56 protein-coding genes (1 of these 56 only partly in view) are annotated in these 56532 nt (G+C 60.4%); 35 read left to right on the top strand and 21 right to left on the bottom strand.

Features of this window, described 5'->3' with window-relative positions; all coding sequences use genetic code 11:
• The 4 genes in view from gyrB to dnaA are tightly spaced (at most 38 nt apart) and all read right to left on the bottom strand, a layout consistent with a single transcriptional unit that may run on beyond the window.
• Positions 1-9, bottom strand: the 5' portion of a protein-coding gene (gene gyrB / locus BFP93_RS19235) for a DNA topoisomerase (ATP-hydrolyzing) subunit B (protein ID WP_065894369.1). 2409 nt of this gene lie to the left of the window's left edge; 9 of the gene's 2418 nt are visible here — the first part of the coding sequence; its start codon is at positions 7-9; its stop codon lies off the left edge, out of view.
• A gap of 4 nt (positions 10-13) precedes the next feature.
• Positions 14-1117 (bottom strand): DNA replication/repair protein RecF, encoded by a 1104-nt coding sequence (gene recF, locus BFP93_RS19230; protein ID WP_057725758.1) that lies wholly within the window; start codon positions 1115-1117, stop codon positions 14-16.
• 20 nt (positions 1118-1137) lie between these two features.
• Complete coding sequence (gene dnaN / locus BFP93_RS19225) at positions 1138-2241, bottom strand: DNA polymerase III subunit beta (protein ID WP_065886702.1); 1104 nt, start codon at positions 2239-2241, stop codon at positions 1138-1140.
• Positions 2242-2279: 38 nt separating this feature from the next.
• Positions 2280-3785, bottom strand: a complete 1506-nt coding sequence (gene dnaA / locus BFP93_RS19220; RefSeq protein ID WP_065886701.1) for a chromosomal replication initiator protein DnaA — start codon at positions 3783-3785, stop codon at positions 2280-2282.
• 585 nt (positions 3786-4370) lie between these two features.
• Here dnaA and rpmH point away from each other — a divergent pair.
• The 5 genes from rpmH to mnmE all read left to right on the top strand — a co-directional run bounded on the left by rpmH (position 4371) and on the right by mnmE (position 8299).
• Complete coding sequence (gene rpmH, locus BFP93_RS27730; protein ID WP_003213577.1) at positions 4371-4505, top strand: 50S ribosomal protein L34; 135 nt, start codon at positions 4371-4373, stop codon at positions 4503-4505.
• Positions 4506-4518: 13 nt separating this feature from the next.
• On the top strand, positions 4519-4926 hold the full coding sequence (gene rnpA, locus BFP93_RS27725; protein ID WP_176717574.1) for a ribonuclease P protein component: 408 nt from the start codon (positions 4519-4521) through the stop codon (positions 4924-4926).
• Entirely contained in the window at positions 4919-5164 is a 246-nt protein-coding gene (yidD, locus tag BFP93_RS27720) for a membrane protein insertion efficiency factor YidD (RefSeq protein WP_003233592.1), read from the top strand. Before rnpA ends, yidD begins: the two co-directional genes overlap by 8 nt.
• 2 nt (positions 5165-5166) lie before the next feature.
• Positions 5167-6849, top strand: coding sequence for a membrane protein insertase YidC (yidC, locus tag BFP93_RS19210; protein ID WP_065894368.1), 1683 nt, complete (start codon positions 5167-5169; stop codon positions 6847-6849).
• Positions 6850-6928: 79 nt separating this feature from the next.
• Entirely contained in the window at positions 6929-8299 is a 1371-nt protein-coding gene (gene mnmE, locus BFP93_RS19205) for a tRNA uridine-5-carboxymethylaminomethyl(34) synthesis GTPase MnmE (protein ID WP_065894367.1), read from the top strand.
• Positions 8300-8307: 8 nt separating this feature from the next.
• Here the strand turns inward: mnmE and BFP93_RS19200 are convergent, their stop codons facing one another.
• The 3 genes from BFP93_RS19200 to BFP93_RS19190 all read right to left on the bottom strand — a co-directional run bounded on the left by BFP93_RS19200 (position 8308) and on the right by BFP93_RS19190 (position 12280).
• Positions 8308-10740 (bottom strand): TonB-dependent siderophore receptor, encoded by a 2433-nt coding sequence (locus tag BFP93_RS19200; protein WP_065894365.1) that lies wholly within the window; start codon positions 10738-10740, stop codon positions 8308-8310.
• 89 nt (positions 10741-10829) lie between these two features.
• Positions 10830-11774 carry a FecR domain-containing protein gene (locus BFP93_RS19195; protein ID WP_065894364.1) on the bottom strand — a complete coding sequence of 315 codons (945 nt, stop codon included), beginning with the start codon at positions 11772-11774 and terminating at the stop codon, positions 10830-10832.
• A complete protein-coding gene (locus BFP93_RS19190) occupies positions 11774-12280 on the bottom strand; it encodes a sigma-70 family RNA polymerase sigma factor (protein ID WP_065886696.1) in 507 nt (168 codons plus the stop codon). Before BFP93_RS19190 ends, BFP93_RS19195 begins: the two co-directional genes overlap by 1 nt.
• 541 nt (positions 12281-12821) lie before the next feature.
• Between BFP93_RS19190 and mnmG the strand changes: the two genes are divergently transcribed.
• The 16 genes from mnmG to glmS all read left to right on the top strand — a co-directional run bounded on the left by mnmG (position 12822) and on the right by glmS (position 28646).
• The gene (mnmG, locus tag BFP93_RS19185; protein ID WP_065894381.1) at positions 12822-14714 is read left to right on the top strand and encodes a tRNA uridine-5-carboxymethylaminomethyl(34) synthesis enzyme MnmG; all 1893 of its coding nucleotides are present in this window, start codon (positions 12822-12824) and stop codon (positions 14712-14714) included.
• Positions 14711-15355, top strand: a complete 645-nt coding sequence (gene rsmG, locus BFP93_RS19180) for a 16S rRNA (guanine(527)-N(7))-methyltransferase RsmG (RefSeq protein ID WP_065894363.1) — start codon at positions 14711-14713, stop codon at positions 15353-15355. Before mnmG ends, rsmG begins: the two co-directional genes overlap by 4 nt.
• 18 nt (positions 15356-15373) lie before the next feature.
• On the top strand, positions 15374-16171 hold the full coding sequence (locus tag BFP93_RS19175; RefSeq protein ID WP_057725767.1) for a ParA family protein: 798 nt from the start codon (positions 15374-15376) through the stop codon (positions 16169-16171).
• Positions 16172-16180: 9 nt separating this feature from the next.
• Positions 16181-17053 carry a ParB/RepB/Spo0J family partition protein gene (locus tag BFP93_RS19170; protein ID WP_065894359.1) on the top strand — a complete coding sequence of 291 codons (873 nt, stop codon included), beginning with the start codon at positions 16181-16183 and terminating at the stop codon, positions 17051-17053.
• A 160-nt stretch (positions 17054-17213) separates the two neighbouring features.
• Positions 17214-17621 (top strand): F0F1 ATP synthase subunit I, encoded by a 408-nt coding sequence (locus tag BFP93_RS19165; protein WP_065886693.1) that lies wholly within the window; start codon positions 17214-17216, stop codon positions 17619-17621.
• 16 nt (positions 17622-17637) lie between these two features.
• The gene (gene atpB / locus BFP93_RS19160) at positions 17638-18507 is read left to right on the top strand and encodes a F0F1 ATP synthase subunit A (protein WP_057725770.1); all 870 of its coding nucleotides are present in this window, start codon (positions 17638-17640) and stop codon (positions 18505-18507) included.
• Between the two features lie 133 nt (positions 18508-18640).
• Complete coding sequence (atpE, locus tag BFP93_RS19155) at positions 18641-18898, top strand: F0F1 ATP synthase subunit C (protein WP_002555987.1); 258 nt, start codon at positions 18641-18643, stop codon at positions 18896-18898.
• A gap of 56 nt (positions 18899-18954) precedes the next feature.
• The gene (locus BFP93_RS19150) at positions 18955-19425 is read left to right on the top strand and encodes a F0F1 ATP synthase subunit B (protein WP_003195835.1); all 471 of its coding nucleotides are present in this window, start codon (positions 18955-18957) and stop codon (positions 19423-19425) included.
• 12 nt (positions 19426-19437) lie between these two features.
• Positions 19438-19974 carry a F0F1 ATP synthase subunit delta gene (locus tag BFP93_RS19145; RefSeq protein WP_015886646.1) on the top strand — a complete coding sequence of 179 codons (537 nt, stop codon included), beginning with the start codon at positions 19438-19440 and terminating at the stop codon, positions 19972-19974.
• 21 nt (positions 19975-19995) lie between these two features.
• Complete coding sequence (gene atpA, locus BFP93_RS19140) at positions 19996-21540, top strand: F0F1 ATP synthase subunit alpha (RefSeq protein WP_003177064.1); 1545 nt, start codon at positions 19996-19998, stop codon at positions 21538-21540.
• 50 nt (positions 21541-21590) lie between these two features.
• Positions 21591-22451, top strand: coding sequence for a F0F1 ATP synthase subunit gamma (gene atpG / locus BFP93_RS19135; RefSeq protein WP_003195829.1), 861 nt, complete (start codon positions 21591-21593; stop codon positions 22449-22451).
• Between the two features lie 27 nt (positions 22452-22478).
• Entirely contained in the window at positions 22479-23855 is a 1377-nt protein-coding gene (gene atpD / locus BFP93_RS19130) for a F0F1 ATP synthase subunit beta (RefSeq protein WP_065886692.1), read from the top strand.
• Positions 23856-23899: 44 nt separating this feature from the next.
• On the top strand, positions 23900-24316 hold the full coding sequence (locus BFP93_RS19125; protein ID WP_003195825.1) for a F0F1 ATP synthase subunit epsilon: 417 nt from the start codon (positions 23900-23902) through the stop codon (positions 24314-24316).
• Positions 24317-24439: 123 nt separating this feature from the next.
• The gene (gene glmU, locus BFP93_RS19120; RefSeq protein WP_065894357.1) at positions 24440-25807 is read left to right on the top strand and encodes a bifunctional UDP-N-acetylglucosamine diphosphorylase/glucosamine-1-phosphate N-acetyltransferase GlmU; all 1368 of its coding nucleotides are present in this window, start codon (positions 24440-24442) and stop codon (positions 25805-25807) included.
• Between the two features lie 228 nt (positions 25808-26035).
• Positions 26036-26803: a DeoR/GlpR family DNA-binding transcription regulator gene (locus BFP93_RS19115; protein WP_065886690.1), complete on the top strand. Its 768-nt coding sequence runs from the start codon at positions 26036-26038 to the stop codon at positions 26801-26803.
• A 10-nt stretch (positions 26804-26813) separates the two neighbouring features.
• Complete coding sequence (glmS, locus tag BFP93_RS19110) at positions 26814-28646, top strand: glutamine--fructose-6-phosphate transaminase (isomerizing) (RefSeq protein ID WP_065894355.1); 1833 nt, start codon at positions 26814-26816, stop codon at positions 28644-28646.
• Positions 28647-28911: 265 nt separating this feature from the next.
• Here glmS and BFP93_RS19105 read toward each other — a convergent pair whose 3' ends face one another.
• The 6 genes from BFP93_RS19105 to BFP93_RS19080 are packed head-to-tail and all read right to left on the bottom strand — an operon-like array spanning position 28912 to position 34593.
• Entirely contained in the window at positions 28912-29844 is a 933-nt protein-coding gene (locus BFP93_RS19105; RefSeq protein ID WP_065894354.1) for a phosphatidate cytidylyltransferase, read from the bottom strand.
• 1 nt (position 29845) lies between these two features.
• Positions 29846-30466 (bottom strand): lysophospholipid acyltransferase family protein, encoded by a 621-nt coding sequence (locus BFP93_RS19100; RefSeq protein ID WP_065886684.1) that lies wholly within the window; start codon positions 30464-30466, stop codon positions 29846-29848.
• Between the two features lie 9 nt (positions 30467-30475).
• Entirely contained in the window at positions 30476-30919 is a 444-nt protein-coding gene (locus BFP93_RS19095) for a hypothetical protein (protein ID WP_065894349.1), read from the bottom strand.
• Positions 30909-32207: a phosphatase PAP2/dual specificity phosphatase family protein gene (locus BFP93_RS19090; RefSeq protein WP_065894347.1), complete on the bottom strand. Its 1299-nt coding sequence runs from the start codon at positions 32205-32207 to the stop codon at positions 30909-30911. The genes BFP93_RS19095 and BFP93_RS19090 overlap by 11 nt, the downstream gene beginning before the upstream one ends.
• 2 nt (positions 32208-32209) lie before the next feature.
• The gene (locus tag BFP93_RS19085; protein ID WP_065894345.1) at positions 32210-33958 is read right to left on the bottom strand and encodes a bifunctional alpha/beta hydrolase/class I SAM-dependent methyltransferase; all 1749 of its coding nucleotides are present in this window, start codon (positions 33956-33958) and stop codon (positions 32210-32212) included.
• Between the two features lie 11 nt (positions 33959-33969).
• Positions 33970-34593 carry a CDP-alcohol phosphatidyltransferase family protein gene (locus tag BFP93_RS19080; protein WP_065894343.1) on the bottom strand — a complete coding sequence of 208 codons (624 nt, stop codon included), beginning with the start codon at positions 34591-34593 and terminating at the stop codon, positions 33970-33972.
• A 310-nt stretch (positions 34594-34903) separates the two neighbouring features.
• On the opposite strand from BFP93_RS19080, the gene hflK (BFP93_RS19075) reads away from it, so the two are divergent.
• The 8 genes from hflK (BFP93_RS19075) (at position 34904) to cfaB (ending at position 44046) form a co-directional block, all read left to right on the top strand.
• Positions 34904-36808, top strand: a complete 1905-nt coding sequence (hflK, locus tag BFP93_RS19075; protein ID WP_065894379.1) for a protease modulator HflK — start codon at positions 34904-34906, stop codon at positions 36806-36808.
• 12 nt (positions 36809-36820) lie between these two features.
• Positions 36821-37810, top strand: a complete 990-nt coding sequence (hflC, locus tag BFP93_RS19070; RefSeq protein WP_065894341.1) for a protease modulator HflC — start codon at positions 36821-36823, stop codon at positions 37808-37810.
• Positions 37807-38841 (top strand): protease modulator HflK, encoded by a 1035-nt coding sequence (gene hflK / locus BFP93_RS19065; RefSeq protein ID WP_065894339.1) that lies wholly within the window; start codon positions 37807-37809, stop codon positions 38839-38841. Before hflC ends, hflK (BFP93_RS19065) begins: the two co-directional genes overlap by 4 nt.
• Positions 38838-40724: a cation-translocating P-type ATPase gene (locus tag BFP93_RS19060; RefSeq protein ID WP_065894337.1), complete on the top strand. Its 1887-nt coding sequence runs from the start codon at positions 38838-38840 to the stop codon at positions 40722-40724. The genes hflK (BFP93_RS19065) and BFP93_RS19060 overlap by 4 nt, the downstream gene beginning before the upstream one ends.
• 111 nt (positions 40725-40835) lie before the next feature.
• The gene (locus BFP93_RS19055) at positions 40836-41087 is read left to right on the top strand and encodes a BufA2 family periplasmic bufferin-type metallophore (protein WP_065886676.1); all 252 of its coding nucleotides are present in this window, start codon (positions 40836-40838) and stop codon (positions 41085-41087) included.
• A gap of 62 nt (positions 41088-41149) precedes the next feature.
• Entirely contained in the window at positions 41150-41995 is an 846-nt protein-coding gene (locus BFP93_RS19050) for an MNIO family bufferin maturase (protein ID WP_065894336.1), read from the top strand.
• Positions 41986-42774: an HvfC/BufC N-terminal domain-containing protein gene (locus BFP93_RS19045; RefSeq protein ID WP_065894334.1), complete on the top strand. Its 789-nt coding sequence runs from the start codon at positions 41986-41988 to the stop codon at positions 42772-42774. The genes BFP93_RS19050 and BFP93_RS19045 overlap by 10 nt, the downstream gene beginning before the upstream one ends.
• 87 nt (positions 42775-42861) lie before the next feature.
• Positions 42862-44046 (top strand): C17 cyclopropane fatty acid synthase CfaB, encoded by a 1185-nt coding sequence (gene cfaB / locus BFP93_RS19040; protein ID WP_065894332.1) that lies wholly within the window; start codon positions 42862-42864, stop codon positions 44044-44046.
• Positions 44047-44182: 136 nt separating this feature from the next.
• On the opposite strand, the gene cls is transcribed toward cfaB, so the two are convergent.
• On the bottom strand, positions 44183-45622 hold the full coding sequence (gene cls, locus BFP93_RS19035; protein WP_065894378.1) for a cardiolipin synthase: 1440 nt from the start codon (positions 45620-45622) through the stop codon (positions 44183-44185).
• A gap of 130 nt (positions 45623-45752) precedes the next feature.
• On the opposite strand from cls, the gene BFP93_RS19030 reads away from it, so the two are divergent.
• Complete coding sequence (locus BFP93_RS19030) at positions 45753-46274, top strand: DUF3617 domain-containing protein (protein ID WP_065894330.1); 522 nt, start codon at positions 45753-45755, stop codon at positions 46272-46274.
• A gap of 38 nt (positions 46275-46312) precedes the next feature.
• Here BFP93_RS19030 and BFP93_RS19025 read toward each other — a convergent pair whose 3' ends face one another.
• Genes BFP93_RS19025 through folE2 form a run of 5 tightly spaced genes read right to left on the bottom strand, consistent with a single transcriptional unit; the run spans position 46313 to position 50181 of the window.
• Positions 46313-46873, bottom strand: a complete 561-nt coding sequence (locus tag BFP93_RS19025) for a gamma carbonic anhydrase family protein (RefSeq protein ID WP_065886671.1) — start codon at positions 46871-46873, stop codon at positions 46313-46315.
• Positions 46870-47748, bottom strand: coding sequence for a metal ABC transporter substrate-binding protein (locus tag BFP93_RS19020; protein ID WP_065894328.1), 879 nt, complete (start codon positions 47746-47748; stop codon positions 46870-46872). Before BFP93_RS19020 ends, BFP93_RS19025 begins: the two co-directional genes overlap by 4 nt.
• 11 nt (positions 47749-47759) lie before the next feature.
• Positions 47760-48626 carry a metal ABC transporter permease gene (locus tag BFP93_RS19015; RefSeq protein WP_065894325.1) on the bottom strand — a complete coding sequence of 289 codons (867 nt, stop codon included), beginning with the start codon at positions 48624-48626 and terminating at the stop codon, positions 47760-47762.
• Positions 48626-49294 carry a metal ABC transporter ATP-binding protein gene (locus BFP93_RS19010; RefSeq protein ID WP_065894323.1) on the bottom strand — a complete coding sequence of 223 codons (669 nt, stop codon included), beginning with the start codon at positions 49292-49294 and terminating at the stop codon, positions 48626-48628. The genes BFP93_RS19015 and BFP93_RS19010 overlap by 1 nt, the downstream gene beginning before the upstream one ends.
• Entirely contained in the window at positions 49291-50181 is an 891-nt protein-coding gene (gene folE2, locus BFP93_RS19005) for a GTP cyclohydrolase FolE2 (RefSeq protein ID WP_065894321.1), read from the bottom strand. The genes BFP93_RS19010 and folE2 overlap by 4 nt, the downstream gene beginning before the upstream one ends.
• 128 nt (positions 50182-50309) lie before the next feature.
• On the opposite strand from folE2, the gene BFP93_RS19000 reads away from it, so the two are divergent.
• The gene (locus BFP93_RS19000) at positions 50310-51521 is read left to right on the top strand and encodes an N-acetylmuramoyl-L-alanine amidase (protein WP_065885117.1); all 1212 of its coding nucleotides are present in this window, start codon (positions 50310-50312) and stop codon (positions 51519-51521) included.
• Here the strand turns inward: BFP93_RS19000 and BFP93_RS18995 are convergent.
• Positions 51518-51886: a glutamine synthetase gene (locus BFP93_RS18995; protein WP_065894319.1), complete on the bottom strand. Its 369-nt coding sequence runs from the start codon at positions 51884-51886 to the stop codon at positions 51518-51520. The genes BFP93_RS19000 and BFP93_RS18995 overlap by 4 nt on opposite strands.
• Before the next feature lie 140 nt (positions 51887-52026).
• Here BFP93_RS18995 and zigA point away from each other — a divergent pair, with 140 nt between their 5' ends.
• The 3 genes from zigA to BFP93_RS18980 are packed head-to-tail and all read left to right on the top strand — an operon-like array spanning position 52027 to position 54886.
• On the top strand, positions 52027-53235 hold the full coding sequence (zigA, locus tag BFP93_RS18990) for a zinc metallochaperone GTPase ZigA (protein ID WP_065894317.1): 1209 nt from the start codon (positions 52027-52029) through the stop codon (positions 53233-53235).
• A complete protein-coding gene (locus tag BFP93_RS18985) occupies positions 53235-53879 on the top strand; it encodes a DUF1826 domain-containing protein (protein WP_065894314.1) in 645 nt (214 codons plus the stop codon). The genes zigA and BFP93_RS18985 overlap by 1 nt, the downstream gene beginning before the upstream one ends.
• A gap of 44 nt (positions 53880-53923) precedes the next feature.
• Complete coding sequence (locus tag BFP93_RS18980; RefSeq protein ID WP_065894312.1) at positions 53924-54886, top strand: CobW family GTP-binding protein; 963 nt, start codon at positions 53924-53926, stop codon at positions 54884-54886.
• Here the strand turns inward: BFP93_RS18980 and BFP93_RS18975 are convergent.
• Positions 54880-55275, bottom strand: a complete 396-nt coding sequence (locus BFP93_RS18975) for a DUF3301 domain-containing protein (protein ID WP_065885122.1) — start codon at positions 55273-55275, stop codon at positions 54880-54882. The genes BFP93_RS18980 and BFP93_RS18975 overlap by 7 nt on opposite strands.
• A 117-nt stretch (positions 55276-55392) precedes the next feature.
• Here BFP93_RS18975 and pdxY point away from each other — a divergent pair, with 117 nt between their 5' ends.
• Entirely contained in the window at positions 55393-56265 is an 873-nt protein-coding gene (pdxY, locus tag BFP93_RS18970) for a pyridoxal kinase PdxY (protein WP_065894310.1), read from the top strand.
• The last annotated feature ends 267 nt before the right edge of the window (positions 56266-56532 follow it).

Here is a 56532-nt window from a genome sequence, read left to right as displayed (position 1 = left end):
TTCGCTCATGCCTTCACTCCCGATGGTCGTGGGTCTGGGTGATACGGCCTTGTTCCACGTGGAACAAAGCGACTGGCGTTTCCGTCTGCCAGCCTTCCCTCAATAATTCGTGGTCTACACAGGTGATAAACACTTGGCAGCGTAAGTCTTCCAATAAGCGGCATAACGCGCGGCGGTGTTGCTCGTCGAGTTCGGACGGCAAGTCATCCACCAGATAAATACACTGACCGCGTCGGGCCTGGCTGACCAGGTGCCCCTGCGCGATACGCAATGCACACACCACCAACTTTTGCTGGCCGCGGGACAGAATATCCGCAGCATTGTGAGCGCCTAATCTAAGACGCAAATCAGCACGTTGGGGTCCGGCCTGGGTGTGGCCAATCTGCTGGTCACGCTGCAGGGAGGTCGCAAGCACTGCACTCAGCTCGCGTTCCTTGTCCCAACCACGGTAATAACTCAGCGTCAGCCCCTCGAGGTCCAACAGCTCGCTCAAGGTCTGCTCAAAGACTGGTTTCAAGGCTTTGATATAGGCACGGCGGTATTCATCTATTTCGTCGCTGGCCAGGCACAGCTCCCGGTCCCAGGCCGCTTGTGAAGCGGCGTCAAGTGTACCATGCCGCAGCCATGAGTTCCGCTGCCGCAGGGCCTTCTGCAAGCGCTGCCACGTGGCCATGAAACGGGGTTCCACGTGGAACACGCCCCAATCGAGGAATTGCCGGCGAATTTTTGGTGCACCTTCCAACAAGCGGAAACTGTCGGGGTTGATCAACTGCAACGGCAGGATTTCCGCCAACTGCGCTGCGCTGCGCGCATTCTGCCCATCGATGCGAATCTGAAACTCCCCACTGCGATCACGGGATATCCCCAGGGCGCTGTGCCCACCCTCAGCCAATTCAACTTGGCCAAATACCGTGCACGCCAACTGCTCGTATTGGATCACCGGCAACAAGCGAGCGCTGCGAAAGGAACGGGCGAGCCCCAGCAGGTGGATGGCTTCCAGCACGCTGGTTTTTCCACTGCCATTGGCGCCATGAAGAATGTTGATGCGAGGAGAAGGGGAGAAGGTCACCGGGTGCAGATTGCGCACCGCGGTGACCGAGACACGACTGAGGGACATCTAGCTTCTGCTGAGCATGATTACAGACGCATCGGCATAACAACATAAGCCGAGTCGTCGTTATCGGATTCTTGTACCAGTGCGCTGCTATTGGAGTCCGACAGAATCAGGCGAACCTGTTCGGTGGTCATCACCCCCAGCACGTCCAGCAGGTAGCTCACGTTGAAGCCGATCTCCAGGTTGCCGCCGTTGTAGTCGACGCCGACTTCTTCTTCCGCCTCTTCCTGTTCCGGGTTGTTCGCCTGGATCTTCAGCTGACCATTGGCCAGTTGCAGACGAATACCTCGATACTTCTCGTTAGACAGAATGGCGGTACGGCTGAACGCTTCACGCAAGGCCTGGCGATCGCCAAGTACCAGCTTGTCGCCACCTTTAGGCAACACGCGCTCGTAGTCGGGGAACTTGCCGTCGACCAGCTTGGAGGTGAAGGTGAATTCGCCGGTGGTCGCGCGGATGTGGTGCTGACCCAGAACGATGCTGACGTTGCCATCCGGCTCAGTCAGCAAACGCGCCAATTCGAGGATACCTTTACGCGGCACGATGACCTGGTGACGATCCGGCTGGCCGATATCGGCGCGCATCGAACACATCGCCAGGCGGTGACCATCAGTGGCGACCGCGCGAATGATCCCTTCGGACACTTCCAGCAGCATGCCATTAAGGTAGTAGCGCACGTCCTGCTGGGCCATGGCGAAGCTGGTGCGCTCGATCAAGCGACGCAGCTTGCTCTGCTCCAGGCTGCAGGTCAGCGAACCTGGGCCTTCTTCCACCGTCGGGAAATCGTTGGCCGGCAAGGTGGAGAGGGTGAAACGGCTGCGCCCGGCTTTGACCACCAGTTTCGATTCATCAACCTTGATGTCGATCAGCGCGTCGTTCGGCAGGCTCTTGCAGATATCCATCAGCTTGCGTGCCGGCACGGTGATCTCGCCAGGTTCGGCGGGCTCTTCGAGCTGCACGCGGCCAACCAGTTCGACTTCCAGGTCAGTACCGGTCAGGGACAACTGCTGGCCTTCGACCACCAGTAATACGTTGGAAAGCACCGGCAAGGTCTGTCGGCGCTCGACGACGCCTGCGACCAGTTGCAGGGGTTTCAACAGGGCTTCGCGTTGAATGGTGAAATGCATGGTCTAGTCCCTTGCCTTAATAAGCTGCGCTGGTGTCATCAGGTAGTCAGTGTACGCAGCAGGTTCTTGTAGTCCTCGCGAATATCCGCGTCGGATTCCTTAAGTTCGTTGATCTTGCGGCACGCGTGCAAAACCGTGGTGTGGTCGCGACCACCAAATACATCACCGATTTCCGGCAGGCTGTGGTTGGTCAACTCTTTGGAGAGGGCCATGGCCACCTGGCGCGGGCGTGCGACCGAGCGCGAACGGCGCTTGGACAGCAGGTCGGAAATCTTGATCTTGTAGTACTCGGCAACGGTGCGCTGGATGTTATCCACACTCACCAGTTTGTCCTGCAGCGCCAGCAAGTCTTTCAGGGATTCGCGAATCAGCTCGATGGTGATGTCGCGCCCCATGAAGTGGGAGTGCGCGATGACCCGCTTGAGCGCACCTTCGAGTTCACGCACGTTGGAACGAATACGTTGGGCAATAAAGAACGCGGCATCGTGGGGCAGGTCGACTTTGGCCTGGTCGGCCTTTTTCATCAGGATCGCGACGCGAGTTTCCAGCTCGGGCGGCTCTACGGCAACCGTCAAACCCCAGCCGAAGCGCGACTTCAAGCGCTCCTCAAGGCCTTCGATTTCTTTCGGATAACGGTCACTGGTGAGGATCACCTGCTGTCCGCCTTCGAGCAGGGCGTTGAACGTGTGGAAAAACTCTTCCTGGGAACGTTCCTTGCGCGCGAAGAACTGAATGTCATCGATCAGTAACGCATCAACGGAGCGGTAAAAGCGCTTGAACTCGTTGATGGCGTTGAGTTGCAGGGCCTTGACCATGTCAGCCACGAAGCGCTCCGAATGCAGGTAGACCACCTTGGCATTCGGGTTCTTCTTTAACAGATGGTTACCCACAGCGTGCATCAAGTGCGTTTTACCCAAGCCGACGCCGCCATAAAGGAAGAGCGGGTTGTAACCGTGCTTGGGGTTGTCGGCCACTTGCCAGGCGGCCGCACGGGCCAACTGGTTGGACTTGCCCTCGACGAAATTCTCGAAGGTAAACGTGCGGTTCAGGTAGCTGGTGTGCTTGAGCGCACCCTCGACCTGCACGGTGCGCTGCTCGGCACGAACGGGAGCTTGTTGAGAACTGGCTCCGGCCATGGGATCGAAGCTGTCACGGGACGGCTCTTCGTTCTGCGGTGCATTTTTAGGCGCAGATGATTTGGCGGGCGTCGGTGCAGGCGCTGCAGCAACCGGTGCAGCCTGGGACTGCGAGGCAGCCGCAGCCAATGGCGCATTCGGGGCAGCGCGAGGGGCGGAGCTGCGTTTGCTGCCTATTAATAAGGAAAGCACGGGGGCGATGCCGTTGCCATGTTCGTCGAGCAATTCGAGAACGCGGCTCAGGTACTTCTCGTTGACCCAGTCGAGAACAAAACGATTGGGCGCGTAGACACGCAACTCGTCGCCTTCGGCTTCGACCTGTAGCGGACGGATCCAGGTGTTGAATTGCTGGGCAGGCAGCTCATCGCGCAAAAGCTCCACGCACTGCTGCCAAAGTTCCACTGACACGGATATCCCCTAAGTTGAAAGCCGGTGAGGCAAAAACAGCCGCCATTGTAGCGGCCAGCCGTCCACTTATCCACATGAAGGTTGCTCACAGGGCACCCAAAATCAACGCCTTAACTGGAATAAAGGCGACCGCCGGTCTGTGAATAAGCTCTGTGGATAACCGTACCTGAGCTCGTTGCACAAGTAGGAGCAAAAGTCTGTGGGTAACTGGCCTGTGGATAACAACCCATTCCACCCACAGCTTATCCGACAGCGCAGCACAGGCAGAGCACCGTTTCTCCCCTGTGTTGTCATCCTCTGTACACCACGTCGAATATGGCCTGAACGTAGTTATCCACAGAAGAACGCCTCTCTAGCTTTTATAAGCTTTACAGAAAAGCTTTAAATAACTTCCTTCTTTATTTTTATATCTATGTCACTCCTCGTGGAAGCCAGGCGGATGGAAAGGGCGAGGTGGCCTCCAGATATCTAATTGAAGGAAAAGCTGGTTGGAAATTGACCTAGAGGCTTGCTTTCTCTAGAATCGCCGGTCTCTTAAAACGGGGGCCATTCCGGCCCGTTGTGGACGAACCAGGTAACAACGCCATGAAACGTACTTTCCAACCAAGCACCATCAAACGCGCCCGTACTCACGGCTTCCGTGCTCGCATGGCTACCAAGAACGGCCGTGCTGTCCTGTCGCGTCGCCGCGCCAAAGGTCGTGCGCGTCTGGCAGTTTGATAATCCGGTACTGGTGGTGAGTCAGGACTTCAGTCGGGAAAAGCGTCTGCTAACCCCCCGGCACTTCAAGGCAGTCTTTGACTCCCCCACCGGCAAGGTTCCGGGGAAAAATCTCCTGCTCCTTGCGCGTAACAACGATCTTGATCACCCCCGTCTCGGGTTGGTGATCGGCAAGAAGAGCGTAAAGCTCTCCGTTGAGCGCAATCGCCTCAAGCGTCTGATGCGCGAATCGTTTCGCCTCCACCAGGACACTCTGGTTGGGTGGGATATTGTTATCGTCGCGCGCAAAGGCTTGGGGGATGTAGAAAACCCCGAATTGATTCAGCATTTCGGCAAGCTCTGGAAACGTCTGGCGCGTACCCACAAACCAGCACCAGCAGTCAGCACCGAAACTGTAGCGGTAGACAGCCTTGATGCGTAAACTGGCAATCGTTCCGATCCAGTTTTATCGCTATGCCATTAGTCCTCTGATGGCCAGCCACTGTCGTTTCTACCCCAGTTGTTCCTGCTACGCGTTAGAAGCCATAGAAAACCATGGTCTTCTGCGCGGTGGCTGGCTGACCTTTCGTCGTTTAGGTCGCTGTCATCCGTGGAATGCCGGTGGTTATGACCCGGTTCCACCTATCCCTACCTCCCGTTCTTCTTCGATGGCCGAGTAATCATGGATATTAAACGCACGATCCTGATCGTCGCCCTGGCAATCGTGTCCTACGTCATGGTCCTGAAATGGAACCAGGACTACGGCCAGGCTGCCCTGCCGACTCAGAATGTTGCTACCAATCAGGCTGCGCCGGCTATTCCGGACACCCCGCTGGGTAACAATGCGTCCGCGAGTGCCGATGTTCCCAGCGCGAATGGCGAGACAAGTGCCCCGTTGGAAACGCCAGTTGTCACCAACAAAGACCTCATCCACGTTAAAACGGATGTGCTCGACCTGGCGATCGACCCGCAGGGTGGCGATATTGCCCAGCTGAAGCTGCCGCTTTATCCACGTCGCCAAGACCATCCGGATGTTCCGTTCCAGCTGTTCGATAACGGCGGTGAACGTACTTATCTGGCGCAAAGTGGCCTGACCGGCACCAATGGTCCGGACGCTCGTGCTACCGGTCGTCCGATTTATTCGACCGAGCAGAAGAGTTATCAACTGGCTGATGGCCAGAACCAGTTGAACGTCGACCTGAAATTCAGCCTCGACGGCGTCAATTACATCAAGCGTTTCAGCTTCACCCGTGGTTTGTACGATTTGAAGGTCACTTACCTGATCGACAACACCAGCGACAAGGCCTGGAGCGGCAACCTGTTTGCCCAGCTCAAGCGTGACGCCAGCTCTGACCCTTCTTCCAGCACCGCCACCGGCACCGCGACTTACCTGGGCGCCGCCCTGTGGACAAGTAACGAGCCGTACAAAAAAGTGTCGATGAAAGACATCGACAAGGGCGCGCTGAAAGAAACCGTTCAAGGTGGCTGGGTAGCGTGGCTGCAGCACTACTTCGTGACCGCGTGGATCCCGAACAAGGGTGAAGCGAACCTGGTGCAAACCCGCAAGGACAGCCAGGGCAACTACATCATTGGTTTTACTGGCCCGGCGTTGACCGTCGCACCAGGTGCCAAGGCTGAAACCAGCGCCACCCTGTATGCCGGCCCGAAAAGCCAGGCGGTACTGAAAGAGTTGTCCCCAGGCCTGGAACTGACTGTGGATTACGGCTTCCTGTGGTTCATTGCCCAGCCGATCTTCTGGCTGCTGCAACATATCCACAGCATCGTCGGTAACTGGGGCTGGTCGATCATCTTCCTGACCATGCTGATCAAGGGGATCTTCTTCCCGCTGTCGGCCGCCAGCTACAAGTCGATGGCGCGCATGCGTGCCGTGGCGCCGAAACTGGCTGCGCTGAAAGAGCAACATGGTGACGACCGGCAGAAAATGTCGCAGGCCATGATGGAGCTGTACAAGAAAGAGAAGATCAACCCGCTGGGTGGATGCTTGCCGATTCTGGTACAGATGCCGGTATTCCTGTCGCTGTACTGGGTACTCCTGGAAAGCGTGGAAATGCGCCAGGCACCGTTCATGCTGTGGATAACCGACCTGTCGATCAAGGACCCGTTCTTTATCCTGCCGATCATCATGGGCGCAACCATGTTTATCCAGCAGCGTCTGAACCCGACTCCGCCGGACCCGATGCAGGCCAAGGTAATGAAAATGATGCCAATCATCTTCACCTTCTTCTTCCTGTGGTTCCCAGCGGGCCTGGTACTGTACTGGGTAGTCAACAACGTGTTGTCGATCTCCCAACAGTGGTACATCACACGTAAAATCGAAGCGGCTACCAAAAAAGCCGAGGCGTAATTTACTCTGTGGATAACCACTCAAGACGCCCCCTAGTGGGGCGTTTTGCTTTCCGACACTTTACTTCTGGAACCTGCTGATGAGCGCTCCCCGTGAAACCATCGCTGCTGTCGCAACCGCTCAAGGTCGCGGCGGCGTCGGTATCGTTCGAATTTCCGGGCCGCTCGCCAGCGCGGCCGCCAAGGCGATCAGCGGACGGGAGTTGAAGCCGCGGTTCGCCCATTACGGTCCGTTTCTGGATGGCGACGCAAGTGTGCTGGACGAGGGCTTGGCGCTCTACTTCCCGGGGCCAAACTCCTTCACGGGTGAAGATGTATTGGAACTGCAGGGCCATGGTGGTCCGGTTGTCCTGGACATGTTGCTGCAACGTTGCCTGCAATTGGGCTGCCGCCTGGCCCGTCCGGGTGAATTCAGCGAGCGCGCATTCCTCAACGACAAACTCGACCTGGCTCAGGCCGAGGCCATCGCCGATCTGATCGAGGCCAGTTCTGCACAGGCTGCGCGCAACGCATTGCGTTCGTTGCAGGGGGCGTTTTCCCTGCGTGTGCATAACTTGACCGAGCAGCTGATCAGCCTGCGTATCTATGTCGAGGCGGCCATTGATTTTCCTGAGGAGGAAATTGATTTCCTCGCCGATGGCCATGTCCTTTCAATGCTGGATAAGGTCCGCGATGAGTTATCCACAGTGTTGCGCGAAGCCGGGCAGGGGGCATTGCTGCGTGACGGCATGACCGTGGTGATTGCGGGGCGACCCAATGCCGGCAAGTCCAGCCTGCTCAATGCATTGGCGGGACGCGAAGCAGCCATCGTTACCGAAATTGCCGGTACCACTCGCGACATCCTGCGCGAACATATCCACATTGATGGCATGCCGTTGCACGTGGTCGATACGGCAGGGTTGCGCGACACCGATGACCAGGTGGAGAAGATTGGCGTAGAACGCGCGCTCAAAGCCATTGGCGAAGCCGACCGTGTGTTGTTGGTGGTGGACGCCACCGCCCCTGAGGCGGTGGATCCTTTTGCGTTGTGGCCGGAATTCCTCGAGCAACGGCCAGACCCAGCCAAAGTGACCCTGATCCGGAACAAGGCCGACCTGACGGGTGAAACCATCGCGATGCAAACCAGCGAGGATGGCCATGTGACTATCAGCCTGAGTGCCAAATCCGCGGGTGAGGGCCTGGAGTTGCTACGTGACCACCTCAAGGCCTGCATGGGCTACGAGCAGACCTCGGAAAGCAGCTTCAGTGCACGCCGCAGGCATCTGGAGGCGCTTCGCCATGCCAGTGCGGCGTTGGAGCACGGGCGAGCACAGCTGACCCTGGCGGGCGCCGGAGAGCTGCTGGCTGAGGATTTGCGTCAGGCGCAGCAGCTGCTAGGTGAGATTACCGGCGCATTCAGCTCCGATGACTTGCTTGGCCGAATCTTTTCCAGTTTCTGTATCGGCAAATAGCCAGGTCTTTACCAGTTATAGGACACCGTACCCAACAGGGTGCGGCTGTCACCCCAATAGCAGCGCCCCGCATCGTTGCAACCGGACACATACTCCTTGTCGAACAGGTTCTTCGCGTTCAGGTCCACTGACCAGTGCGGGTCGATCTGATACCCCACCACGGCATCCACCAACGTGACACTGCCTGCATCCAACTTCCCGTAGAGCGTCGGCGCCGTGTAGGAAAAAGTGCTGTCGAAATAACGCACACCTCCCCCCACAGACAGGCCCTTGAGCTGACCCTCCAGGAAACGGTATTTGCTCCATACCGAAGCTTGATTGCGAGGAACGCCGGTCATCTGGCGCCCTTCGACCAGGGAGGTGGCGGAATCCTTGGTAATCCGCGCGTCAGTGTAGGTATAAGCCGCCGTTACGTTCAGGTTGGGCGTAAGGTTGCTGTTGATTTCAACTTCGGCGCCCTTGGCGCGGCTCTCACCCACCTGACGATAGCTGTTGGTGGTGGCATCCAGGTAGGTGTCGTCCTGTTTGCGCAAGTCGTACACCGACAGCGTCATCGCCGTGTCCCAGCCGATCGGCTCGTACTTCACACCCGCTTCATATTGGCTGCTGGTGATGGGTTTCAATGGGGCGCCGGCATTGGAAATCTGCTGGACCGGAACGAATGCCGTGGAATAGCTGACATACGGCGTGAGGCCGTTGTCGAACTGGTACATCACGCCACCTTGGTAGGTGAACTTGCGGTCTTGACTGCCGGTGCTGCTGGCCTTGTTGACCTTGTCGCGGAAATCGCTGTCGACCCAGTCCTGCCGCCCCCCGAGCAGGAACAGCCAGTGGTCATACTTGCTCTGGATCTGAGCGTATGCGCCCTTCATCTGTTGCTCGAGCAAGGTGTTTTGCACCGCGATCGGCGTGAGCGGTTCGCGCAGGTACACCGGGTTATACACATTGATGGTACCGGCGAAACCGGCGTCCCAATCCTGGTTGAACGAGGTGCGGTCGTAACTGGCGCCAAACAACACAGTGTTTTCCAGTGCGCCGATATCGAATTTGCCCTCGAGCTGATTATCCAGGGAATAAACCATGGATTTGTTGTAGCGATCGTAGGCGGTCATGTTCAGCTGAGTACCGAAGCCCCGATTATTCAGTGCGCTCGGCCAGGTTTCATGGCGGTTGATGCGTGACTGCATGTACCGGGAATTCTGACGGAACTGCCAGTCGTCGTTGAAGCTGTGGCTGAACTCGTAACCGGTGCTCCAGGCTTCGCGCTCAAAGGTATTCCAATCCGGGTCGCCGAGCATGGTGTGCTTGGACAGTTTACCGTTGGGATTAGTAAGCAAAGTGCCTGCAGCCGGCAGGCCGAGTTCCAGGTTGGTGTGGTCCTTCTGGTAGTTGGCCAGGAGGGTCAGGGTGTTGTAGTCGTCGAAATTCAGGGTCAGGGAAGGGGCGATGTAAACACGATCATCCGGTACATGGTCGGTCTGCGTGTCGGATTTGCGGCCCAGCATTACCAGGCGGCCGAGAACATTGTCGCTGTCATTGAGCGGACCGGAGATATCCACACCCAGTTGGCGTCGGTTGTTTGAGCCATACCCCAATTGCACCTCGCCGCGCGGGTTGGCGGTCGGATGTTTGCTCACCAGGTTGACCAAACCGCCCGGTGCGTTCTCACCGTAGAGCAGCGAAGAAGGACCGCGAAACACTTCGACCCGCTCCAGGCCATACGGCTCGCTGGTGGTGTCGTACCGATTACCTTGCACACGTAGTCCGTCTCTCAACAGGCCGTAACCGTAGTCCGTGGCGTTGAAGCCTCGAATGAAAAAGAGATCGCCCGCCAGCCCGTCGCCCGCGGCAAAAGGCGGCGCGAAGATGCCGGGTACGTACCCCAGCACTTCGGTCAGTGTCTGCGATTTCTGATCCTTGATACGTTGCCCGGTCACCACCGATACCGAACGGGGTGTCTGCGACAGAGGCGTACTGGTTTTGGTGCCGACCCGGCTGTTCTGGGCCTTGTAGCCCACATCCCCCGCTATATCCTGATTGAAGCCATCCGGTTGATAAGCACTGACGGTGGTGGGTGCGAGCGTGAGCTGGCCCGTAGGGACTGTGTGCAATCCATAGCTGCCGGGAGCCTGGGCGACGGCTTGCAACCCGGAATTCTGCAGCAGCAGGGCGAAACCTTGATCCACCGAATAATCACCATTGAGTCCGGAAGTGGTCAGCCGTGAAGTCTGTTGTGGCGAGAAGGACAGGATCACATTGGCCCGGGCGGCAAACTGGCTTAACGCACTGTCCAGGGGACCGGCTGCGATGACGTAGTGCTGGGTGGTGCTGGCGGCCATAACCCCTGTGGATAACAACGTACCGCCGGTGCTGGCAAGCAGCAGGCCGTAGGTGATGGCATGGCAGGAAAGTCGCTGACGGAGCGGGATGGAAAGGCGCATAGATGGGTAAGCCCTGAAGGTAGCGTCGTGATTACCTGAAGGGCCGTGCGTGATAAAAAAAAGATAACCCCCCTGAGGATTATTTTTTATCAACCGATCCGGTTAACCGACACCCAGTAGCGCGTGAAGTACTTCACCCGGATCGGCAGGGTCGCTTGCAGGTTGGCCAGTACCGCGTCGGTTGAGTCCAGGCGGAACGCGCCGGAAACGCGCAGTTGAGCCGAAGCCGGATCACAGTTCAGCACGCCCGGCCGATAGCGCGCCAACTCATCGATGACATCGCCGAGTCTGGCATCGAGCACGATCAATTGACCGTCCGCCCAGGCGGCTTGCGCCACGCCATATCGCTGGGGGAGGCTAATCGTGTGTCGATCAAAATCAGCGCTTTCCCCAGCTCCGAGGGTCTGGTTGTGGTCGGGTTGATCGCCCGGGGACAAATTGACCCGATCTTCCAGCACACCGACCCGGGTGAAATCCGGCAATTGGCGGACAGTAAACCGAGTGCCCAGTGCCTGAACCCGCCCGTGGCGAGTCTCCACATACAAGGGCGTGTTGGCGCCACGTTTGCCACTGTGGATAAGTACTTCACCTTCACGCAGGCGAATCAAGCGTTGGCGTGAGTCGAACATCACATCAATGGCTGTGCTGGTGTTGAGATCAACCTGAGTGCCGTCGGCCAGTTCGACCCTTCGATGTTTACCCACAGGCGTGCGGTAGTCGGCCCATACGTTACCCACGGACGTGTGTTGTTGAATGTTCCAACCCAAATACCCGCTGCCGCCCAGTACCAGCATCCACTTGAGCACCTGGCGGCGCTTCTGCGTGCTGGTCAATGCGCGGCGTGTGAAGTCCTGGGGCAGGGCGCCAAGGCTGCGCTGCAACTGCTCCAACTGGTTCCAGGCCGCCTGATGGGAAGGGTCGCCATTGAGCCATTGTTGCCAGGCCAGCCGATCAGCCGGCGTCGGCGATTGCGCCTGGAACTGCACATACCAACTGGCGGCCGTCTCGAATGTCTTGCGATCAGGGGCGGGCATCAGAGACTGGCCATGATCAGTGAACACTCGGTCAGGGCACGGACCATATGTTTCTTCACAGTGGTCAATGACACCCGCAGTTGATCGGCGATCTGTTGATAAGTCAGCCCCTCGATCTGCGACAGCATGAAGATCCGTCGAGCACGTTCGCCCAAGCTGCACAGTGCCTTATCCACAGCCACCAGGGTTTCGATAATGATTGCCTTGTCTTCTTCACTGATGGCGGTGGCTTCAGGACGCTCGGCCAGGGTTTGCTTATAAGCCTGCTCAATGGCGTGCCGGCGATAGCGATCAATCACCAGGCCCCTTGCAATGGTCGCCAGATAATCCCGTGGCTCAAGGATCTGCACGGCGTCGCGTCCACCCAGGATACGCACGAACGTATCGTGGGCCACGTCGGCTGCATCGCAGGCGTTATGCAATTTGCCTTTGAGCCACCCGTGTAACCACGAATGGTGTTGCTCATAGATGCGCTGCACAGCTGCCGTGTGTGAAGGAGGGGACATAGGCGCGACGAGGTAGGTTAATGATAATCGCTATTATTAACTGCCCTCGTGTGTTCCCACAATAGCCGTCTTGACCGCGAATCCGCGTTGAATCCCTGGGCCGGTCGACATTGAATCAGCCGTTTCTGTGGATTAAGCCCTGTGAATAACCGCTCTTGTGCCCGGTTGATAACCACGCTTGAAACCTGAGTAAAAACCCGCCTGTGGATAACCAGCTGTTTAATCCACAGGTTTAAAGCACTTATCCAAGCCCCTCATTGGCACATGACCACAGACTTTTGAATCCCTGTACACGACGTAGATAAAGGCCTGTAGAAATCTATCCACAGAAAAGCTGCTCAGTAGAAATAAACATAAAAACAAAGATTTAATAAATTTCTCTCTTTTAATTTCTATTGTCCGTGATCCATCCACAGCTGGTTAAATTTTGTGCAAAGGGTTCTTTAGGCAGGGCGAAGTCCCTATACTTGCCGCCATAAGCTGCAAAACTCTTTCAACCAACAATTCCTGATTACCTACATAAGCAGGCACGAGGTGCGTGGTGGATTTCCCTTCCCGTTTTGAAGTGATCGTCATCGGCGGCGGTCATGCCGGTACCGAGGCAGCACTGGCGTCAGCACGCATGGGCGTAAAAACCCTGTTGCTGACGCACAACGTGGAAACCCTCGGCGCCATGAGTTGCAACCCTGCCATTGGTGGCATCGGCAAAAGCCATCTGGTCAAGGAAATCGATGCCCTTGGCGGCGTAATGGCCATGGCCACCGACAAAGGTGGTATTCAATTTCGCGTGCTCAACAGCCGCAAAGGCCCGGCCGTACGTGCCACTCGTGCACAAGCCGACCGTATTTTGTACAAGGCCGCGGTACGTGAAACCCTGGAAAACCAGCCGAACCTGTGGATATTTCAACAGGCCGCAGACGACCTGATCGTCGAGCAGGACCAGGTACGCGGGGTTGTCACGCAAATGGGCCTGCGCTTCTTCGCAGAATCCGTGGTGTTGACCACCGGGACCTTCCTTGGCGGACTTATCCACATCGGCCTGCAGAACTATTCCGGTGGTCGCGCCGGTGATCCGCCGTCGATTGCCCTGGCACACCGTCTGCGTGAATTGCCGCTGCGCGTGGGCCGTTTGAAAACCGGGACTCCGCCGCGTATCGACGGACGTTCTGTGGATTTTTCGGTGATGACCGAACAGGCCGGCGATACGCCGATCCCGGTCATGTCTTTCATGGGTTCCAAGGAGCAGCACCCCAAACAGGTCAGCTGCTGGATTACCCATACCAATGCGCGTACCCACGAAATCATTGCCGCGAACCTCGACCGTTCGCCGATGTATTCCGGGGTGATCGAAGGCATCGGCCCGCGTTACTGCCCGTCGATTGAAGACAAGATCCATCGCTTTGCCGACAAGGAAAGCCACCAGGTGTTTATCGAGCCCGAAGGCTTGACGACTCACGAGCTGTACCCGAACGGGATTTCCACTTCCCTGCCGTTCGACGTGCAAATCCAGATCGTGCAGTCGATTCGCGGCATGGAAAACGCCCACATCGTTCGCCCTGGCTACGCCATCGAGTACGACTATTTCGATCCGCGTGACCTGAAATACAGCCTGGAAACCAAGGTGATCGGCGGCTTGTTCTTCGCCGGGCAAATCAATGGCACCACCGGTTACGAAGAAGCCGGCGCCCAGGGTTTGCTGGCCGGTACCAACGCTGCACTGCGAGCACAGGGCAAAGACAGCTGGTGCCCGCGTCGCGATGAAGCGTATATCGGCGTGTTGGTCGACGACCTGATTACCCTGGGCACCCAGGAACCGTACCGGATGTTCACGTCCAGGGCCGAATATCGCCTGATCCTGCGCGAAGACAACGCCGATCTGCGCTTGACCGAAAAAGGTCGCGAGCTGGGTTTGGTCGATGACGCGCGCTGGGCGGCCTTCTGCAAAAAACGCGAGAGCATTACCCTCGAAGAGCAGCGCTTGAAGAGCACCTGGGTTCGTCCGGGTACTGAACAGGGTGATGCGATCGCCGAAAAATTCGGCACGCCGCTGACGCACGAATACAACTTGCTCAACCTGCTATCGCGTCCGGAGATCGATTACGCCGGCCTGGTCGAAGTGACCGGCGGCGGCGCAGAAGATCCACAGGTCGCCGAACAGGTGGAAATCAAGACCAAATACGCCGGTTACATTGATCGCCAGCAGGACGAGATCGCTCGCCTGCGCGCCAGTGAAAACACAAAGCTGCCTGTGGATATCGACTACACCGGCATTTCCGGGCTGTCGAAGGAAATTCAAAGCAAGCTGGGGATAACTCGGCCGGAAACCCTCGGCCAGGCTTCACGTATCCCCGGCGTTACCCCGGCAGCAATTTCGCTGTTGATGATTCATTTGAAAAAACGCGGCGCGGGCCGTCAGTTGGAGCAAAGCGCTTGAGTTCGTTGGTCACCTCGCAACACGCCGAAGAGTTATCCACAGGTGCGCGCCAGTTGGGCGTCGACCTGACCGAAGCCCAGCACGCCTTGCTGATGGGCTACCTGGCCCTGTTGATCAAATGGAACAAGGCTTACAACCTGACCGCAGTGCGTGATCCGGACGAAATGGTCTCGCGCCATCTGCTCGACAGCTTGAGCGTGATGCCGTTTATCGAAAACGGTCGCTGGCTGGACGTCGGCAGCGGCGGCGGCATGCCTGGCATTCCGCTGGCCATCCTGTTTCCCGAGTCGCAAGTGACCTGTCTGGACAGCAACGGCAAGAAGACCCGCTTCCTGACCCAGGTCAAACTCGAACTCAAGCTGGACAACCTGCACGTTGTCCACAGCCGCGTCGAAGCCTTTACGCCTGAACAGCCCTTCAACGGAATTGTTTCCCGGGCGTTCAGCAGCATGGAGAACTTCAGCAACTGGACTCGCCACCTGGGCGACCACGACACCCGCTGGCTGGCAATGAAGGGCGTCCATCCAAGCGACGAGCTGTTAGCATTGCCGGCGGACTTCCACCTCGATAGCGAACACGCCTTGGCCGTACCCGGTTGCCAAGGCCAACGCCATCTGCTGATACTGCGCCGCACGGCATGATTGGGAACACAAGCAAGAATGGCTAAGGTATTCGCGATAGCGAACCAGAAAGGTGGCGTGGGTAAGACCACCACCTGCATCAACCTCGCAGCATCCCTGGTCGCGACCAAGCGCCGGGTGCTGTTGATCGATCTCGATCCACAGGGCAACGCCACCATGGGTAGCGGTGTGGATAAACACGGCCTGGAAAACTCGGTCTACGACTTGCTGATTGGCGAGTGCGACCTGGGTCAGGCCATGCACTACTCCGAGCACGGCGGTTATCAACTGCTGCCGGCCAACCGCGACCTGACGGCGGCGGAAGTGGTGCTGCTGGAAATGCAGATGAAGGAAAGCCGTCTGCGCAGCGCCCTGGCGCCCATCCGCGAGAATTACGACTACATCCTGATCGACTGCCCGCCGTCGCTGTCGATGCTCACGCTCAACGCCCTGGTGGCCGCCGACGGGGTGATTATCCCCATGCAGTGCGAGTACTTTGCGCTCGAAGGCTTGAGCGACCTTGTGGATAACATCAAGCGTATCGCCGAATTGCTCAACCCGAACCTGAAAGTCGAAGGCCTGCTGCGGACCATGTACGACCCGCGGCTGAGCCTGATGAACGATGTGTCGGCGCAGCTCAAGGAGCATTTCGGCGACCAGCTCTACGACACGGTGATTCCACGCAACATCCGCCTGGCCGAAGCGCCAAGCTATGGCATGCCGGCGCTGGCCTACGACAAATCATCCCGTGGCGCCATTGCCTACCTGGCGCTGGCCGGTGAGATGGTGCGTCGCCAACGTCGCAATTCACGCACCGCTGCAGCCCAGCCAACTTAAGGAATCCCCATGGCCGTCAAAAAACGAGGTCTCGGACGTGGACTGGATGCACTCCTGAGTGGTCCGACCGTCACTTCGCTGGAAGAGCAAGCGGTGCAGGCCGACGAGCGTGAGCTGCAGCACCTGCCGCTGGACCTGATTCAGCGTGGTAAATACCAGCCGCGCCGGGACATGGACCCGCAGGCACTGGAAGAGCTGGCCAACTCGATCAAGGCCCAAGGGGTGATGCAACCGATCGTGGTGCGCCCCATTGGCGGCGGCCGCTTTGAAATCATCGCCGGCGAACGCCGCTGGCGCGCCAGCCAGCAGGCGGGCAAGGACACCATCCCGGCGATGGTGCGCGACGTGCCGGATGAAACCGCCATCGCCATGGCGCTGATCGAAAACATCCAGCGCGAAGACCTCAATCCGATCGAAGAAGCGATCGCGTTGCAACGTCTGCAGCAGGAGTTCCAGCTGACCCAGCAACAAGTGGCCGAGGCGGTGGGCAAATCCCGCGTGACCGTGTCCAACCTGCTGCGCCTGATCGCGTTGCCGGAAGTCATCAAGACCATGTTGTCCCACGGCGATCTGGAAATGGGTCACGCCCGTGCTTTGCTCGGTTTGCCGGAAAATCAACAGGTTGAAGGGGCGCGACACGTTGTCGCACGCGGGCTTACCGTTCGTCAGACCGAAGCCCTGGTTCGTCAATGGTTGAGCGGCAAACCTGCACCGGTCGAAACCGTCAAAACTGATCCGGACATCGCGCGCCTTGAGCAGCGCCTGGCCGAGCGCCTAGGCTCTGCGGTACAAATTCGCCACGGCAAGAAAGGCAAAGGGCAATTGGTCATCGGATATAACTCTCTCGATGAGCTTCAAGGCGTCCTTTCCCACATCCGTTGAAACATTCGCTGAAACATTTGCTCATGTAGCGTGTGATCGGAAATCACTACCCGGCAGTTGAATAGGGGCTGAACCGCCCCTATACTCTGCGCGCATTTTGTCGGCACAAAGTATGCCAAGTTATTGATTTCCGGCAGCCGACCATTGAGGAGCAAGAGTGATGGAAACCCGCACGCCAAACACGTTGCCGTTCCATCGCTTGGCTGTTTTTCCGGTTTTATTGGCGCAACTTGTCGTTTTGCTGATCGCTGCATTGGCGCTTTGGTACTGGCATGGAGTCGTAGCCGGATATTCAGGACTCTGCGGAGGCCTGATAGCCTTGCTGCCCAATATGTATTTTGCTCACAGGGCCTTTCGGTTTTCCGGCGCCCGAGCAGCCCAGGCCATCGTCCGGTCTTTTTATGCCGGCGAGGCGGGGAAACTGATTTTGACGGCAGTGCTGTTCGCACTGACCTTTGCAGGTGTGAAGCCATTGGCGCCGCTGGCTGTATTCGGCGTCTTCGTGTTGACCCAATTGGTCAGCTGGTTCGCTCCCCTGCTAATGAAAACAAGACTTTCGAAACCTTAGGGCGTTTGAGGCAACCATGGCAGAAACAACCGCTTCGGGCTATATCCAGCACCACTTGCAGAACCTGACCTTCGGTCAGCTTCCCAACGGCGGCTGGGGCTTTGCCCACACCGCAGCAGAAGCCAAGGAAATGGGTTTCTGGGCCTTCCACCTGGATACTCTGGGCTGGTCGGTCGCATTGGGTCTGATCTTCGTCCTGATTTTCCGCATGGCGGCAAAAAAGGCGACTTCCGGTCAGCCAGGTGCTTTGCAGAACTTCGTTGAAGTATTGGTCGAATTCGTCGATGGCAGCGTGAAAGACAGCTTCCATGGCCGCAGCCCTGTGATCGCACCGCTGGCACTGACCATCTTCGTCTGGGTGTTCCTGATGAACGCCGTCGACCTGATCCCGGTTGACTGGATTCCTCAGCTGGCCATCCTGATCTCCGGCGATGCGCACATTCCGTTCCGTGCCGTATCGACCACTGACCCGAACGCTACCCTGGGCATGGCCCTGTCGGTGTTCGCGTTGATCATTTTCTACAGCATCAAGGTCAAGGGCATCGGCGGCTTCATCGGCGAACTGACCCTGCACCCGTTCGGCAGCAAGAACATCTTCGTTCAAGCCCTGCTGATCCCGGTGAACTTCCTGCTGGAATTCGTGACCCTGGTTGCCAAGCCGATTTCCCTGGCCTTGCGACTGTTCGGCAACATGTATGCCGGCGAGCTGGTGTTCATTCTGATCGCTGTGATGTTCGGCAGCGGTCTGCTCTGGCTTAGCGGCCTGGGCATCGTTCTGCAGTGGGCGTGGGCTGTGTTCCACATCCTGATCATCACCCTGCAGGCCTTCATCTTCATGATGCTGACCATCGTCTACCTGTCGATGGCGCACGAAGAGAACCATTAAGACCAGTCTCGACTAGTCTGATGTCCTTCCCGGTCAAACGGGAAGGTGGCCCAACAGGGCTATGAAACGATTTGTTTTACCGCTTTAAAATCTAAAAAACCTAAACCATACGACGTAAAAGTCGGGAGGAAAGATGGAAACTGTAGTTGGTCTAACCGCTATCGCTGTTGCACTGTTGATCGGCCTGGGCGCCCTGGGTACTGCCATTGGTTTCGGCCTGCTGGGCGGCAAATTCCTGGAAGGCGCAGCGCGTCAGCCGGAAATGGTTCCAATGCTGCAAGTTAAAATGTTCATCGTTGCCGGCCTGCTCGACGCCGTGACCATGATCGGCGTTGGTATCGCACTGTTCTTCACCTTCGCGAACCCCTTCGTTGGTCAACTCGCTGGCTGATCACTCGACTTTTCGAGTGATTGGGGTGATGGACAACGAATGAGCGAGGTGTTGGCGTGAACATTAATGCAACCCTGATTGGCCAATCCGTTGCGTTCTTCATTTTTGTAGTGTTTTGCATGAAGTTCGTGTGGCCTCCGGTCATCGCGGCTTTGCACGAACGTCAGAAGAAGATCGCGGACGGTTTGGACGCTGCCAGCCGTGCAGCTCGCGACCTGGAGTTGGCCCACGAGAAAGTGGGTCAGCAACTGCGCGAAGCTAAAGCACAGGCAGCCGAGATCATTGAGCAAGCCAAGAAGCGCGGTAACCAGATCGTCGAAGAGGCTGTTGAAAAAGCCCGCGTCGAAGCTGACCGTGTAAAGGCTTCGGCTCATGCCGAGATCGAACAGGAACTGAACGGCGTCAAAGACGCGCTGCGTGCCCAACTGGGTGCTCTGGCGGTCGGCGGTGCCGAGAAGATCCTCGGTGCCACAATCGATCAAAACGCGCACGCGGAGCTGGTTAACAAACTGGCTGCTGAAATTTAAGCGAGGGCGATCATGGCAGAACTGACCACGTTGGCCCGACCTTACGCTAAGGCAGCCTTCGAGCACGCCCAGGCCCACCAGCAGCTGGCCTCTTGGTCAGCCATGCTCGGCCTGGCTGCAGCAGTGTCGCAAGACGACACCATGCAGCGCGTGCTCAAGGCCCCGCGCCTGACGAGCGCAGACAAGGCCGCCACTTTTATTGAAGTGTGCGGCGACAAGTTTGATGTGAAAGTGCAGAACTTCATCCACGTCGTTGCCGAAAACGACCGTCTCCCGCTCTTGCCGGAGATTGCCGCTCTGTTCGACCTGTACAAGGCCGAAGCAGAGAAATCGGTAGACGTTGAAGTGACCAGTGCTTTTGCATTGAACCAAGAACAGCAAGACAAACTCGCCAAGGTTCTCAGTGCACGACTCAATCGGGAAGTGCGCCTGCAAGCTTCGGAGGACGCATCCCTGATTGGTGGTGTCGTTATCCGTGCCGGCGACCTGGTTATCGATGGCTCGATTCGCGGAAAAATCGCGAAACTTGCCGAAGCATTGAAATCTTGAGTTTGAAGGGGCAGCAGAGCAATGCAGCAACTCAATCCTTCCGAAATAAGTGAAATTATCAAGGGCCGCATCGACAAGCTCGATGTGACCTCCCAAGCCCGTAACGAAGGCACTGTCGTCAGCGTATCTGACGGCATCGTGCGGATTCACGGTCTGGCCGACGTCATGTACGGCGAGATGATCGAGTTTCCGGGCGGCGTCTACGGTATGGCCCTCAACCTGGAGCAAGACTCCGTAGGTGCCGTTGTATTGGGCGCATACACCAGTCTGGCCGAAGGCATGAGCGCCAAGTGCACTGGCCGCATCTTGGAGGTTCCGGTTGGTAAGGAACTGCTGGGTCGCGTAGTCGACGCACTGGGTAACCCTGTTGACGGTAAAGGTCCACTGGGCAACACCGAGACCGACGCGGTCGAGAAAGTTGCTCCAGGCGTGATCTGGCGTAAGTCGGTAGACCAGCCTGTACAGACTGGCTACAAGGCTGTCGATGCCATGATCCCTGTCGGCCGTGGCCAGCGTGAGCTGATCATCGGTGACCGTCAGATCGGTAAAACCGCTCTGGCCATCGACGCGATCATCAACCAGAAGAACAGCGGCATTTTCTGCGTCTACGTAGCCATTGGTCAGAAGCAATCGACCATCGCCAACGTGGTTCGCAAGCTGGAAGAAAACGGCGCCCTGGCCAACACGATCATCGTGGCTGCCAGTGCTTCGGAATCTCCTGCGCTGCAATTCCTGGCACCGTACTCCGGTTGCACCATGGGTGAATTCTTCCGCGACCGCGGTGAAGACGCGCTGATCGTTTATGACGATCTGTCCAAGCAAGCAGTGGCTTACCGCCAGATTTCCCTGCTGCTGCGCCGTCCACCAGGCCGTGAAGCCTACCCAGGCGACGTGTTCTATCTCCACTCCCGTCTGCTGGAGCGCGCATCCCGCGTTTCCGAAGAGTACGTAGAGAAGTTCACCAACGGCGCAGTGACCGGCAAAACCGGTTCCCTGACCGCATTGCCGATCATCGAAACCCAGGCTGGCGACGTTTCCGCGTTCGTTCCGACCAACGTGATTTCCATCACCGACGGTCAGATCTTCCTGGAATCGGCCATGTTCAACTCCGGGATCCGTCCTGCAGTGAACGCCGGTGTTTCGGTATCCCGTGTGGGTGGTGCCGCTCAGACCAAGATCATCAAGAAGCTCTCCGGTGGTATCCGTACCGCTCTGGCTCAGTACCGTGAACTGGCGGCATTCGCCCAGTTCGCTTCTGACCTGGACGAAGCGACCCGTAAGCAACTTGAGCATGGTCAGCGCGTTACCGAGCTGATGAAGCAGAAGCAATACGCCCCGATGTCGATCGCTGACATGGCGTTGTCGCTGTATGCCGCTGAGCGTGGGTTCCTGACCGACGTTGAAATCGCCAAGGTCGGCAGCTTTGAACAAGCGCTGATTGCTTACTTCAACCGCGATCACGCCGAATTGATGGCGAAGATCAACGTGAAGGGTGACTTCAATGACGATATCGACGCTGGCATGAAAGCCGGTATCGAGAAGTTCAAGGCCACCCAAACCTGGTAAGCCGCAGCGGGAGCCGCAAGGCTCCCGCTTGCTAACCTGATAGGTGTTACATGGCAGGCGCAAAAGAGATTCGCAGTAAGATTGCGAGCATCAAAAGCACGCAAAAGATTACCAGCGCCATGGAAAAAGTGGCGGTCAGCAAAATGCGCAAGGCACAAATGCGCATGGCTGCTAGCCGTCCTTATGCGGAGCGTATCCGCCAGGTAATTGGGCATCTGGCCAACGCCAACCCGGAATACCGCCACCCGTTCATGATCGAGCGCGCCGTCAAGCGTGTCGGTTATGTGGTAGTGAGCAGTGACCGTGGTTTGTGCGGTGGCTTGAATACCAACCTGTTCAAGGCCCTGGTCAAGGACATGGCGGTAAACCGCGAAAACGGCGTCGAGATCGATCTGTGTGTTGTGGGTAGCAAGGGTGCGGCCTTTTTCCGTAACTTCGGCGGTAACGTCGTTGCAGCTATCAGCCACCTGGGTGAAGAGCCGTCGATCAATGATTTGATCGGCAGTGTGAAGGTGATGCTGGATGCGTATCTGGAAGGCCGGATTGACCGCCTGTCCGTGGTATCCAACAAGTTCATCAACACCATGACCCAGCAGCCAACCGTGGAGCAATTGATTCCACTGGTGGCGACCCCGGATCAGGAACTCAAGCACCACTGGGACTACCTCTACGAACCAGACGCCAAAGAGCTGCTTGACGGCTTGATGGTGCGCTACGTGGAGTCGCAGGTGTACCAGGCGGTGGTCGAGAACAACGCAGCTGAACAAGCGGCGCGGATGATCGCGATGAAAAACGCTACCGATAACGCCGGTGATCTGATCAGCGATTTGCAGCTGATCTACAACAAGGCGCGTCAGGCTGCGATCACCCAAGAGATCTCGGAAATCGTCGGCGGCGCTGCCGCGGTTTAACGGTTCAAATATTCAGAGGATCCAGCTATGAGTAGCGGACGTATCGTTCAAATCATCGGCGCCGTTATCGACGTGGAATTCCCACGCGACAGCGTACCGAGCATCTACAACGCGCTGAAAGTACAAGGCGCGGACACTACTCTGGAAGTTCAGCAACAGCTGGGCGACGGCGTAGTTCGTACCATTGCGATGGGTTCCACCGAAGGCTTGAAGCGCGGTCTGGACGTTGTCGACACGGGTGCTGCCATCTCCGTACCGGTCGGTAAAGCGACCCTGGGCCGGATCATGGACGTACTGGGCAACCCGATCGACGAAGCGGGCCCGATCGACACCGAAGAGCGCTGGGGCATTCACCGTCCAGCACCTTCGTTCGCCGAGCAAGCGGGCGGCAACGACCTGCTGGAAACCGGCATCAAGGTTATCGACCTGGTATGCCCGTTCGCCAAGGGCGGTAAAGTCGGTCTGTTCGGTGGTGCCGGTGTAGGCAAGACCGTCAACATGATGGAACTGATCCGTAACATCGCCATCGAGCACAGCGGTTATTCCGTGTTCGCCGGTGTGGGTGAGCGTACCCGTGAGGGTAACGACTTCTACCACGAGATGAAGGACTCCAACGTTCTGGACAAAGTGGCACTGGTTTACGGTCAGATGAACGAGCCGCCGGGAAACCGTCTGCGCGTAGCACTGACTGGCCTGACCATGGCCGAGAAATTCCGTGACGAAGGTAACGACGTTCTGCTGTTCGTCGACAACATCTACCGTTACACCCTGGCCGGTACTGAAGTATCCGCACTGCTGGGCCGTATGCCTTCGGCAGTAGGTTACCAGCCGACCCTGGCTGAAGAGATGGGCGTTCTGCAGGAACGTATCACTTCGACCAAGGAAGGTTCGATCACCTCGATCCAAGCGGTATACGTACCTGCGGATGACTTGACCGACCCGTCGCCTGCCACCACCTTCGCCCACTTGGACGCCACCGTCGTTCTGTCCCGTGACATCGCTTCCCTGGGTATCTACCCAGCGGTCGATCCACTCGACTCGACGTCGCGCCAGCTGGACCCGAACGTGATCGGCCAGGAGCACTACGACACCGCTCGCGGCGTTCAGTACGTGCTGCAGCGTTACAAGGAACTGAAGGACATCATTGCGATCCTGGGTATGGACGAGCTGTCGGAAGCCGACAAGCAGTTGGTAAACCGTGCTCGTAAGATCCAGCGCTTCTTGTCGCAGCCGTTCTTCGTGGCTGAAGTCTTCACCGGTGCCTCGGGTAAATACGTTTCCCTGAAAGACACCATTGCTGGCTTCAAAGGCATCCTCAACGGTGACTACGACCACCTGCCAGAACAAGCGTTCTACATGGTCGGCGGCATCGAAGAAGCGATCGAGAAAGCCAAGAAACTGTAATCCTGGCGCCCGGAAACGGGCGCTCATCAGGTTGAGGCAATCAGATGGCTATGACAGTCCATTGCGATATCGTCAGCGCGGAAGGGGAAATCTTCTCCGGTCTGGTCGAGTTTGTAACAGCGCACGGTGACCTGGGTGATCTTGGTATCGCCATGGGTCACGCTCCGCTGATTACCAGCTTGAAGCCAGGTCCGATCACGCTGACCAAGCAAGGCGGGGAACGTGAGGTGTTTTACATCTCCGGTGGTTTCCTCGAGGTTCAGCCGAACATGGTCAAGGTACTTGCCGACACTGTGCAACGTGCCGGCGACCTGGATGAAGCCTCCGCTCAGGAAGCCGTCAAGGCTGCCGAGAAGGCGCTGAACGAAAAAGGCGCAGACTTCGACTACAGCGCTGCTGCAGTCCGTCTGGCCGAAGCTGCAGCGCAGCTGCGTACGCTCCAGCAGATCCGCAAGAAGTAAGCGGCTTTGCCGTTACGCTTCACGCGTGATTGATTAAAAAGGGTAGCCTCGGCTACCCTTTTTCTTTTTTTGCAAAACACTTCTCTGGTCTGAAGCCGGACCGCCCAGGATTGGTAGCCATTCATGTCTCTTGAAATCGTAATTCTCGCCGCAGGCCAGGGCACCCGCATGCGTTCAGCCCTGCCCAAGGTGCTGCACCCGGTCGCAGGCAATTCCATGCTCGGTCATGTTATCCACAGCGCCCGGCAGTTGGATCCGCAACGCATTCACGTCGTCATCGGGCACGGTGCCGATGTGGTACGTGAGCGCCTGGCCGCAGACGACTTGAATTTCGTATTGCAGGACAAGCAACTGGGCACCGGCCACGCCACTGCGCAAGCCGTGCCGTTCATTACCGCTGACACCGTGCTGATTCTCTACGGTGACGTGCCGCTGATCGAAGTGGAAACCCTGCAACGCCTGCTCAAGCATGTGGTGCCGGGCCAGATGGGCCTGCTCACCGTTGAGCTGGACGACCCCACCGGCTACGGACGCATCGTGCGCAACGCCGACGGTAAGGTCGCCGCGATCGTCGAGCACAAGGACGCGAGCGAAGCCCAGCGCGCCATCACTGAAGGCAATACCGGCATTCTCGCCGTGCCGGCCGATAAGCTGGGCGACTGGATGAGCCGCCTGTCCAACAACAACGCCCAAGGCGAGTACTACCTCACCGACGTTATCGAGATGGCGGTCAGTGACGGCCTGGTGGTCGCCACCGAGCAACCTCACGACCCAATGGAAGTGCAGGGCGCCAACGACCGCAAGCAGCTGGCAGAGCTGGAGCGCCACTACCAACTGCGCGAAGGCCGCCGCCTGATGGCCCAGGGCGTCACCCTGCGTGACCCGGCGCGTTTCGATGTGCGTGGTGAAGTGACGGTGGGCCGCGACGTGTTGATTGATATCAACGTGATCCTCGAAGGCCGCGTGATCATCGAAGACGACGTGGTGATCGGTCCTAACTGTGTGATCAAGGACAGCACCTTGCGCAAAGGCGTGGTGGTCAAGGCCAACAGCCATATCGACGGTGCGGTGATGGGCGAGGGCAGCGATGCCGGGCCGTTTGCACGGTTGCGTCCGGGAACGGTGATGGGCGCGCGGGCGCACGTCGGCAATTTCGTCGAGCTGAAAAACGCGAAAATGGGCGACGAGGCGAAGGCCGGCCACCTGGCTTACCTCGGTGATGCGGTAATCGGTGCTCGCAGCAACATTGGCGCCGGTGCAATTACCTGCAACTACGACGGCGCCAACAAATACCAGACGACGATTGGTGAAGACGTATTCATCGGCTCCAACAACTCGCTGGTTGCTCCTGTGACCATCGGTGACGGCTCCAACACCGCAGCGGGCTCAACCATCAACCAGGATGTGGATAAGTCGCAACTGGCCGTGGCCCGTGCCCGCCAGCGCAACATCGACGGCTGGAAACGCCCGGTCAAAATCAAGAAGACCTGATCTATCCACACCCTTGGCAGCAACAAAACTCCAATGTGGGAGGGGGCTTGCCCCCGATAGCGGTGGGTCAGTCAATAAAGGGCTGACGGATAAACCGCTATCGGGGGCAAGCCCCCTCCCACATTTGCCTGCGTTATTTCAAAAATAATGATCGCCACCGCTTGACGATCTTTCGCCAATAGGTTTTGATTGCCTTCGTTATCTTTCGAAACGAAACTTATAACTCCCATGTCGAAACGAAATACCCCCCAACGTCGCCACAACATCCTGACCTTGCTCAATGAACAGGGCGAAGTCAGCGTGGACGAATTGGCCAAGCGTTTCGAAACATCGGAAGTGACCATCCGCAAGGACTTGGCCGCCCTCGAAAGTAATGGCCTGCTCCTGCGCCGCTACGGTGGCGCAATCACCATGCCTCAAGAACTCGTGGGCGACGCGGCCCAGCCGGTCTCGGCCTACAAGCGCGCGATTGCCCGCGCCGCCGTGGTGCGCCTGCGTGAACACGCGCGGATCATCATCGACAGCGGCAGCACCACCGCCGCGATGATCCCCGAACTGGGCCATCAACCCGGCCTGGTGGTCATGACCAACTCCCTGAACGTGGCCCGCGCCTTGAGCGAGCTGGAGCATGAACCGGTGCTGCTCATGACCGGCGGCACCTGGGATCCGCATTCGGACTCGTTCCAGGGCCAGGTCGCCGAGCAGGTGCTGCGTTCCTACGATTTTGATCAACTGTTCATCGGCGCCGACGGCATCGATTTGCAGCGCGGTACCACCACCTTCAACGAATTGCTGGGCCTGAGCCGCGTCATGGCCGAGGTCGCCCGTGAGGTCGTGGTGATGGTCGAATCCGACAAGATCGGCCGCAAGATTCCCAACCTGGAACTGCCCTGGAGCAGTGTCCATACCCTTATCACCGATGATCGCCTGCCGCTCGAGGCCCGCGACCAGATCCAAGCCCGCGGCATTACGCTGATATGCGCGGCAGTCATCTAGGAGAAATACCATGTGTGGAATTGTTGGCGCAGTCGCCGAACGTAACGTAACGGCCATCCTGATCGAAGGCCTCAAGCGCCTGGAATACCGTGGCTATGACAGCGCCGGTGTGGCGGTCTTCACCAACGCCGGCAAGCTGGAGCGTATGCGCCGTCCGGGTAAAGTCAGCGAGTTGGACCAGGCCCTGGCCGGTGAGCCACTGGCAGGCCGCCTGGGCATCGCCCACACCCGTTGGGCCACCCACGGTGCGCCGTGCGAACGCAACGCTCACCCGCATTTCTCGGGTGACCTGGCCGTGGTGCACAACGGCATCATCGAAAACCACGAAGTGCTGCGCGAACAACTCAAGGGCCTGGGCTATGTATTTACCTCGGACACCGATACCGAAGTCATCGCCCACCTGCTCAACCACAAGCTCAAGGACCACAGCGACCTGACCACCGCCCTCAAGGCCACGGTCAAGGAACTGCATGGCGCCTACGGCCTGGCCGTGATCAGCGCCAGCCAGCCGGACCGCCTGGTTGCCGCGCGCAGTGGCAGCCCACTGGTGATCGGCCTGGGCCTGGGCGAGAACTTCCTCGCCTCCGACCAACTCGCCCTGCGCCAGGTCACCGACCGCTTCATGTACCTGGAAGAAGGCGATATCGCTGACATCCGCCGCGAAAGCGTGCAGATCTGGGACGTCAACGGTCAGTCCGTCGAGCGCGAAGCCGTGCAATACCGCGACGGTGCCGAAGCCGCCGACAAAGGCGAATTCCGCCACTTCATGCTCAAGGAAATCCACGAGCAGCCTTCCGTGGTACAGCGCACCCTCGAAGGTCGCCTGAGCCAGAACCAGGTGCTGGTCAACGCCTTCGGCCCACAAGCCGCCGAGCTGTTCGCCAAAGTGCGCAACGTGCAAATCGTCGCCTGCGGCACCAGCTACCACGCCGGCATGGTTGCGCGTTACTGGCTCGAAGAACTGGCCGGCATCCCGTGCCAGGTCGAAGTTGCCAGCGAGTTCCGCTACCGCAAAGTGGTGGTGCAGCCCGACACCCTGTTCGTGACCATCTCCCAGTCCGGCGAAACCGCCGACACCCTGGCCGCCCTGCGCAACGCCAAGGAGCTGGGCTTCCTCGGCAGCCTGGCGATCTGCAACGTCAGCATCAGCTCCCTGGTGCGTGAATCGGACCTGACCCTGCTGACCCAGGCCGGTCGCGAAATCGGCGTCGCCTCGACCAAAGCCTTCACCACCCAACTGGTCGGGCTGTTGCTGCTGACCTTGTCCCTCGGCCAAGTGCGCGGCACCCTCGCCGAAGGCGTTGAGGCCACCCTGGTGGAAGAACTGCGCCGCCTGCCGACCCGCCTGGGCGAAGCCCTGGCCATGGACGGCACCGTGGAAAAAGTCGCCGAACTGTTCGCCGACAAGAGCCACACCCTGTTCCTCGGCCGTGGCGCGCAATACCCGGTGGCCATGGAAGGTTCGCTGAAGCTCAAGGAAATTTCGTACATCCACGCCGAAGCCTACCCGGCCGGCGAGCTGAAGCACGGCCCACTGGCCCTGGTGGACGACGACATGCCCGTGGTCACCGTGGCGCCGAACAACGAACTGCTGGAAAAGCTCAAATCCAACTTGCAGGAAGTGCGCGCCCGTGGCGGCCAACTGATTGTGTTTGCGGACGAGAAGGCCGGCATGACCAACGGTGAAGGCACGCATGTGATCAACATGCCGCACATCCACGACACCCTGTCGCCGATCCTCTACACCATTCCGCTCCAGTTGCTGTCGTACTACGTCGCCGTGCTCAAGGGCACCGACGTTGACCAGCCGCGCAACCTGGCGAAGTCGGTGACGGTGGAATAAGCCTGACTGGCGTACCGAGAGGGGCTGTTTCGACAGCCCCTTTTTACGTCCCGTGAATGATCGTTCCCCCGCTCCGCGTGGGAATGCATCTCGTGACGCTCCGTGTCACCATTGCCTGACGATCTTGAAAGCACACAGAACCAAGGTGGGAGGGGGCTTGCCCCCGATGCAGTGGTTCAGCCAATTCATAGGTGACTGATACTCCGCCATCGGGGGCAAGCCCCTCCCACAGTTTGATCTTCATTGGTTTTGAGAAAGGGGTAGGTCAGGTCCACCAGTAACGCACCAGGTGGAAGAAGATCGGCGCCGCAAAGCACACCGAATCCAGCCTATCCAGCATGCCGCCGTGCCCTTCGATCATGTGTCCCCAGTCCTTCACCCCGCGATCGCGCTTGATCGCCGACATCACAATCCCGCCGGCAAAGCCCAGCAGGTTGATCAGCAGCGCGATCAGGAATGACTGCCAGGGATTGAACGGTGTGGTCCACCACAGCGCCGCACCGATCAGGGATGACAGCAGGATCCCGCCGACAAAACCTTCCACGGTTTTCGACGGCGAGAGGTTGGGCGCGATCTTGTGTTTGCCGAACAGCTTGCCGCACACGTACTGCAGCACGTCGGACAGTTGCACCACGATCACCAGGTAGGCAATCAGCAGCAGGTTGCGGCCTTCATAGCCGGGGATGTCCAGCGTCAGCAGCGCCGGGACGAATGACACGCAGAACACTGCGATCATCAGGCCCCATTGCACCTTCGATGCGCGCTCCAGGAAGTGGGTACTGTCGCCGCCCAGGGAGGCGAGGATCGGCAGCAGCAGGAACACGTAGACCGGGATGAAGATCGAGAACAGTCCGTACCAATCGGCGTAGATCAGCACGTACTGCAGCGGCAGGGCCAGGTAGAACGCCGCTACCAGGGCCGGGTAGTCGCTGCGCCGGGTCGGCGTGAGGGTAAGGAATTCGCGCAGGGCGTAGAACGACACCGCGTAGAACAGCAGGATCACCGCGCCGGTGCCGAGCCAGAAGGCAATACCGATGACGACCACCATCACCCACCAGGCGTTGATGCGCGCGTTGAGGTTGTCGATCACCGCATTGGGGTTGCCACGGGTGCGCAGCTTGAGGATCAGGCCGATCAGTGAGGCGATGACCAGGATCGCGCCGATCCCGCCGAATAACATCAGGGTTTGGCTATCCATCTCAGGAGTGCTCCGGGGCGAGGGCGAGCAGGGCGTCGCGAGTGCGGGCAAGGAACGCGGTTTTGTCTTCGCCTTCTTCCAACTGCAGAGGCGCGCCGAAGCTGGTTGTGCATAACAGCGGTAATGGCAGGACACGCCCCTTGGGCATCACGCGGTTGAGGTTGGCTATCCACACCGGGATCAACTCGGCCTGTGGGTAACTGTTTGCCAAGTGATACAAGCCGCTTTTGAACGGCAGCAGGCCGTCTTCCAGATTGCGCGTACCTTCAGGAAAGATGATCAGCGAGTCGCCGCCTTCCAGCGCAGCGAGCATTGGCTGCAGCGGGTTATCCACAGGGTCTTTGCGCTCGCGATCAATCAGTACGCCGTTGAACACGCGGTTGATGATGTAGCGGCGCAGCGCGCTTTTATTCCAGTAGTCGCTGCCGGCCACAGGGCGGGTGAATTTGCGCAGGTTCTGCGGCAGCGACGCCCATACCAGTACGAAGTCGCCGTGGCTGCTGTGATTGGCGAAATAAATGCGTTGTACCGGCACTGGCGCGCAACCCAGCCACAGGCTGCGAGCGCCCGTGACGGTGCGGGCCATGGAGGTAATCAGTGTGGCGACCACGGGTTCGAACATGGGAACTCCTTATCCGGCGAAAGGTAGCCAAGGGCTGGCAAGTATTACGCCCAGGGTCAACAGCACTTGCGCGCCAAGCAGCCAGGCCTGTTTGCGCAGCAATTTGAGTGCACCACGACGGCGTTCGGTCCAGGGCCTGCCGGCGCGCTCGGCCGATTGCAGGCCAAGGGTTTGCAGGGCTTGGTCAAGGTCGGCGGTGCGCTGGGTGTCGCGGGCCAGCAGGGCGAACAAATCGGCGTCGAACGCGACGCGCAGCGCCCAGTATTTCTGTAGAAGCCCCAGGATGATCATCCACAAGGCCAGCACCAGGCAGATCGTCGAAACGCTCGCCATCAGCAACTGGGCCAGACCGAACAGCACACCGACCACTGTCAGGCCTGTGGATAACTGGTCCAGCGAACGGCCACGCCGCAGCAGGCTGGCAACTACGTGCAGTTCCATGTCAGCGAGCATGGGGCAAACCCTCCAAAGCCAAGCGATGTGCAGGATGCAGGACCACACGGGTTCGTGCTGTACGAATAATAGCCAGCGCCTGATCGATCGTCGCCGCGCGCCCGCTGTGCAACAGCCAGGCAGCGATGGCCGTCGCGCTGCGCGAGTAGCCCAGGGCGCAGCACACCAGCAGCGGCCCGTCCGAGCGCAAGCGTTCGATGGCCTGGGCGGCTTGCAGGCATTCGGCGGAGGTTGGCGCAATCAGGTCCAGAACAGGGATGCATTGATAACGGCGTCCCTGTGGATCAATCGGCAGTTCGGCGCAGAGATCGACGATGGCCTTGAATGGCTGTTTCTCGCCGGCCGCTGGAATCCGGCCGAGCCAGACGTTATCCACAATCGGTTCAGGCTGTGGATGACCACGTGTCCACAGCCGCGAATTGATCCAGGCAGCCGCCAGGTAAGGCGCATACAGCCAACGTGCGGCTGGGGTCAGCTGGCCATTGTTGCGTTTCTGAAAACCCTCGACACCCAGCAGCCAGTAGTTGGTCGCGACCAAACCCAGCGATACTGCCGGCCACAGCAGCCATAACCCCCAACCGCCCAAGGCCAGCGCGAGCAGCATCAGCGCCAGCGCGCCAAGGGCGTAGCGCGCACCCAGCCAACCACGTTTAGGGTCGCGTGTCAGTCGGGCATTGCGCAGAGGGTTGGGATGTTCCAGCGGCCATAGCCACACGCACAACCAGCCGGCGAGGGCGCCTGTGGGTAAGTCGATAAAGTGATGTTGATAAGTGGTCAGTACGGAAATACCGATCAGTGCAAACCAGCCGTGCACTGCCCAGCGCCAGAAACCCTGGGTATGCCGCTGGTACACCACCCACAGGATCACCAGCAGCGCGATATGCAGTGAAGGCGCCTGGTTGAAGGGCTTGTCGAAGCCCGCCAGCACCGCAAACAACCAGCCGAACACGCCATCCAGTTCCGGTCGTTCGAAGGTGAAGCGCAGCGGCCAGATCAGGAAGCAACTGACGGCAATCACCTGGGCCGTCAGCAGGCGCAGGGCATGTTGCCTGAGTTCGTGACGGGTGCTCGGCAGCAACAGGGAGAAACCGTAGAGCAGGTCGATGGACCAATAAGGCACGATAGTCCAGGCCCAGAACGGCATGTGGGTTTCCCAGCCGAACACCAGCGTGCCCACATCGCTGCGTTGGGTGGTGACCCAGGTGGCGAGGCCGTAGGTGCTGAAAAACAGCGGTGCCAACAGCAGCAGCCAGAGAAGCGCTGGTTTGAATAAGCCGGGTTCGCGCATGCTCAGATCTTCTGCGCCAGGGACACGGTGAAAATGCCCCATTCATCCACACGCTGAGTGATCTTGCGAAAGCCCGCAGCCTCCACCAGTTGGTCCATTTCCGCCTGGCTGCGCCGACGCATCACCCAGGCCTGGCCCTGGCGGTGGCTGGTCAAGGCGCGGGCGATCAGTTCCAACTGCGGGTGCCACGGTTGGCCGGTGTAGACCAGATAACCGCCGGGCTCCACCGCTTCGGCGAGGCCCGCCAACGAACCGCCGACCATCGCGTTATCGGCAAACAACTCATATAACCCGGACACCACCGCCAACGTCGGCTTGGGCTCCAGCGCCGCCAGGCTCGCCCGGTCAAACGCATCGCCTTTGATGAACTGGGCAATGTCTCCCAGGCCTTTTTCACGGATCAGCGCACTGCCGTCGCGCACGTTGATGTCGCTGTAGTCGCGCAGCAGGATCGATTCCGGCAGCGGCGCTACACCCTGCAACGCTTCCAGGATGTAACGCCCGTGGCCGGCGGCGATATCGACGATGCGCACGTCGCGCTCGTCCGCACGCAACCGGGCCATGGCCAGGCGCAGCAGCTCTTCGACATTCAGCTTGCGTTGACGAATACCGCGCCAGCCGATGGAGTTCAGGTAGTTGGTGTCGATCATCCGCCCCAGCGCGCCTTTGCCGGTGGGCGTGTTGCGGTACACGTAATCCAGGGTACTGCCGGAATCGAAGCCGGTGTCGAAGCCCAGTTTCACCCCGTCGGACAGGTTCTTGCCCAGGCCCATGCTGGCGCGCGTCATGCGCCAGTACAGGTCGCGCAGGGAATTGCGCGGCAGCGGTGCGGCGAGGGCTTCGGATTCGGCGCAGGTGGCGCCCAGTTTGTCGGCGTCCAGCAGGCTGGCGCGGTCCAGCGGTTGCGTGAAGTTTTGCAGGATAAAGCGCCTGGCGCTGTTGACGGCCGTGGCGCGGTCACGTTCACCGAGGGTGTCGTGGAAGAAACCGGGCAGCACATGCAGCTCTTTTTTCAGGCTGCCCAGACGCTCGAAAAACTGCTGCTGGGGTTTGCGGTGCACCACGAAGTCGGAGCCGGAGATCAGCAATTGGGTCGGCACTTGAATGGCCTGGGCATCGGCTACAACCCGGTCGGCCGATTCGTACAGGCCCAGCAGCACGTTCACCGAAATGGCCTTGGTGATCAGTGGATCGCTGTCGTAGGACGCCACGCGCTGCGAGTCATGGCTGAGGAACTTGGCCTTGACATAGCTGTTGACGAAAAAGTTGCCGCGAAACTTGCGCATCAGTGCCAGGCCCGGGCGGGCGAAAGGCACGTACAGCTTGACCTTGAAGGCAGGGGAGGCGAGTACCAGGGCGCGGATCTTCGGTGCGTAGTCATGCACCCAGGTGGCCGCGATCACCGCGCCGACGCTTTGGGCGACAACGGCGAGGTTTTCCTCGTCGATACCGTAGGCGGCGCCTATGTGGTCGCAGAAGGTCTGTACGTCGCGGGCGCTGGTGGCAAAGCTGGGGCTGTCACCGCGCTCGCCGGGGGATTGGCCGTGGCCACGGGCGTCCCAGGCGAAGAAGTCAAAGTCGGGCAGGCCCAGTTCGTCCACCAGGTGCGCGATTCGACCTGAGTGCTCATGACCGCGATGGAACAACACAATGGCCTTGCGCGGCCCGGCGTCTGCCGTAGCCGGCCAGTGCCGGTAAAAAAGCTCGACGCCATCATGGGTGCTGAAGGTGTGCTGTTGCTGTTCGCGCATCGCAAAAATCCTTATGCAATCGGTGAGGTTGCTGATTGTTCCTTGAGGCCGTGGCGCACCCGGTTGACCAGGGTGTAGGCCAGCAGGGCGGCGACCAGCCACATCACTGTGTCGACCCAGCCGGCGCCGAGCCAGCCCAGCGCCACGCCAGTGGCCAGCACGCCGAGTACGAACGCCCGGTCACTCTTGCCCATCGGCCCGTCATAGCGGCGCGATGCGCCCACCATCGGCCCCAATACGCCGGCGTATTCGCTGAACACCGCGAGCAACGTCACCAGCAGCACGGGCGCCAGGCTCACGCCGGGGATCAGCGCAAACGGCAGAATCAATGCGCTGTCGGCGATCACATCGCACAGTTCATTGAGGTAGGCGCCCAGACGTGACTGCTGGCTGAATTCCCGCGCGAGCATGCCGTCGATGGCGTTGAGGGCCATGCGCACGATCATCCACAGCGGGATCAGCGCAAACAGCCAGAGGTGCTGGGCGAAGCCGGCGATCAGCAGGCCCACCAGCACGGAAATGACGCCGGCCAGCACGGTAATCTGGTTGGCGGTGGTGCCGTTGTCATAGAGGCGTTGCACGAGGGGGCGCAGCAAGTTTTGAAAACGCGGCTTGAGCTGATAGATGGAGATCATGAGGGGTGATGCTTCCTTGTCCGTGGACCCGCGAAAAGCTGTTCTGGAGTGTGCCGATTAATTGCAGCGTGCACCAGTGATGTCACGTGTTTATGGGGGTTTAGTCACGGTCTCGAGAAAGCGCAGATTCAAATGTGGGAGGGGGCTTGCCCCCGATAGCGGTGTGTCAGCCAACACCTGTTTTAACAGACCCATGGCCATCGGGGGCAAGCCTCCTCCCACAAGGATCGGCGGCGTGGCCAAAAGCGAACAAAAATTTCACGCCCTGTGTTATATCGTAACGAATTATGTACAAGCGGGCGTTGAGTGGATGCAAGTGGATCTAGAAGCTGACGGCGCTTCGGTTGAAGGCCTGCCGCGCTTTCAGCAAGGGGTGTTCCATGCCCGTCGATTGAGGCAAGCCGGCATCAGCCTGACGGCCGTGGCCGTCACCGGGTGGGTATTGGCGCTGTTTGTCGCGCTGTTTGCACCGGTATCGATCTGGCCGGTGGTGCTGATCAATTGCTCATCGGCGCTGTTGGTGCTGGTCGCCGGGCTGCAGTCGGCGTGGTGGGTCGCCGATTGGCGTGCCCAGGCGCTGGAGGAGCCGGCGGTTGATGCGCCGGTTACAGAAACCGGCCGCTACGCTCGCCTGGTTGAGCGCGTCAGCGATCAGATTGGCGCGCCGGTGTTGTGGTTGTGCGGTTGGTCATTGTTGGCGCTGATCAGCATCATCGAATTCTGGAACCTGACGCTACCCGCCGCAGCCGTCGGTCAGTCCGCCAGTATCGGCGCGGCGCTGGGGTTGGCGCTGGCGTTCGGTTTGTTGGTGTTCGAGCGGCGCCTGGCCCAGCAAACACCTGCGCAATGGCCTGAAGCCTCAGCCCTGGCGCAGCTGTGCCGCGTGGCGATCGGTTGCCTGTTGGTCAGCTCGATTTGCCTGCTGTTCGCCGGTGCCGAGTCGGTGTGGCCGTTGCGCCTGGCAGTGCTGATCGGCCTGCTGCCCGCGCTGGTGGCGCTGGAGTTCCTGCTGCGCGGCGTGCTGTCGCTGTTCAGCCCGCGCCAGCCGCGCCTCGAACCGCGCCTGATCGCGCAGAGCTTTGTCGCCGGCCTGCTGCGCTGGCCACCGCAACCCTTGCTGGCGTTGCAGCATGAATTGCATAACCGCTTCGGCATCGACCTGCGCCAGATTTGGGCGTTTACCTACATGCGCCGCGCCTTCCTGCCGGTGCTGCTGGTGGTGCTCGCGGTAGGCTGGGCGCTGACGGGCGTGCATGAAGTGCCTTTGCAGGGCCGTGGAATCTATGAGCGTTTCGGCAAACCGGTAGAGGTGTTCGGCCCGGGCCTGCACGCTGGGTTGCCCTGGCCGCTGGGCCGCGTGTTGAACGTAGAGAACGGCGTGGTGCATGAGCTGGCGACCAGCGTCAGCGAAACGGCCGCACCCGAGTTGGCCAGCGCCGAAGGTCCGGCGCCGCTGATCGCCAACCGCCTGTGGGACGCCAGCCATGTGAATGATAAATCCCAGGTCATCGCCAGCAGCAGCGGCGACAAGCAGAGCTTCCAGATCGTCAATATGGACGTGCGGTTCGTCTATCGCATCGGCCTGACGGACCAGGCGGCGCTGGCCGCCACCTACCACAGCGCCGATGTCCCGACCCTGATTCGCAGCACCGCCAGCCGGATCCTGGTGCATGAGTTCGCCTCGCGCACCCTTGATGAATTACTCGGCGAACAACGCACCAGCCTGGCCGACGAGATCGGTCGCAGCGTGCAAGCGGACCTGAACGCACTCGACAGTGGCGTGGAAATTCTCGCCACCGTCGTTGAAGCGATCCATCCTCCGGCCGGCGCCGCCAACGCCTACCACGGCGTGCAAGCCGCGCAGATCGGCGCGCAGGCATTGATCGCGCGCGAGCGCGGCGCGGCCAGCGAGCAGACCAACCAGGCGTTGCTGCAGGCCAGCACGGCCCGCGACCAGGCCCAGGCCAACGCCCGCGAAGTGAATGCCGGTGCCCAGGCGGCGAACCTGCGCTTTGTTGCCGAACAAAAGGCCTATGCCGCGGCGGGCCGAGCCTTCGTGCTGGAGCAGTACCTGAGCCAGCTCAGCCAGGGCCTGGCCCACGCCAAACTGCTTATTCTGGATCATCGCCTGGGCGCCGACAGCGCGCCGACGATCGATCTGCGTTCTTTTACCTTGCCGGCCGATCCCTCGGTGCCGCGTAAAGCCGTTCAATAAGGAGTCTGTCTGTTGAGCGCTCATTCCCACGATCACGGTCATCACCACGGCCATCACCACCATCACCATCACGGCGATGAGCAGGCGGCCGGACCTTTTCCCTGGCGACGCATGGCCTGGGCGGCAGTGCTTGTGCTGTTCGCCATCGCGGCGGCGAGCCTGGTGCAGGTGCGTTCCGGCGAGGCCACGGTGATTACCCGGTTCGGCAACCCGGTGCGGGTGCTGCTGCAGCCGGGCCTGGGCTGGCGCTGGCCGGCGCCGTTTGAAGCGGCGATTCCGGTGGACCTGCGCCTGCGTACCACCTCCAGCGGGTTGCAGGATGTGGGCACTCGCGATGGCTTGCGCATCATCGTGCAGGCCTACGTGGCGTGGCAGGTGCAGGGCGATACCGACAATGTGCAGCGCTTCATGCGTGCGGTGCAGAACCAGCCGGACGAAGCGGCGCGGCAGATCCGTACCTTCGTCGGCTCGGCGCTGGAGACCACGGCAGCCAGTTTTGACCTGTCCAGCCTGATCAACACCGACGCCAGCCAGGTACGCATCGCCGAGTTCGAAGCCCAACTGCGCCGGCAGATCGATCAGCAATTGCTCGCCACCTATGGCGTCCGCGTGGCCCAGGTCGGCATCGAGCGGCTGACCTTGCCGTCGGTGACGCTCACCGCCACGGTCGACCGCATGCGCGCCGAACGTGAAACCATCGCCACCGAGCGCACTGCCGTGGGCAAGCGCGAGGCGGCGCAGATCCGCTCGGCGGCCGAGCGTGATGCGCGGATCGTGCAAGCCGAGGCCACGGTCAAGGCCGCTGATATCGAAGCGCAATCGCGGGTCGAGGCGGCGCAGATCTACGGACGTGCCTACGCGGGCAACCCGCAGCTGTACAACCTGCTGCGCTCGCTGGATACCCTGGGTACGGTGGTGACGCCAAGCACCAGGATCATTCTGCGTACCGATGCCGCGCCGTTCCGCGCGTTGGTGGATGGCCCGAAGGATGTTCAGCCATGAGTGAGCGTGACAGCCCGGACAGCCCCTGGATCCAGGCCGGGCGCCTGACGTTCCTGGCGCTGTACGCAGTCACCGTATTGGCGGCGTTGGCCTGGGCGTTTTCCAATGTGCGCCAGATCGACCCGCAGAACCGCGCCATGGTGCTGCACTTCGGCGCCCTCGACCGCATTCAGAACGCCGGGTTGCTGCTGGCATGGCCGCAACCGTTCGAGCAGGTGGTGTTGCTGCCGGCGGCGGACCGGGTGATCGAGCGTCGGGTGGAGAACCTGTTGCGTTCGGATGCGGCGGTGCAGGCGGACCGCGTGGCCAGTTTCGCCACGCCCTTGAGCGATACGCTGGCCGGCTCCGGCTATCTGCTGACCGGTGATGCCGGGATCGTGCAACTGGATGTGCGAGCCTTCTACAAGGTCACCGAACCCTATGCCTTTGTATTGCAGGGCGAGCATGTGCTGCCCGCGCTGGACCGCCTGGTGACGCGCAGCGCGGTTGCCCTGGCGGCGGCGCGGGACCTGGACACTATCTTAGTGGCGCGCCCTGAATTGATCGGCACTGACAACGGCGCCGCCGAGCGCCGCGAACGGCTGCGCGGTGATTTGGTGCAAGGCATCAATCAGCGTCTGGCACAGTTGACCGCCAGCGGCTTGGGGTTGGGTATCGAAGTGACCCGGGTCGATGTGCAATCGAGCCTGCCGGGCCCGGCGGTGAACGCGTTCAACGCGGTACTCACGGCCAGCCAGCAAGCTGACAAAGCGGTGGCCAACGCGCACACCGATGCGCAAAAGCTCACCCAGACCGCCAACCAGGAGGCTGATCGCCAGGTGCAGGTCGCCCATGCCCAGGCCAGTGAACGTCTGGCCAATGCCCAGGCGCAGACCGCCACGGTCGCCGGCCTGGCGCAAGTGAAAGACCCGGGCTTGTTGCTGCGCCTGTACCGTGAACGCTTGCCGAAGATTCTCGGCCAGGCCGGCTCGGTGACCACGGTCGATCCCAAAGACGACGCCCGTTTGATCCTCCAGGGAGCCGAGCAATGAGCGCATCCATGCTGACCACGACTGAACAGCGCAGCGCCGCCCGGCAATTGACCCTGGCCATGCTGGCCCTGGGTTTATTGCTGCTGGGCCTGGTATGGCGCTGGCTGGCGGCGGACCAGAGCGGGGTCAGCCAGCTGTTGCTCGGTGTTGCCTCGCTGCTGGTGGCCGTGCCGGTCATGCGTTCGGCCTGGTACAGCCTGCGCTACCCGAGCCTGCATGGCATCACCGACCAATTGATCGCGCTGGCGATGATGGGCGCCTGGGCCACGGGCGATCTGCTGACCGCTGCCTTGCTGCCGATCATCATGATTTTCGGGCATGTACTTGAAGAGCGCAGCGTGATCGGCTCCCAGGAAGCGATCCATGCGCTGGGCAAGCTCACCCGCAGCCATGCACGCCGGGTGCAGGCTGACGGCAGCATTGTGGAAGTGGACAACGCCACGCTGAACAGCGGTGATGTGGTCGAAGTGCGCGCCGGCGACCGCGTGCCGGCCGATGGCGTGGTGCTGTCGGGCCAGGCCAGCCTGGACACCGCGCCGATTACCGGGGAGTCGGTGCCTCTGGAGGCCAGTGTGGGCGTACAGGTGTTCGGCGGGGCGATCAATCTCGACGGCCTGCTGCGCCTTGAAGTGACGCGCACGGGCAATGAGTCGACCCTGGGCAAGGTCATTGCGCTGATGCAGAACGCCGAGCGGGCCAAGCCGCCGATCACGCGGTTGCTGGAGCGCTATGCCGGTAGCTACATGGTGTTGGTACTGTTGCTGGCGGCGGTCACCTGGTTTGTCACCCACGACGCTCAGGCGATGCTGGCCGTGCTGGTGGCGGCGTGTCCGTGTGCATTGGTGTTGTCAGCGCCGGCGACCGCGATTGCCGGGATCGCGGTCGCTGCACGCCATGGCATCCTGATTCGCAGCTCGGCGTTTCTGGAAGAGCTGGCGGACCTCACTTCGCTGGTCGTCGACAAGACCGGCACCCTTACCTTCGGCACTTTACGCCTGCAGTCCATCCAAACCGCTTCGACCGATCGCCAGGCGTTGCTCAACCTGGCGGCCAGCCTCGGTTCGGCCAGCAGCCATCCGGTCAGCCGTGCGCTGGCGGGGTTGGCGACGCAGGAGCAACTGTTGGCGCTGAGCGATATTCGCGAGCGCCAGGGGCTCGGCGTGGTTGCGCACACGGAACAGGGCGAAGCGGCGCTGGGCCGCCCCGAACTGTTCGAGCAACTGAATATCGTCACCACCTCGGTGCCTGAGCACGACGGCCCGATTGCCGGGCTGGCGCTGAACGGGCAATTCCTGGCTTGGCTGCTGCTGGCCGACAGCGTCAAACCGGAGGCGCGCCAGGCCCTGCAGGAGCTGCGCGAGCTGGGGCTGGGACGCCAACTGCTGCTCACCGGTGACCGCCAGAGCGTGGCCGACAGCCTCGCCGTGAGTGTGGGCATCAGTGAGGTCCAGGCCCAGGCGTTACCGGAAGACAAACTCAACCGGGTGCTGGGAGAGATCGGCAGCGGTTTCCGGCCGATGGTGGTGGGGGATGGGATCAACGACTCCCTTGCACTGAAAGCCGGCGTGGTCGGCGTAGCGATGGGCGCGGGCGGTGCCGATATCGCGCTGGCCTCGGCCGACGTGGTGCTGATCGGCAGCGACCTGCGCCGCCTCGGTACCTGTGTGCGTTTGAGCCGCCAATGCCGACGCACCTTGCAGGTCAACGTGATCATCGGCCTGGGCTGGACGCTGGCCATCGTGGTGTTCGCCGCCTTCGGCTGGCTGGGCGCCGCCGGAGCCATGATTGCCGCCGTGCTGCATAACCTCAGCACCTTGCTGGTACTCGGTAACGCCGGGCGCTTGCTGCGCTTTCAGGAGCCGTTGCTGAAGCTCGACGAATAATTTTTACAAATCTTTGTACAGGGCTGTAACGCGCAAAGGGCGCCTCACTCTAGTGGTGTGTCGAGACTGGGCAATCCGTCCAGACCGACACCATCACCTGAGGACTACACAATGAATATCAAACACGCCGTTTCCGGTGCTGCCCTGGCGATCGCTGCCGCTTCCCTGTTTGCCGGCGTCGCCACCCAGGTACAGGCCGCCGATGCTCCGGTTCATTGCTACGGCGTCACTTCCTGCAAAGGCATGAACGACTGCAAAACCGCTGAAAACGCCTGCAAAGGCCAGGCGGTCTGCAAGGGCCACGGCTTCAAGGCCATGACCCAGGCCGAATGCGACAAGGCCGGTGGCAAAGTCGGCGAGTAACCGACACGCGAGTGCGACCGCAGCGGACACCGCGCCGCTGCGGACACTTCCAGGAGCGCATGATGGTCAGTTCTTTCCCCTCCCTGGGTTACGGCCTGGGTTTACGCAACGAATACTATGAACAGATCCTGGCCCAATCCCCTGCGGTGGATTGGTTCGAAGTGATCTCCGAGAACTACATGGTGCAGGGCGGCAAAGCCTTGTACTACCTGGACGCGATAGCCGAGCGCTATCCCCTGGTGATGCACGGTGTGTCTCTGTCGATCGGTGGGCCCCATGCCATCGATACCGAATACCTCAAGCACATCCAGCAGCTTGCCGCGCGCATCCAGCCGGCGTGGATTTCCGATCACCTGTGCTGGAGCCGGGGCAGCGCCCACCAGTTGCATGACCTGCTGCCCCTGCCTTACACCGAGGAAAGCCTGTACCACGTGGCCAGTCGCGTGCGTCAGGTGCAAGACGTGCTGCAACGCCCGTTGGTGCTGGAAAACGTCTCCAGCTACGTACGCTCCAAGGCAGATGAATTTACCGAGTGGCAATTTCTCAATGCGTTGACGCACCTGACGGGATGCCAACTGCTGCTCGACGTGAACAATGTGTACGTCAGCTCGCGCAACCACGGGTTCGATGCCTGGGAGTTCATTCGCAACCTGCCGCCCGAGAGCATTCGCCAACTGCACCTGGCGGGGCATCTGGATTACGGCGACTACGTGGTCGATACCCATGATCACCCGGTGTGCGACCCGGTGTGGGCGCTCTATCAGCGCACCCTGGAACATCTGGGGCCGGTGTCGACGCTGCTGGAACGCGACGATCATTTTCCGCCATTCGAGGCGTTGCTGGCTGAATTGAGCAAGGCCCGGGAGCTGGGAGCCACTGCTTTGGCCAGGGGTGCGCTATGCGCCTGATCGATTGGCAACTGGCCTTCGAGGCGCATCTGTTGTCTGAAACGTCCACCGCCGCCAGTGGCTTTTCTGCCACCCTGCTCGGCGGCCCGACGCTGGATGTAGACACGGGCCTGGCGATTTATCACAACGCTTACCTGTCGCGCTTACAGGAAGTGTTACGTCATGATTTCGCCGCCATCCGCTACTGGCTGGGTGATGAAGAGTTTGCCGCATTGAGCCAGGCGTATGTTCGGCGCTACCCGCCGGACCATTACAGCCTGCGTTGGCTGGGTGAGCGCTTTGCAGTGTTTATTCTTGAGCATCTGGTGGCCGAACAAAGTATTCCCCTGGCCGAACTGGCGCAGTTGGAATGGGCGTTCACCCTGGCCTTTGACGCGCCTGGGGGCGAGCCGCTGACCCTCGACCATATGGCGCAACTGACGCCCGAGGACTGGCCGCACTTGCGCGTATCGCTGGCACCTTCAGTGCAACACGTGCTGTGCCGTTTCAATACAGTGGCGATCTGGCGGGCCAACAAGGATGAATCGGACTTTCCCGGCAGCCAGGCGCTGGACGTGGCACAGGTGTGCCTGGTGTGGCGTCACCGCAACCTGTGCCAGTACCGCAGCCTGGAACCGGATGAGGCCCGTGCCCTGGCAGGCATGACGACCACCGGCTGGAACTTTTCAGAACTGTGCATCGAGTTGACAGTCACTTATGGAGAGGGTGCGCCACTGCAAGCGGCCACGTGGTTGAAACAGTGGATCCAGGACGGGTTGCTCGAACGTCGGGCTTCATAGCAGGCAGTTATTTAATCGATAGCTTCCTACTTTATTTGGGATGGTCTACCCTCACTCCAGACGTCTGAAACAAGGGGGGGACTACTCATGCTCGCGCAACTTCCACCGGCCTTACAGAATCTTCAGCTACCGCTGCGTCTGCGACTCTGGGACGGCCATGAATTCAACCTGGGCCCGGAGCCCAGTGTGACCATTGTGGTGAAGGACCCTACGGTCGTCACACAGCTGACCCATCCCACGCTCGACTCACTGGGCGAAGCCTTCGTCGAGGGCAAGCTGGACCTGGAAGGCTCCATTGCCGAGGTGATCAGGGTATGTGACGAATTGAGTCACGCCTTGATCGACGACGACGACGGACCTCGCCCGGTGCGCTCGATCCACGACAAGGCAACCGACGCGGCGGCCATCTCCTACCACTACGACCTGTCCAATGAGTTCTACCAGCTATGGCTGGACCAGGACATGGCGTATTCCTGCGGTTATTTCGAAACCGGCAGCGAGTCCATCGACCAGGCCCAGCAAGACAAATTTCGCCACCTGTGCCGCAAATTGCGCTTGCAGCCGGGTGAGTATCTTCTCGATGTAGGCTGTGGCTGGGGCGGGCTGGCGCGGTTTGCGGCGCGGGAGTTCGGCGTCAAGGTGTTCGGGATTACCTTGAGCAAGGAACAACTGGCCCTGGCCAGAGAGCGGGTCAGGGCCGAAGGCCTTGAAGAGCAGGTCGACCTGCAGTTGCTCGACTATCGCGACCTGCCTCAGGATGGCCGTTTCGACAAGGTGGTGAGCGTGGGCATGTTTGAACATGTCGGCCACGCGAACCTGGCGCAATACTGCCGGATTCTGCACGGCGCCGTGCGCGAAGGCGGCCTGGTGATGAACCATGGCATTACCGCCAAGCATACCGACGGTCGTCCCGTGGGCCGTGGTGCCGGGGAGTTTATCGAGCGCTATGTATTCCCCAATGGCGAGCTGCCGCACCTGGCAATGATGACGGCCGAAATCAGCGAAGTCGGCTTGGAAGTGGTGGATGTCGAAAGTCTGCGCCTGCACTACGCCCGCACGCTGGACCACTGGAGCGAGCGCCTGGAGGACAACCTCGAAGCGGCGACGAAGATGGTGCCGGAGCACGCTTTGCGTATCTGGCGCCTGTACCTGGCCGGTTGCGCCTATGCGTTTGCGCGGGGCTGGATCAACCTGCACCAGATCCTGGCGGTGAAACCCCATGCCGATGGCAGCCATGAACTGCCGTGGACGCGGGAAGATATCTACCGCTGAATGTGGGAGGGGGGCTTTTTGTAGGAGCGAGCTTGCTCGCGAAAAACTCACAGGCACCGCGTTCATTCAGGAAGGACGCGTTATCGTTGACGTTTTTCGCGAGCAAGCTCGCTCCTACCGAGTGCCACCTGTGTGTTTAAAGGATGGGTGAGATCAAGCGCGCCACCCGCATGCCCAACTGCTGCAGGCGCCGGGTCTCGCGGCTTTCTTCCTGGCTGACTTCATGGGCCTGGGCGAAGTCGTCCAGCAGCATCTGCTCCACCTCTTTGGCGAAGGCTTCGTCGACCGTCAGCAACATCACTTCGAAATTCAGCCGGAACGAACGGTTGTCCATATTCGCACTGCCGATGGCGCTGATTTCGCTGTCTACCAGCACCACTTTTTGATGCAGGAACCCGGGGGTGTAGCGGAACACCCGCACGCCGGCGCGTACCGCTTCGATGGCATAGAGGCTGGAGGCGGCGTACACGATGCGGTGGTCGGGACGCGAGGGCAGCAGCACGCGCACATCCACGCCGCGCAGGACGGCCAGGCGCAGGGCGGCGAACACCGCTTCGTCGGGGATGAAATACGGGCTGGTGATCCACACGCGCTGGGTCGCGGCATGAATGGCCTCGACGAAAAACAGCGAGCAGGTTTCGTACGGGTCCGCCGGCCCGCTGGCGAGCAATTGACAGAGCACGCCGTCTTCCGGATAAGCGTCCGGCAGGATCAGCGGCGGCAATGCCCGCGCGGCCCAGAACCAGTCCTCGGCAAACGACTCCTGCAAGCACGCCACCACCGGGCCGGTGACCTGCACGTGGGTATCGCGCCACGGTGACAACGGCGGCTTTTTGCCGAGGTATTCATCGCCCACATTGTGCCCGCCGACAAACCCGGTGACGCCGTCCACTACCACGATTTTGCGATGGTTGCGAAAGTTGACCTGGAAGCGGTTCAGCCAGCCACTGCGGGTGGCGAAGGCCTTGACCTTCACCCCGGCGTCGCGCAGCGATTGTACGTAGCGATGGGGCAGGGCGTGGCTGCCGATACGGTCGTAGAGCACGTAGATGTCCACGCCTTCGGCCGCCTTGGCCGTGAGTAACCGGTGCAGTTGGCGGCCGAGGTCATCGTCGTGAATGATAAAAAACTGGAACAGTACGGCGGTTTTCGCGTTGCCGATGGCCTCGAAGATGGCGCTGAAGGTGGCGTCGCCATTGACCAGCAACTGCACCTGGTTATTGGCCAGGCAGGGCATGCGACCCAATTTGGGCATGGCGCGCAAGGACGCGTAGGCACTGGAGTTGCGTGCGGCCAGCGCTTCCTCGACCCACGGGCGCCAGTTCAGTTCGGCGATTGCCCGGTGCATTTCCTGGTTGGCCTGGCGACGCGCCTGGATGTAGGCATCGAAGGTGCTGCGCCCGAAAATCAGGTAGGGAATCAGCGTGAGATAGGGCATGAACATCAACGACAACGCCCAGGCAATCGAGCCTTGGGCGGTCCTGACGGTCAGTACCGCATGGACTGCGGCGAGGCTCCCGAAAAAATGCAGCGTGGCAATGAAGTAGGCGAGCAGGTGCGGGCCAAAAAAATCCATGAACGACATCACTCCGGGCAGTCCAGTGCGTAACAGACCATGTTCCACAGTGAATGTCGCTATTTTATTTGCCGTGCAACACTGGCGCCTTTGCGGCGTCTAACGCCCACCATTGCCCAGGAGTTACCCGATGAATGCTCGTCTGCTGTGTTTGTCCATGGTTGTTGGTTTGTCGCTGCCGTTGGCGGCGCAGGCGCAGATGTTGGCGCCGGGCTTGTGGGAATTGACCACCAGCAATATGAAAGTCGATAACCAGGACCTGCCGGACCTGTCGCTGATCCTCGGTCAGCTCAAGCAACAGATGACCCCCGAACAGCGCGCCATGCTGGAAAAACAAGGCATTACCATGGCCGGTAAAGGCGTGCAGGTGTGCCTGACGCCGGCTCAGGTCGCCTCCGATTCCATCCCCCTGACCGACCCGCAGTCGGGCTGTAAACAGCAAGTGACCGACAAGACCGGCAACCAGTGGAAATTCCGCTTCAGTTGCCCGAAAGCCCAGGGTGTGGGGGTGGCGACGTTCCAGAGCCAGAAAGAATTCACCACCACCGTCAACGGCACCTTCAATGCCACCGGCATCCAGCAAAAGGGCAGCCTGGACACTCACGCCCAGTGGCTGGGTAACGATTGCGGCACCGTCAAACCTCGCGCCTGACCCAGCCGGGCATTGCCAATCAACACCCGATTCCTGCTTCAGAACTCGTTTTGCAGGGCCTTGTAACCGCGCACCAGGTCGACATTGGTGCGCGCCACGTCTTCGGAAAACTCCGAGGCGCTGACACTCACCGGCGGGAATTGCGACAGGTCGGTAGTGGGCCCGATGCGGGTGGTGGAGGGGACATAGAAGGCTGCGGGCAGGTCGCGCCCGTCCACCACCGAGTTGTGCCGCACCACGCAGCCGTCGCCCACGGCGCAGTTGAACAGCACGCTGTTGAAGCCGATGAACACGCGGTCGCCGACGGTGCAGGGGCCATGCACGATGGAGCGGTGCGCAATCGAGGTGAACTCGCCGATGGTCACGGCGGCGCCGGACTTGGAGTGGATCACCACGCCGTCCTGAATATTGGAATTGGCACCGATGGTAATGGGGTCCATGGCGCCGCTGGCGTCGACCTCGTCGGCGCGGATCACGGCGTAGGGGCCCACAAACACGTTTTCGCCGATGATGACCTTGCCGCAGATGATCGCGGTTTTGTCGACATAGGCCGATTCGGCTATTACCGGCAGATCGCCGGAAGGGTTCTTGCGAATCATGGTTTGCCCAGCGCGGCGCACAAGGTGTTGAGGTTGTACTCGAACAGCCCGGTAAAGGTGCTGGCCGGGCCTTCTGCGGCCAGGGCATCGGAGTACAGCGTGCCGCCGATCTGCGCGCCGCTTTCGTCGGCAATTTGCTTGAGCAGGCGTGAGTCCTTGATGTTTTCCATGAACACGGCCTTGACCTTGTCCTTGCGGATCTGGGTGATCAACGCGGCCACTTCGGCGGCCGACGGTTCGCGCTCGGTGGACAGGCCTTGGGGCGCGAGGAACTGGATACCGTAGGCCTGGCCCAGGTAACCGAAGGCGTCATGGGAGGTGACGATACGGCGGTTACCCGCAGGCAGCGCGCCGAACCTGGCCTTGGCTTCGGCCAGCAGGCGGTAGATGTCTTTCAGGTAGGCCTGGCTGTTGCGCATATAGTCCGCCTGGTTGGCAGGGTCGGCGGCCACCAGCGCCTTGGTGATGTTGTTGACGTAGATCTCGGCATTGGCCAGGTTGTGCCAGGCGTGCGGGTCGGGGATGGTCTCGCCGTCCTCGTCCATGGTGTGGGAGATTACGCCCTTGCTGGCGGTGACCACAGTGGCCCGGGTTTCGGTGCTGGTCACCAGGCGGTCCAACCAGGGCTCGAAGCCCAGGCCGTTCTTGATGATGAGCCTGGCCTTGAGCAGCGCCTTGGCGTCGTCCGGCGTGGGCTCGTAGGTGTGGGCGTCGGCGTCCGGGCCGACCATGTTGCTGATCTGGATGTGATCGCCACCAATCTGATGGGTGATGTCATCGAGGATACTGAAGCTGGTGACCACCTGGAGTTTGTCGGCGGCCTGGGACATCGACAGCGGCAGCAGCAGGCTGAACAGCACGAGTAGAGCGCGCATCGGAAAACACCTCATTGGGATGACAGCAAGGGCGGGCGGCGCAGCAAGCCGTGCACCGGACCGAAGACCACGGACAGCAAATACCCGGCGCCCGCCACCAGCACGATGGCCGGGCCGCTGGGCAGTGAGTAATAGAACGACAACAGCAGACCCAGCCATACCGACAGGCATCCCAGCACTGCCGATACCGCGATCAACACCGGCAGGCGCCGGCTCCAGAAGCGTGAAGCGATGGCCGGCAGCATCATCAAACCCACCACCATCAAGGCGCCAATGGCCTGGAAACCGATCACCAGGTTCAGCACTACCAGGGTCAGGAACAGTCCGTGGGCGAGCGGGCCCAGGCGGCTGACGGTTTGCAGGAACAGCGGGTCGAGGGTATCGAGCAACAGCGGTTTGTAGATCAGCGCCATGGCAATCAGGCTGAAGCCGGTCACCCACAGCATGCCGGTGAGGGTGGTTTCATCCACGGCCAGCGCGGAGCCGAACAGCAGGTGCAGCAGGTCCAGGCGCTTGCCGGCGATGCCAAGAATCAACACGCCGGCGGCGAGGGAGATGGGGTAGATGGCGGCGAGGCTGGCGTCTTCGCGCAGGCCGGTGCGACGGGTGATCCACGCGGATAACCCCGCCATGCCCAGCCCGGCGCCGAGGCCGCCGAGGGTCAACGCGGGCAGGCTCAGCCCGGCGAACCAGAAGCCCAGGGCGGCGCCGGGCAGAATGCCGTGGGCCACCGCATCACCGATCAGGCTCATGCGCCGCAGGATCAAAAACACCCCCAGCGGCGCTGTGCTGCAGGCCAGCACCAGCCCGCCGATCAGCGCGCGGCGCATAAACACGAAGTCGACAAAGGGCATCCACAAGTGGGCGGCAACATGCATCAGGCCACCTGCAATTGCGGTTGTGGACGAATCAACTCTTTACTCGGGCCCAGCACGCAGCCTGTGCTTTTGATGTGCAGCACGTCCGGTGTGTGGTGGCGCACCGACGCCAGGTCATGACAGACCACCATCAGCGTGCGGCCTTCTTCATGCCAGGCATGGATATGTTTCCAGCACAGCGCCTGGCCTTCCTCATCAAGGGCAGCGTGGGGTTCGTCGAGCAGCAACACCGGCGAGTTGGTCAGGCTCATGCGGGCGAGCAAGGCGCGTTGCAGTTGCCCGCCGGACAGGGCCATTAACGGGCGTTGCTCCAGACCGCTCAGGCACCAGTCTTCCAGCGCGGCGTGCAGGCGCTCGTTGCGTTGCGGTGACGTGAGCCGAGTGCCCCACAATCCTGCAGCGACCAGTTCCTGCAGGCTGATGGGGAACTGCCGGTCCAGGTATTGCTGCTGGGGCAGGAAGGCCAGGCCGCCGCGCCGTGGAACATCGACGCTGACCTTTCCTGTCAGCGGCTTCTGCAAGCCGGCGATGACCTTGAGCAGGCTGCTTTTGCCACAGCCATTGGGGCCGATGACGCCGGTGAGGCTGCCTTTTTCCAGGGTGAAATCCACGGCGGGGGTGAGCGGTTGGCCAGGAGCGCCCCAGCGCAACGCAGTGCAGGTGATCATGTGGAAGGTCTCGTCCAGCGGCTTTCGGCCACGGCATCGTGCGCGTGCAGGCTTTCGGCGTGGACCACTTTGAGGTGAAAGGCCTTGACCGCATCCGAGCGCTTCAAGGCGAGATTAAGGCGGCGGGCGGCGTCCTCGCAGAACATCAGGTTCTGCCCATTGGCCAGGGCGAAGGCTTGCTCATCGGCACGTTTCACCGCAGTTTGCACGGCGGTGCCGAGGGCGGCTTCGGCGCTGTTGATCAGGTCGACAATTGGCAATTGCTCGCCCTGCAGGTGCACATGCAACTGCGCGCTGCTGCGTTGGCTGTGGGGGGTGGCGACAATGCCGTTGGCGCTGCCGAGCCAGGTCAACACGTCTGCATGCTGCAATGGCGTGTTGGCGAAATCGTCGAGAAATTGCTGTTGAATCAATTGCCTGGCGAGGGCGGCGGAGCATGGGCAGGTTGATGAGTAGGTCACGTCAATTTTTAGTTCCACGTGGAACATCTGGTTTTCCAGACGCGCCTCAATGCTGACCGGGTAGCGTTTCCAACCGTCCAAAGGGCTGACTAGAGCCGGGCGTTTCAACAGCAAGTTGGTGTGGATACGCAGGTAGGCGTTATTAGATAAATCTTCATGTGTGTCGAGAAAGCGCTGCAGTACATTACGCAGAAGTGCAGGCGTCAGCGGCTGCTGATCGAACATTTCCAGTGCCAGGTACAGGCGTGACATATGAATGCCACGGGCCGATCCATCGTCCAGGCTCACACCGGCATCGGCGGTGGCGAGCAGGCGTTGGCCATCAAACAGGACAGGCAAGGCCACGCCGCACATGCCCACCCAGTCGAGTGGCAAGGCTTGGCGTGAAGCCTGCGCGGCGATATCCGGCAGAGTCAGCGCATTCATAAGCAGGTCCATCGTTGGCAATAATTAGACATGTTATAGTATAACAATAACATTCACGATGAATTTTCTGCTCCAGCCTTTCTTCAGTCACGTCGAGCAGGGACGCTCCCTTATTCGCGGTATCGGTCATGCACAGACGTCAGCTCCTCAACCTGCTGTTGCTCAGCCCCCTGTTCGCCTTGCCGCCGGGGGCTTACGCCACGCAGATCCGCAATGCGCGCCTGTGGCGTTCGGCCGATAAGCTACGGCTGGTCTTCGACCTCAGCGGCCCGGTGCACTACAAGACGTTTTCACTGACCGCCCCGGAACGCTTGATCATCGACCTGAGCGGCGCAGGGCTCAGTGGCGATTTCTCCCAGTTGGCGCTCAAGAACAGCGGAATTACCTCGATCCGCTCCGGGCATTTTGGCCAGAACGACACCCGCATCGTGCTGGACCTGGCCGCGCCGATGCAGCTCAACAGCTTCCTGTTACCGCCCCAGGAGGGCCAGGGCCACCGCCTGGTGCTCGACCTGACCCGCGCCACACAGGCGCCTCGTCAAATCGCCGCCGAACCTGCGCCCTTGATCGCGCCGGTGGATAAAACCCATCCCCGGCGCGACATCATTGTGGTGGTCGACCCGGGTCACGGCGGCAAGGACCCCGGCGCGATCGGCTCCAAGGGCCAGCGGGAAAAGGACGTGGTGCTGTCGATCGCTCAGTTGCTGGCCAAACGCTTGAAGCGCGAAAAGGGTTTTGACGTGAAGCTGGTGCGCAACGATGACTTTTTCGTGCCTTTGCGCAAGCGCGTGGACATCGCCCGTCAGCACAAAGCCGATATGTTCATCTCCGTGCATGCCGACGCCGCACCAAGGCTTACTGCTTCGGGGGCCTCGGTGTACGCGTTGTCCGAAGGCGGCGCCACCTCGGCGACCGCTCGCTTCATGGCGCAGCGCGAAAACGGCGCGGACCTGTTGGGCGCCACGACGTTACTCAACCTCAAGGACAAGGACCCGATGCTCGCGGGAGTAATCCTCGACATGTCGATGAACGCCACCATCGCCTCCAGCCTGCAACTGGGCAGCTCGGTGCTGGGTAGCCTGCAAAATATCACCAGCCTGCATCAGAAGCGGGTGGAGCAGGCCGGATTTGCGGTGCTCAAATCACCGGACGTGCCGTCGATCCTGGTCGAGACCGGCTTTATCTCCAACACCCAGGACGCCCAGCGGCTGGTAACGGCGCGCCATCAACAGGCGGTTGCCGATGGCCTGTTCGACGGTCTGAAAAAATACTTCGAGAAAAACCCACCGATGAACAGCTACATGGCGTGGGCGCAGGAACAGAAGAAAGGCCAGGTCTAGCAGCCGGTGATGCGGCTGCAGGTGAATGTGGCGCTGGCTCCGCCGGAACTGGAGAAGCGGTTGAGCGTGGTCCAGCCCACGCGCCGCGTGTAGCCGACCCACGCCTCACCGTCCGATGCCAACCCGGTGAAGAACGTCAGCTGCCCGTAGCGGCTGTTGGTTTGTGCCCAGAAGCGTTTGCCGATCACTTCGAAACCGCGCAAATACGTGGTGCTGCCGACGGTCGCCACGCTGTAGGCATTGCCCAGCGGGTCTACGCAGGCCAGCAGGTTGGCGCTGCGCGTGCAGTGGGCCGACAGGCTTGGGGATTGAGCACAGGCAGGTCCCGCCGCTGCCAATAGCAGGATGTACCACAGGCGTTTCATCGGGTTTCTCTGGGGTTGGGAGGTGATCAAGCTTCGCGCCCTTCGTCACGCAGAGCAAGGAGGGTTGGCTTGTTTGTATTGTTATAATATAACATAAAACAAAGCCTGGCTTGACCGGGCAGCCTGATGAGAGCGACCTGATGCCCAATCGTCTACCCGTTACCGTGTTGTCCGGCTTTCTCGGCGCCGGTAAAAGCACCCTGCTCAACCACGTACTGCGCAACCGCGAACACCTGCGCGTGGCGGTGATCGTCAACGACATGAGCGAAATCAACCTCGACGGCAGCGAGGTCCAGCGTGACGTCACCCTTAATCGCGCCGAAGAAAAGCTGGTGGAGATGAGCAACGGCTGCATCTGCTGCACGTTGCGTGAAGACCTGCTCGAAGAAGTCGGCAAGCTTGCCAGGGAAGGCCGGTTCGATTACCTGCTGATCGAATCCACCGGCATTTCCGAACCCATGCCTGTGGCCGAAACCTTCACCTTTCGCGATGAAAACGGGCAAAGCCTGGCGGATATCGCGCGCCTGGACACCATGGTCACCGTGGTCGACGGCATGAATTTCCTGCTCGACTATCAAGCCGCGGAAAGCCTGGCCTCACGCGGGGAAACCCTGGGGGAAGAGGATGAGCGCTCGATCACCGACCTGTTGATCGAACAGATCGAGTTCGCCGATGTGATACTGATCAGCAAGATCGACCTGATCGGCAGCCACGAGCGCCAAGAGCTGATGGCGATCCTCGAACGGCTCAATGCCCAGGCACACATCATCCCGATGGTGATGGGGCAGGTGCCGCTGCACACCATCCTCAACACCGGGCGCTTTGATTTCGAACGGGCCGCCCAGGCCCCGGGCTGGTTGCAGGAATTGCGCGGCGAGCACGTGCCGGAAACCGAAGAGTACGGCATCGCTTCCACCGCTTATCGCGCGCGCCGCCCCTTCCACCCGCAGCGGTTTTTCGACTTCATCGACCGCCCCTGGGTGAACGGCAAGCTGTTGCGTTCCAAGGGTTTTTTCTGGCTGGCCAGCAAACACCAGGACGCCGGGAGTTGGTCCCAGGCCGGCGGTTTGATGCGCCATGGCTTTGCCGGGCGCTGGTGGCGCTTCGTGCCGAAAAGCCAGTGGCCGCAAGACGAAGAAAGTGTCGCGGCAATCATGGGCAACTGGCAGCCGAGCACTGGCGATTGCCGTCAGGAACTGGTGTTCATCGGGCAGAACATTGATTTTGCGCAGATGCGCGCCGAACTTGACCAGTGCCTGCTCACTGACGAAGAAATGGCCCTGGGCGTCGAAAGCTGGCGTCAGTGGGTCGATCCCTTTGGCCCCTGGTATGAGGAGGCAGCCGCCTGATGCTGGCCCCGGTTATTCCCCTGCGCCCCGTGATCCGCCAGACCTGCGGCGAAACCCCGCTGGCGCTCTCCGATATCCTCGAAGACGGCGTGAACCTGGCGCTGTGGCAGCGCCAATTGCCGCTGCATATCGCTGAGTTCGGTGCGTTGTTGGTGTCGCTCGATGAGCCGTTGGCCGAAGCATTGGTCATCGAATTGAGCGACGAAGACACCACGCCGAACTTGCAGGGCCTGGCGTCCGGTTGCCGTGATCTTGAAGGCTATGACGGCTTTATCGCCGATGTCTCCTGGCTGGTCAGCGCATTCGCCTGCCTGCTAGGCGCCAGGCGCATCGGCGTGCGTTTGCGCTTGCTGGACAAGGCGATGTGCCCGCGTTTCCATGTCGACCATGTGCCTGTGCGGCTGATCACTACCTACGCGGGCATTGGCAGCCAGTGGCTGCGCGAAGGCGTCATGGACCGCCGCCGCTTGAGCCAACCTGACGCAGAACCCGCCGAGCGCATCGAGCAAATCCACTGCGGTGAAGTGGCGCTGCTCAAGGGTACAAAATGGCACGGCAACGAAAATCATGGCCTGATTCACCGCTCGCCCGCCCTGAACGCGAATGAGCGTCGCTTGATTCTCACGCTGGATTGGCTCGCATAAACGCGTAGGATCAAACGCTCTACACGGTCTGAATGATGCCACCCATGCTGCAGAACATTCCCACCCACGTGATTGCCGGGCCCTTGGGCGCCGGCAAGACCAGCCTGATCAAACACCTGCTTGCCCAACGCCCGGCCAACGAGCGCTGGGCGGTGTTGATCAACGAGTTCGGGCAGATCGGCCTGGACGCGGCCTTGCTTACGCAAGAGGAGGATGGCATTGCCCTGGGCGAGGTGGCGGGCGGCTGCCTGTGTTGCGTGAATGGTGCGCCGTTCCAGGTAGGCCTGGGTCGGTTGTTGCGCAAGGCCAGGCCGGATCGGCTGTTTATCGAGCCTTCGGGCCTGGGCCATCCGGCGCAGTTACTCAAACAACTAGGCCAGGCGCCATGGCAGGAGGTGCTGTCGGTTCAGCCCTGCGTGCTGGTGCTGGACGCTCAAGCCCTGGCAGCGGGCAAACCCTTGCCGCCGGCGCAGCAGGAGGCGCTGGCCAGTGCCGGCCTGCTGGTGTTGAACAAGGATGAGACGCTGGATGCGCGGCAGCGTCAGGCCATAGCGCAGCAATTACCCGGCAACGCGATTTATTGGACGCGTCAGGCACGGTTGCCCATCGAGCAACTGCCTGGTTTGAAGGCACAGGCGGGCGGGGTTGTGGATAACTTCGTGGTGCCCAAAGGCTTGGCGCACATGGAGGCGGTCTGGAGCGACGCCGCGCTGCCGATCTGCCTGAGTCAGGCCCGGGAGGACGGCTGGAGTATCGGCTGGCGCTGGCACCCGAGCCAGCAATTTGATCCGCAGCGCTTGAAGCAGTGGCTGACAAACCTGGAATGGCGTCGTGCCAAACTGGTTATCCACAGCCGTGAGGCCTGGGTATCCGCCAATGCTGTGGATAACAGCCCATTGGTCTGGCAGCCCAGCGAATGGCGCCGCGATTCGCGTATCGAACTGATCTTCAGCGCACCCCAGGACGTGGCGGCATTGCAGGCTGCCCTGGTGGCCTGCCGTTACTGACGGTTCTTGGTGGCGTGGTCCTGGCGCCACTGGCTCAGTTCGATGACGTCGGCGCTGGGCAGCGGCTCCTTGGCTTCGAACGGGTAGGGCGCCAGTTCGATCTGCGCGCTGTGGGCGCCAAATTGAGTGATGGTGCCGCTGTGGCGAGTCTCGCCCGTGACGGTGAACTCGAAATTGTAGACGCGTGCCAGACGGCGCCGACCCTTGGCATCCTTCACCAAACCGATGCGTTTCAACGCCACTGCGCCGTCGAGCAGTTCGATGTCGAGCTTGGCGCAGTGCTGCTTGACCCGCTCCAGCGCCCGCTCGCGCAGGCCATGGTTGTGCCAGACCCACGCGGCGCCGGTCGCCAGCAGCATCAACACGAACATGTTTCCCAGGGTCAGCATTCCATGAACTCCAACAAAGTGAGCGCAGCTTAACTGTGTCGCCGGTCTGTCGTACAGGCTGCGTTTAGTCGCATACTGCGCGGCCAGAATTTCAACGGCTTTATGGAAATCTCCTGCATGAAACGTACACCCCATCTGCTTGCGATCCAGTCTCATGTGGTCTTTGGCCACGCCGGAAACAGCGCCGCCGTGTTCCCCATGCAGCGGGTCGGGGTGAATGTATGGCCGCTCAACACGGTGCAGTTCTCCAACCACACACAGTATGGCCACTGGGCGGGCGAAGTGCTGGCGCCGCAGCAAATTCCGGCACTGGTGGAAGGTATCGCGGCGATCGGCGAGCTGGGTAACTGCGATGCGGTGCTGTCCGGCTACCTGGGCAGCGCGGCTCAGGGACGCGCCATTCTAAGTGGGGTGGCGCGGATCAAAGCGCTCAATCCCAAGGCGATGTACCTGTGCGACCCGGTGATGGGCCATCCGGAAAAGGGCTGCAGCGTGCCCCAGGAAGTCAGTGATTTCCTGCTCGACGAGGCTGCGGCCATGGCGGATTTCCTGTGTCCTAACCAGCTGGAGCTGGACAGTTTTGCCGGGCGCAAGCCGCAATCGCTGTTCGATTGCCTGGCGATGGCCAAAGCCTTGCTGGCGCGCGGGCCGAAGGCGGTGCTGGTCAAGCATCTGGATTACCCGGGCAAGCTGCCGGACGGCTTCGAGATGTTGCTGGTGACGGCCGAGGGCAGTTGGCACTTGCGCAGGCCGCTCCTGGCCTTCCCGCGCCAGCCGGTGGGTGTGGGTGACCTGACGTCGGGGCTGTTCCTGGCGCGGGTGCTGTTGGGTGATAGCCTGGTGGCGGCGTTCGAGTTCACGGCGGCGGCGGTGCATGAGGTGCTGCTGGAGACCCAGGCCTGCGCCAGTTATGAACTGGAACTGGTGCGGGCGCAGGATCGAATCGCCCATCCCCGGGTACGCTTTGAGGCGATGCCGATCAGCCTGTGAATACATAGAACCCAATGTGGGAGGGGGCAAGCCCCCAGCAGCCTATGACTATCTTGCTGATGCTCCACAATCCAAATGTGGGAGGGGGCTTGCCCCCGATGGCGGCCTCTGGGCCGACCAGGATGCTGGATTGGAAAGAGTACATATCCGTTTCTGCGGTAACGGCTGCTAACGGTTCCGCTTTTACAGCGGCTCACTTTTGAAAAGCGCAAAAGTAAGCAAAACGCTCTTGCCCCACCACTCGGCACCTCGCCTAGGCTCGGTGTG

This window comes from Pseudomonas sp. 44 R 15, assembly GCF_900004965.1.
GTDB lineage: Bacteria > Pseudomonadota > Gammaproteobacteria > Pseudomonadales > Pseudomonadaceae > Aquipseudomonas > Aquipseudomonas orientalis_A.
The sequence above is the reverse complement of the archived record's forward strand: the minus strand, read 5'-3'. Positions and strand labels throughout refer to the sequence as shown.

Excerpts from the sequence above, each read along its gene's own strand:
- recF (WP_057725758.1), bottom strand. The coding sequence starts at position 1,117 with ATGTCCCTCAGTCGTGTCTCGGTCACCGCGGTGCGCAATCTGCACCCG.
- dnaN (WP_065886702.1), bottom strand. The coding sequence starts at position 2,241 with ATGCATTTCACCATTCAACGCGAAGCCCTGTTGAAACCCCTGCAACTG.
- rpmH (WP_003213577.1), top strand. The coding sequence starts at position 4,371 with ATGAAACGTACTTTCCAACCAAGCACCATCAAACGCGCCCGTACTCAC.
- yidD (WP_003233592.1), top strand. The coding sequence starts at position 4,919 with ATGCGTAAACTGGCAATCGTTCCGATCCAGTTTTATCGCTATGCCATT.
- yidC (WP_065894368.1), top strand. The coding sequence starts at position 5,167 with ATGGATATTAAACGCACGATCCTGATCGTCGCCCTGGCAATCGTGTCC.
- mnmE (WP_065894367.1), top strand. The coding sequence starts at position 6,929 with ATGAGCGCTCCCCGTGAAACCATCGCTGCTGTCGCAACCGCTCAAGGT.
- BFP93_RS19200 (WP_065894365.1), bottom strand. The coding sequence starts at position 10,740 with ATGCGCCTTTCCATCCCGCTCCGTCAGCGACTTTCCTGCCATGCCATC.
- BFP93_RS19195 (WP_065894364.1), bottom strand. The coding sequence starts at position 11,774 with ATGCCCGCCCCTGATCGCAAGACATTCGAGACGGCCGCCAGTTGGTAT.
- BFP93_RS19190 (WP_065886696.1), bottom strand. The coding sequence starts at position 12,280 with ATGTCCCCTCCTTCACACACGGCAGCTGTGCAGCGCATCTATGAGCAA.
- BFP93_RS19175 (WP_057725767.1), top strand. The coding sequence starts at position 15,374 with ATGGCTAAGGTATTCGCGATAGCGAACCAGAAAGGTGGCGTGGGTAAG.
- BFP93_RS19170 (WP_065894359.1), top strand. The coding sequence starts at position 16,181 with ATGGCCGTCAAAAAACGAGGTCTCGGACGTGGACTGGATGCACTCCTG.
- BFP93_RS19165 (WP_065886693.1), top strand. The coding sequence starts at position 17,214 with ATGGAAACCCGCACGCCAAACACGTTGCCGTTCCATCGCTTGGCTGTT.
- atpB (WP_057725770.1), top strand. The coding sequence starts at position 17,638 with ATGGCAGAAACAACCGCTTCGGGCTATATCCAGCACCACTTGCAGAAC.
- atpE (WP_002555987.1), top strand. The coding sequence starts at position 18,641 with ATGGAAACTGTAGTTGGTCTAACCGCTATCGCTGTTGCACTGTTGATC.
- BFP93_RS19145 (WP_015886646.1), top strand. The coding sequence starts at position 19,438 with ATGGCAGAACTGACCACGTTGGCCCGACCTTACGCTAAGGCAGCCTTC.
- atpA (WP_003177064.1), top strand. The coding sequence starts at position 19,996 with ATGCAGCAACTCAATCCTTCCGAAATAAGTGAAATTATCAAGGGCCGC.
- atpG (WP_003195829.1), top strand. The coding sequence starts at position 21,591 with ATGGCAGGCGCAAAAGAGATTCGCAGTAAGATTGCGAGCATCAAAAGC.
- atpD (WP_065886692.1), top strand. The coding sequence starts at position 22,479 with ATGAGTAGCGGACGTATCGTTCAAATCATCGGCGCCGTTATCGACGTG.
- BFP93_RS19125 (WP_003195825.1), top strand. The coding sequence starts at position 23,900 with ATGGCTATGACAGTCCATTGCGATATCGTCAGCGCGGAAGGGGAAATC.
- glmU (WP_065894357.1), top strand. The coding sequence starts at position 24,440 with ATGTCTCTTGAAATCGTAATTCTCGCCGCAGGCCAGGGCACCCGCATG.
- BFP93_RS19115 (WP_065886690.1), top strand. The coding sequence starts at position 26,036 with ATGTCGAAACGAAATACCCCCCAACGTCGCCACAACATCCTGACCTTG.
- glmS (WP_065894355.1), top strand. The coding sequence starts at position 26,814 with ATGTGTGGAATTGTTGGCGCAGTCGCCGAACGTAACGTAACGGCCATC.
- BFP93_RS19105 (WP_065894354.1), bottom strand. The coding sequence starts at position 29,844 with ATGGATAGCCAAACCCTGATGTTATTCGGCGGGATCGGCGCGATCCTG.
- BFP93_RS19100 (WP_065886684.1), bottom strand. The coding sequence starts at position 30,466 with ATGTTCGAACCCGTGGTCGCCACACTGATTACCTCCATGGCCCGCACC.
- BFP93_RS19095 (WP_065894349.1), bottom strand. The coding sequence starts at position 30,919 with ATGCTCGCTGACATGGAACTGCACGTAGTTGCCAGCCTGCTGCGGCGT.
- BFP93_RS19090 (WP_065894347.1), bottom strand. The coding sequence starts at position 32,207 with ATGCGCGAACCCGGCTTATTCAAACCAGCGCTTCTCTGGCTGCTGCTG.
- BFP93_RS19085 (WP_065894345.1), bottom strand. The coding sequence starts at position 33,958 with ATGCGCGAACAGCAACAGCACACCTTCAGCACCCATGATGGCGTCGAG.
- BFP93_RS19080 (WP_065894343.1), bottom strand. The coding sequence starts at position 34,593 with ATGATCTCCATCTATCAGCTCAAGCCGCGTTTTCAAAACTTGCTGCGC.
- hflK (WP_065894379.1), top strand. The coding sequence starts at position 34,904 with ATGCAAGTGGATCTAGAAGCTGACGGCGCTTCGGTTGAAGGCCTGCCG.
- hflK (WP_065894339.1), top strand. The coding sequence starts at position 37,807 with ATGAGTGAGCGTGACAGCCCGGACAGCCCCTGGATCCAGGCCGGGCGC.
- BFP93_RS19060 (WP_065894337.1), top strand. The coding sequence starts at position 38,838 with ATGAGCGCATCCATGCTGACCACGACTGAACAGCGCAGCGCCGCCCGG.
- BFP93_RS19055 (WP_065886676.1), top strand. The coding sequence starts at position 40,836 with ATGAATATCAAACACGCCGTTTCCGGTGCTGCCCTGGCGATCGCTGCC.
- BFP93_RS19050 (WP_065894336.1), top strand. The coding sequence starts at position 41,150 with ATGGTCAGTTCTTTCCCCTCCCTGGGTTACGGCCTGGGTTTACGCAAC.
- BFP93_RS19045 (WP_065894334.1), top strand. The coding sequence starts at position 41,986 with ATGCGCCTGATCGATTGGCAACTGGCCTTCGAGGCGCATCTGTTGTCT.
- cfaB (WP_065894332.1), top strand. The coding sequence starts at position 42,862 with ATGCTCGCGCAACTTCCACCGGCCTTACAGAATCTTCAGCTACCGCTG.
- cls (WP_065894378.1), bottom strand. The coding sequence starts at position 45,622 with ATGGATTTTTTTGGCCCGCACCTGCTCGCCTACTTCATTGCCACGCTG.
- BFP93_RS19030 (WP_065894330.1), top strand. The coding sequence starts at position 45,753 with ATGAATGCTCGTCTGCTGTGTTTGTCCATGGTTGTTGGTTTGTCGCTG.
- BFP93_RS19025 (WP_065886671.1), bottom strand. The coding sequence starts at position 46,873 with ATGATTCGCAAGAACCCTTCCGGCGATCTGCCGGTAATAGCCGAATCG.
- BFP93_RS19020 (WP_065894328.1), bottom strand. The coding sequence starts at position 47,748 with ATGCGCGCTCTACTCGTGCTGTTCAGCCTGCTGCTGCCGCTGTCGATG.
- BFP93_RS19015 (WP_065894325.1), bottom strand. The coding sequence starts at position 48,626 with ATGCATGTTGCCGCCCACTTGTGGATGCCCTTTGTCGACTTCGTGTTT.
- BFP93_RS19010 (WP_065894323.1), bottom strand. The coding sequence starts at position 49,294 with ATGATCACCTGCACTGCGTTGCGCTGGGGCGCTCCTGGCCAACCGCTC.
- folE2 (WP_065894321.1), bottom strand. The coding sequence starts at position 50,181 with ATGAATGCGCTGACTCTGCCGGATATCGCCGCGCAGGCTTCACGCCAA.
- BFP93_RS19000 (WP_065885117.1), top strand. The coding sequence starts at position 50,310 with ATGCACAGACGTCAGCTCCTCAACCTGCTGTTGCTCAGCCCCCTGTTC.
- BFP93_RS18995 (WP_065894319.1), bottom strand. The coding sequence starts at position 51,886 with ATGAAACGCCTGTGGTACATCCTGCTATTGGCAGCGGCGGGACCTGCC.
- zigA (WP_065894317.1), top strand. The coding sequence starts at position 52,027 with ATGCCCAATCGTCTACCCGTTACCGTGTTGTCCGGCTTTCTCGGCGCC.
- BFP93_RS18985 (WP_065894314.1), top strand. The coding sequence starts at position 53,235 with ATGCTGGCCCCGGTTATTCCCCTGCGCCCCGTGATCCGCCAGACCTGC.
- BFP93_RS18980 (WP_065894312.1), top strand. The coding sequence starts at position 53,924 with ATGCTGCAGAACATTCCCACCCACGTGATTGCCGGGCCCTTGGGCGCC.
- BFP93_RS18975 (WP_065885122.1), bottom strand. The coding sequence starts at position 55,275 with ATGCTGACCCTGGGAAACATGTTCGTGTTGATGCTGCTGGCGACCGGC.
- pdxY (WP_065894310.1), top strand. The coding sequence starts at position 55,393 with ATGAAACGTACACCCCATCTGCTTGCGATCCAGTCTCATGTGGTCTTT.